Consider the following 49,379-nt stretch of genomic DNA (forward strand, 5'->3'; position numbering starts at 1 on the left):
TTTTAAGCAAGGTTCCTTGTGTTTTTTTAAGATTTAATTCTGCTTGCTTGATGTTAATGAGCGCGTTAACGAAATTATTTTGCGCTGTGTGCAAATCACTGCTGGCATTTATAAAGTCGCTTACCTTTACCAGTCCACTCTTATATTGTGTGTCAATATCCCTCATGACCTTTTGCGCCAGCGCCAAGTTGCGTTGCTGGTTTTGATAGGTAATAAAGTTGCTTTTCAGGTCTTCGTAGGCATCGGCAAGTTCCTTATTGTTTTGTTGAATGGTCTGCTGCGCCTGGACTTCGTATTTTTTGATTTCAAAGTCCTTTTGTTTGGCCTGATATCTGATACTGAAACCATCAAAAATGGGAATGGTCAGTTTTAGACCGACGTAGGACGACGGATAATATTTACCATTGATGCTTTTAAAAGGGTCGGCATTGGTATAGTTGCCATAAAGTCCATAGCCCCCGTTTAAGGAAAGATTCGGCAAATATCCAGCTTTGATATTCTGACGCTCCAGTTTGGAAATATTTATATTTTCCATGATCTGCCGATAATTGGTTTTTGAATCTGGATTGAACGTAGGCGTTTGCAGCAGCGCATTGCTGGCCTCATTATCGGTAAATGGCACTACTGTGATGCTGGTGACCAAGGGCAGGTTCATCAGCGTCTTCAATAAATTATAATACTTCTCCCGATTATTTGCAAGAGATTGCAGGCTAGCTTTGTCGTTATCGCGGGTTACGGTAAGCCTGTCAACGTCAGTTTGGGTAGCCAACCCGGCCTTCAGCTGCTGTTGCATACTGGCTAGCAATGATTCCGTATTGTTTAGTGTTTCATTACTTAGTTCAATTTGTTTTAATACTGACTGGATATTGTAGTAGGTAGCTGAAAGATTGTAAACCAAATCTTCCTTACTGCTTTGTATTTGTAATTGATTAAGGTTTACAGCCAGTTTTGCAGCTTTTAAACCGATGGTAACCGACGGGTTAAAAATGGTTTGATTTAATGTTATTTGTGCATTTTTTGTTTGCGGCACCCCAAACTTTACTGCGCTATAAGTGCCAACTGGTCCGCCAAAAGCTTCTGCCGGAATAACGGATGTTTGCACCTGGAAAGAATACTGATATGAAGCACTGCCGTTAATGTTAGGCAACAATGCACTATATTGCTGCTGCACGCCGGCTTTGGTTTTCTCCAGATCATAATTGTCGGCCCTAAGTTGTAGGCTTTGACGTAAGGCGGTATCTATACATTGCTCTAATGACATTACCTGCTGTGCTCTTGCTGAACGGGTCAGCATAATAAATACTGGTAATAAGCAGAGTAGCTGGAAAGCTTTATTTTTCATTTTTATATAATTTTATTGTTTAACTTTTTTGTTTAATTGATTCAAAAAAAAACATTAATTGAAGTTCATTTTCAAAAAATTGATCACGTAAGCCTTTCTATTGCTCATCAATTGAAAATATTGTTCATTGTTAAGCTTTAAGATATTTTGCAGCAAGCCACTTGCCGCAAACGGAAACATACAAATGGCCATCAGCGTCATAAAGATTTGTTTAGGATTCCCGGTGATTTCTTTTCTTTCTACCGCTTTTTCAATTTCATGAAGCATCGCATCGGTAAGACTGATAATCGTATTATCCATTGGCACCTCCTTCATTAAATTGGGATGGGTATTAAACTCGTTGAGTATAAACAGATCCAGCCCCGGTTCCTGGCAAACTTTGTCAAAATACTGAGTGACGAAGAATTCCATTTTCTCAACGATAGTTGATCCCTGGTTTGTTAACGCTTTTGCCCCTAGATTGATATCATAAAAAACATCCCGTAAGACGGTGAGAAATAGTTTCTCTTTACTACGAAAGTAGTAGTGAAGTGCTGTCCGGGCGATGCCCGCTTCATCCGCAATCTCTTGCAGACGGGCCCCCTTTAACCCCTTCTTCAAAAAAACTTTTTTTGCTGCTACCTTAATCAATTTTTCCGGGTCGGCATAGCTGTCTTTTTTATAAAACATATTTATTGAACAATTTTGTTAAATACAAAAGTAGAAATTTGTTTTTAAATTCCTACTCGTTGTTCGAAGATTTAATTCAAATTTAAATTGAAGCAGATCGTGAATTTTAAATCCTCCAAGTGTTACTAAGTTTGTTTTTAGCGTGGGAAGGGGAAATTGCATGCAAAAAACTCAATAGTCTGATTTTCGGCATCTAAAAAAAATAGCTTTATGATGACATTCTTTCTTTCCATAATAAGTTTAATATAGAGTTTTTTATCCAATCGGCAGGGGGAATCATGGAAAGTTTTCTACCGGTGACTTAATGAATATCAATAAAATTCTTATCATGGCTGATGATTTTCCCATCCGCCAATTCAATCGTTCGGTCACTGGCTTGGGCAAAATCATTATCATGGGTTACTGCAATTATGGTTTGACCAAACTCATGTGCTATCTGTGTAAAAACATCAAATACAATTTTAGTGTTCTTACTATCTAAATTGCCTGTTGGTTCGTCGCACATAATAATTGCAGGATCGTTGATAAGCGCCCTGGCAATAGCTACCCGTTGCTGCTGCCCCCCGCTTAGCTTTGCTGCTGGTTTTAATGCCTGCTCTTTGATGCCTAAAACATCCAGTTTATGGTATGCTCTTTCTTCTACTTCTTGGTAAGTGTATTTTCCCAGCTTCAACGCCGGGATCATCACATTTTTCAGGCAAGAGAATTCAGGTAACAAGTAGTGGAACTGAAATACGAATCCGATATTCCTGTTTCGTAACGCCGCTAATTCATTTGTTTTCTTTCCTGTTATTCTTTCATTATTAACAAATAACTCTCCTTCGTAAGACGTGTCCATTGTGCTGAGGCAGTAGAGTAAAGTGGATTTGCCCGAACCACTTTTGCCAACTAATGTTAAAAACTCCCCTTTATATGCCTCAAAACTAATATCGTCTAAAACCTTAAATTTAACGGGGTCATAAAAATATTTCCCTAATGATTTTGTACTTAAAATAACTTCTTTTTTTTCCATGTTCGGATTATTTTCTAAAGATTTCTACAGGGTCAACTCTTGCAGCTTTCCTTGCTGGAAAATAACCAGCACAAAGTGTAATAAACAAACCTAACCCAAAGCTTTTTGCAAAAAGTCCGGGTTCAAAACGGATAGGGAAATAACCCACTGGGCCGCCCATGTATATTCTTGACATTATTGCAATAAGCACGCCACCAACAACCAGCCCCATTAGGGTGCCAATGAATCCCATTATGAGCGCTTCGGATAGAAAAATCCTGACTACATCTTTGCCCGCAAATCCTGTTGCTTTTAATATGGCAATGTCATTTATTTTTTGTGCTATCGTTGAACTGAGAATATTGTAGATACCAAAAGCTGCTACTACTAAAATAGAGAGAGAGATAGCACTCATTAATATATCTCTCGTCTTGCCGCTTGCCAATACATCTGCATTCGTAGTTTTCCAGTCTTCTACCTTATATGGTGTTAATTGTTGCAACATAACCGCGTACTTTTCACTTTCATTAGGATCGGGTACGTTTATAAAAATATTACTTACGTAGGAAGGCCCTTCTTTTATAAATTGCTGTGCTGTGGTAATATTCATATAGGATTTTGCATTGTCAGTTATGCTATTGCCGGTTGTAAAAATGCCTGCTATTTTCATTACTTTTACAACGTTATAGGAAGAAGTTACTGTAATATTATCATTGATTCCAAGGTTTAACTTTTCCGCAATGCCACTTCCTATGATGATACCATTTAAGTTGCCTTGTACCCCGTTCAAGCTGCCTGCCACTATGTATTTGCCTGTCTTGAACATGGCGTCATATTCAAGTATATTTACACCATTGCCGTCTCCCCTTAACTGTGCCTTGCCGCGGTTATAAAATGCGTCAAAACCTACCTGTGCAATTGCATTCACAACATAGGGCTGTTTTTTAATTCTCGACAGCAACTGTTCAGGATTAATTATCTTCTTCGACAGAGTGGTAATCTGAGGATTCACAATAACAGCAACATGTCGAGAATCTGGAAAAGGCATCAGAGGCTGACTCAATTCATCATCCTTATAAATCTTGATGTGGGCGCTGTTTTTAAACATTTCATCTGTCGAAAAGGAAGAAAAGCCAGATGTCAGTGAATTCATAAATAAAAATATCCCGACACCAAGAGTAACACCTAATGCTGCAACGAGTGTTTGTCTTTTCCTGGTAATTATGTGTGTAAAAGCAATGTCTGTATTTATACTGCGTTTCATTATTATCAGTTTAATTGTGCTCCTGCCTCTGAAGTATTTGTTTTATTGGCCGCCAGATTTTCTGTAACCAAGACAGTATTTTCATCTATTCCACTTAATACCTGGACCCATTCATTGCTTACAAACTTCGTAACAACTTTTACTTTTTCTTTTTGTCCTTTTACCTGCACATATCCTCCAAAATCAAGATATTTTCTAGGAATAAGCAATGCATTTTTTGTTGTTGTTACTATGATGTTGCTTTGCAATTGTGTGTTTACAATAGTAAAATCTAAACTGTCAGTAAAAGCAAGTTTGCAAATGAATGACTGGGTGCTCTCATCAAACGAAGGATAAATCTCCTTAACTGTACCTTTATAGATTTTTTCCTTATTTATGTTCAATTGTATATATGCGATTTGACCGACCTTGATTTTCCCTATATTGCCCTCATCAACATTCACTTTCGAGTATATATCATGTATATTTCCAATTAATGCAATACTTTCACCACGTTTTACGTAGTCACCCGGTTGTTTATACTTCTTTAGAATTTTCCCCGCTACAACGGCACTTATTTTGTTTTTGCCAGTAATTAATTCGTATATATTTTTGGTTGCTTGTGTACTGATAGCCTGCTGATTGGCTTGCTGTTGCGATTGCTTGTAATTCTCCAAAGCATTTTCATAGTTTGACTTTGAAGATTCATATTGAATCTTGGCATTGTCAAGGTCTATTTTAGCAATACTGTTATTCTCCCATAATTTTTGATAGCGTTGCAGGTTAGTTAAATCCAGTTCCATCTTTTGTTTGTTGATGTTAATAGTATTTTGTGCCTGCTGTAAAGCAGGTGCATTGTTTTGTGTGTTTCGATGTGCTATTTTATACAAATCTGTTGCACTTTGTTCATTAAAAGCGGCTTCTCTATTATTAACAATAGCCAATACATTTCCTGGTGCAACAACATCTCCTTCCTCAAAATTTACCTGTGAAAGATAACCGTCTGCTTGTGCTGTAAGATCATATGTATTGTCAGCCTCAAGTATGCCCGAAGCAAATACCGTTTCAGTCACATCTTTCCGGATCGGCTTTGTCTCTTCTGTTTTTTTGCCACAGGAATAAAAAAGCAAAACGGGAAACGTAAGTACTATCGTGCGAATTAATTTCTGATTCATTTTATTCTGTTATTAATATCAATTTTTGTTTTGGCATTGAGTACTGTTACCTGCGAAGAAACAAGGTTATAGTGGCTGCTTACCATTTCATTAAACTTATTAAGTGTTTGTTCAAGGCTTGCCTGTCCTTCAGTGTACAGGTTCAGGTATTTTTGATAATTCTCTTTTCTTAATAAATATATTTCCTTATTGGCAGTAGCCTGACTTAACGCTTTGTCATAGTCCGTATAAATTTGTCTTACCTGTAAATCTGATTTTATTTTTTGTTGCTCTGTGTTTTTTTGAGCAAGTAAATAATCATACTTCGCCTTTGAGGTTTGACTCATTGTGTTAGATGATGGGAACGGGATACTAAGCTTTAAACCAATATAGCTGCTCGGATACCATTTTACACTACTGTCAAATAATTTACCACTTGTGTTATTTTGCTGACTAGTGCTACTCTGAAAAAAGGAAAGCGCTGGATACTTAGAATACTTTTGCTGTTTCCAATTTGATAAAGCTATCTTTTCCTTTAAAACGCTGTTGGCGAAAGCAACGTTATTATATTCAACAAACGGCTTTGTGTCAAATTCTGTTAGCGAAAGCTTATTCGCGATCTGTATGTCTTCCTTTTCAGGAATATCACAAAGTATTTTTAATGCTAAATATTGCTGCTTTATCAGATATTCAATCTGGTTTTTATTTTCCCGCGTAGTAAGATTGTTTACGTTTGCGTCATTTACATCCTGTTGCTTTATAAGCCCTGCATTATACTTGTTCTTGGTAATTGCTAATAGACTATCTGAGATAGCTACATTTTGCACGGTGCTAGTCAATTGTTCCTGTAGCGAGACGATATTATAATAACTAGTGGCAATGTTTTCCCAAAGTTCTTTTAAGGTAAGCTTATTCTCTGACGCATTACTTTCAATATTAAGCTTAGACATTTTTAGATTTTCCCATCCCGTCAGGTTAAAAAGTTTTATGTTTATATCATTGCTGAAATTAGTAACATAAGGAACACCCGTCTGCACCTCTTTATATGTCCCTGCCTGACCACCGAACGCCTCTGAAGGGAAAAGGCTTACGGGTAATTTGGTATTGTGAGTATAGCTAAAAGTGGTATTGCCTGTTGGGTCTGGGACGCTAAGTATGGCTGCCAGCTTTGCTTTTTTGGCCTGGTCTAACCGGATATAACCGGATTGAACAGAAATACTTTTTGACACTGAATAATTCAATAAGGAGTCAACGGATGTGAATATTTTCTGGGCGTGAACGGAACCGGAAAGAAAAATGAAACTACCTGTTACAAAGGCCTTAATCTTAATCTTCATCTGCAGGATCTTATTTTATTCTTGTTAGGTATACAGTTCTGCTGATCAGCATCTTCTTGGCCACCATTTTTAAATGATCTGGGTCAATCACAGTAACATTTACGTCAAGTTGAATATCCGCGTCCTCAGGGTGCATGAGACCTTTGAAAGTTTTTGAAGGCTCATTGTATTTCAATTTCTTCAGGATAATTACCCCGTTTTTTGATGGCGTATGGCTGTCATTTATTATTTTTCCATAATAGTTACTGTCTTTAGCTAGATATATTTCGATATCCATGGCTTTATCCTTTAGCCCGATTTTCCAGTTGCCGATAACGCCTTCATTTGTTTGGCAAAAGGCGCCCAATCCTCCAAAAAGGAGAATAATTAAAACGCTTGCGCGAATGCTTAATGTTGTCATATTCTTTTATTTTGGGACAAAGATTTACATATATCCCATTGACAGCAATTGTACGTTAGCCGAAATGGACAAATTGAGGATTGAACGGGATGAAGAAGCCCAAAACCGTTGGTTTCAGCAGCAATGAAAATAGTGCGACCTTATTAATAAAATACAAACCTTGATGGTTTTATCGTTATGCCAAGTCTTAACATCTGCCTTTTTTCCTTGTAATCAAGTAAGTTTTCGGCATATCCTGTGAACCACTGAAGTGTTATATATTGATTTTCATTTTTATTCAGCCGGTAACTGACTTGCGTTTGAAGCGAGCCCCGCCAGTCAAATTTGTGTCCTTTTCGCACGGTTGCGTCAATCATTAGCCTTTGGTTTAATGTCTTCCATTGGTATGCTACTTCAAGCTTCCCTACATAATCCAGTAAATCGGGGTTGTCGGCTTCATATTGAAAAGGTATCCAAAAGTTCAAATACAGCCTTGACCTTTTTGAGGCTTCAATCGCCCAATTGAGTGCAAGCCTGTTCCAACTTCTAGAATAAATACTGTCTTTACCGTTAGATTCATGCTCGAAAGCTACCGACAGACTTATCAGTTTTTGTTTGTAATAAAAGAATTTACTAATTGCGATTGAGGGATTATAATTTGTTTCTGCGAAAGGGCTGCTTTTACGGTAAATATCCCAAAAAGACTTTTGAGTATAACTCAGGTAGAGAACGGTGTTAAAGGGCAAAACTGCATTGGTAAGCCGCTGTTTAAAGCTGATTTGAAATTTGACATCGGAATTATATTTAGTTGGCTGAGTATTGACCGGAACGCCGGTTATAAAATAATTGTCCTTATAAATGGTAAATGACGGGGAGTTTTTTATAAGGGCACTAATTGAATCCTTCGCCTGGAACGTTTGAGCTTCCGCAATATTACAACAAACAAACAATAGGGCAGTTGTAGAAATTCTGCCGGCGGCAAGAACAGCAAGGCCCCGAGTCATATTAAAAATATTGCGCGCGTGCACTGCTAGTTGATTGCAAATAACGTGTATTTTGGACGTCTTTATGATTTGTGGCATAAGTGTTTTACTAAGCAGTAAAACTTTGGAATAATAGGGTAATACGAAAAGAGAATTTGCCTGAACTGGACAAAATGGAACCCGAACGTATTTTCATTGTGAAAGCCATTCCACAAAAAATGTGGTTTTTAATTTGCCTACCAATATCTGTTCGTTAAACGGCACGCTAAGGTTGATTATAATTTTTCTGTCAAAGAAATGGGCGGCGTCTTTTATTGCTTTACGATTTACGAGATGTTGCCGGTTGGCTCTGAAAAATGAAGGGGCAAAAAAACTCTCAAGGTCTTCAAGGCTTTCATTAACGAGAAATCTCTTCTGTCCAAGTGTATAGGCGAAGGTATATCCATCTTCAACAAAAAAAACTGCTATACTGCTGGCTTCCAGTGGAATTATTTTATCTGCCTGCCGGATGATTATAGCGCTTTTTTTAGGCGCAATTTTTGTTTCTAAAAGGCTCAGCTGCTCTTTATAATTCTCGTTATTTCTCGTAAACCTTTTCTCTAGCGTAGTATATTTTGCCAGCGCTTTTTCTATAGTTGCTTTGTTAAATGGTTTCAATATGTAATCAATGCCAGTTGCTTCAAAGGCCTCTGAGAAATAGTTGTTGTAAGCCGTGCAGAATATAACTGGAACCTGGTTCTTCATTTTTTTTAATATTTCAAAACTAAGGCCATCGCCCAATTGAATATCCGAAAAAATAAGATCTGTATCTGTATGGCTTTTAAAGTATTCAACAGCATCTTCAACAGAATGTAGCAATCCATCAATCTCTACATCTGGATTTACTGCAAGTATGGTCCTTTTCAAATCTTTTGCCGTAAGCTTCTCGTCTTCTATAATTACAACTTTCATATTTGAATACCATTTAACAGATGCAATTTAGCAGTGAACTCGTCCTTGGTGTCTGTAATTTCTACATCCTTATTTGCAATAATTCTGTAGCGTTGGTTTAGGTTTTTTAATCCGGTGCCAGTGGTTTCCACAGCGTTTGCTAGCATTTTATTGTTGCTAACCAAGATAGCCCCCCCGCCGATGCAGTTGATCTTTATGCGCAATGGTCTTTTTTCTGTAAATGAGTTATGTTTAAGTGCATTCTCAACTAATGTTTGCAGGGCATACGCAGGTATTTGCATTTTGTACACATCGTATGGGATGCACACATCAAAAATAACGGAGCTTTCAAAACGTATTTTCTGCAAATCAATATAATCGTTGGTAAATTTCAATTCCTGCTCCACTGACACCATGTCGCTTTTATGCATCTGAACAGAATAGCGCAAAAAATCAGAAAGTTTTATTGAGTAATTTTCAGCTTCATCAGGATTCTCCTTTATTAAAGATTTCAATACGCTAAGTGTATTAAACAAAAAGTGGGGTTGCAATTGCTGCAACAGCACCTGTTTCTGTGCCTCAAGATTACTCACTTTAAGTTCCTGTATTTCAATTTCAACATTTTTGTTTTTTTGTGTTGCCAATATAGAATTACAAATTATTAAAATGATGGCGTTAACGGCAAGCATTGAAACAGAAGGGTAAACAATTAAAATATATTTTCTAAAAAGCAGTTCACCTTCAGAGATAAAAGATGGTGCCGGAAATAATGCTCTAATAAAAATTAGTAATACTTGCAAAGTGGCCACAAAAGCAAAACTGGAAATATACCATTTCCAATTTTTAGATGCTCTAAAATAGCGGATGATGGCAACATTAATGACCCAGAATATAAGTACATTAAGCATAATAGCCAAGCCTGCAAACAAAATATATGAGGACTGTGCCTTGTTAAATATGTAAAAGGGTGCAACGCCGTATAAAGCAATTATCGGCGACGAAATAAGAGCAGTTCTGATCAATCTTCTGTATAAATCTCTATCCATATCACTACATTTTTATAAGCGTTCACGTCTTATACAGATGCTCTTTTATAAAACATATTTATTAAACAAAATTGTTAAATACAAAAGTAAAAATATACTTTTTAATTCCAAATCGTTTTTCGAAAGATTAACTCAAATTAAAATGCAGGAAATCATTGACTTTATATCCCCCAGGTGCTATTAAGTTCGTTTTTAGCGCGAAAACGGGAAATTTCTGATAGAGATTAAGATAAAGGATACAATATCTTTAATTTAAGCATCTAAAAAAATTAACTTCATAATGACATTCTTTCTTTCCATAATAAACTTGACATAGGTTTCCTTATCCATCGACAGGATGTGGCGAAGGAGTGTCTGACCTAAAAATGGAAAAGAACATAATGAAATTAATGTTATCATGAATTGTGCTGGGTGGATCGGTTTCATAGCTCCAGCTTTTACTTCACCTTCAATCCCTTCTGTCACATCTTTTACCCTTGCTTCCCGTTCCTCTTTATTTAATGCCAGGGCGGCCAGTTCAGGATTGGCATTCAATTCCGTAATAATGAACATTTCCAGGTAAGGGTGTTGTAATGATCTTTCTAAAAAAAATTCTATAAACTTTTCGGTTTGCTCTCTAAACGTGATCGCTTGCTCAGAAATAGATTGAATTTTTGTTTGCATCTCGATCATCGCTTCCTGAAGAACAGTATCTAATAGTTTTTTCCTGCTGCGGTAATAATAATGTATGGAGGCACGGTTAATTCCGGCTGCATCAGCAATATCTTGTGTAGTAGCATGTATGTTGCCATCTACAAAGAATACCTTCTTTGCGGTGTCCTTAATAAGTTGTTCCGTTTCTGTGGCTAAAATTTCCATTGATTAACATGTTTAACAAAAATGTTATGCAAAGGTATTGTTTTTTAATCAGCATACTATTCAGTTGTAATTCTATGAATATTGATTAAGTAAGGGAAGTCAATCTATTTAATTTGCTTTGGGCGATACCACGATTGAAACCGAAGAAGTCATCTATTTAATGTTAAGCAAGGTACGATGGTCGACTCGCAACGCAGGATGTCACTAAATTAAACTACATTTCCAGGAATATCAGGAAATTGATTAGAAGGGATAATTTATAGTAATTATCTACTTCGTTTGTTTCGTCCACCTGCCTTATTAGAAACATTAGCCTCATACAAGGAAATTACCTTTTTTTGCGTTTCAATAATGTCTGTTAAATCCTTTAGCTTTTCGCCTTTTGAACTCAATTCGGTTTCAAGTTCGAGAATACGATTTTGAAGTGTCACCATGTCTTTACTGAACATGCTTTTCAAAGGTTCCTCATTCAAATAATATAGAAACAGATTCTTATTTAGTAGCCTCGAAAATAAAATCAGCTTATCAATATCTACTGATTCTCTTTTATAAATACCAAAGAGTGTTGATTCATAAGGGTCATAAGACAAAATATCCTTATAAATGGCTGCCGCCTCATCGTATTTATCCGGGAATTTCCTCAATGCGAATCCCAGGTTTAACTTTGCTATTGTAAATCGAGGGCTAATTTCAACGGCCTTTTGAAAGCAATTGATAGCTTCAGGAGTGTCCTGAAATATATCATGATAAATCAACCCCAGGTTATTTAAAGCCTCAACATTTTTAGGATTTAAGCGAAGTGCTTTTATGGTTTATCCAGGTTTAGCATATTCCCCAGGTGAATAACGATGACAAGAGGACATTCTCGAAAACTTGACCACACCATTCCTGCTCTGCTTTCATTCAATTGTATATGAATGGGTCGAGGGGATACACAGCTAATTTGTTAATGATTTTGTTCTCCCGGGATTAACTGACGTTGTCTTGTTCTGAAAAGATAATCCATGAATAACAAAATGTTAAAAGGAACTAAATACAGTAAAACAGAAGTGGCAATTTTTATAATTCCCAAAGTTGTGCTTGATAAGTTTAAGCCAAATCCTGAGAAATAGGAGCCGCACGGTAGGGTTTTAAATTTGAATGGGATGTAGTCAGAATCAATAGAAGTATCGTGATAGTGACACCTGCAATAATCAGCCCGATTTTTTTAGTGGTTATTGGTTCTAAAGTTTTAGTTGCTTCAGGTTGAATATTAGCCGCTATATTGTTGATTGTGCATCCCCCATGCCATGTGCAGGCAGCCATCGCCATCAATCATAATACTGATGCGTTTATAGTTATTAGAAAAAAGAGCATCGATAGATAAATATAACAAGTTAAGCGGCAAATAAATGCCGCTTAACTGTTTCGCATTTTAGTAGCCCGGGTTTTGTTCTAAAACCGCATCCTTATTTAGTTGAATTTCTGAAAGCGGAATTGGCAGTAAAAGATTTTTAGCGACAATCCCAACGGTTGGATGTACTGCATCAGTGGCGTTAAGACGGATAGCACGGTCAACAAGTGTACCGGTACGCATCAGGGTTAACCTTCTGTTTTCTTCACCTATCAACTCACGCGCCCGTTCATCAAGTATAAAATCCATAGTCATTTGCGAGCCGGTTACCAGCGGGGCCCGGGCCCGGGTACGCAAAATATTGATACTTGCAGCGGCTTCGGCGTTTTTACCTTGTTTTACCTGGGCTTCCGCCATTAAAAGGTAAGTTTCACCCAAACGCATCATAATAAAGTCCTTTATCATGGCATAGCCAAAGGTATCATTGGGGTCAAACGCGCCCCATTTAGTAGTGCTTGGGCAGATTCTGAACAATGTATCGGTACCGGTAAACGGAACCGGTTTACCATAAAGTGCGCTATAGGTGGCGGATGGGTCGTTATAATAATATTGCCTTCTGATATTGTTGTTCGAGTTACGCATATCGCCTGCAGGGTATAAACCATATAGTACCCAGTTACTTAAACGTAATCTTGCAATACTGCGGCCACCCAATGAATCACATGGCAACATACCGGGCACCTGGTAATAGGCAGCTCCCCAAACACGGCGCTGCTGCGCATTATCAACGTTGCCGCCTACTACCGTGTTTGGATTTTCTTGCTCGAGTACCCAAATAGCTTCGGAGCTACCCTGCGAACGGCGCTGATTGCCATACACAAACATATCGGAATAATAATCGCCCCTGCCGCTTGCCCTAACACCATAACGGGAGTTAACGAGGCTGAATTTACCGCTGCTGATAACTGCCTGGGCCTGTTGCTCGGCAAGGTCGTTTTTACCCATGCGCAAATACGCTTCGGCCAGCAGCTGCATCGCCATGTATTTATTTGCCCGGCCAACAGCTTTGCCCTGCATATTCACTTTGCTGCCGGTACTGTTAAGGTCGGCAAGGTTGGTACTCGCATAAGTAAGATCGCTAACGATCTGCGCATTCACGGCATCAAGTGCTGTGCGTGTAAAATTAGCCTTGTAGCCGCTTACCGGGGCGGTAACGAGCGGCACTTTACCAAAAAGGGTGGCCAGGTTATTGTAAGCATAGGCCCTAAAGAATTTTGCCTCGGCTTCAACCTGTTTTTTGCCTACCAAAGTAATCTTGGTAGTCGTCGGATTTTCGGCAGAAGCAATAATAATGTTGGCATTGTTAATCAACGCGTAATACTTACTCCAGATGTAAGATGCAGCGGCATCTGTATTGGTTAACAGGCTGTAATTATAATAGGGCACTTCAATGCCCTCTTGCTGTGCGGTGGCATTGGCCACATCGGTTCCAACCTGCCAAACGCTTGGCCAACCCTGACGGCCTGAGTAAGTTAAAATACCGGTTTCATAATTATAGAGGCCAATGGCAGATGCCTCGAATCCTAATGAGTCAGTTAATGTTAACGGCGTATATGAAGAGTAGGGTTTTTCGTCGAGATAGTTTTTTTTACATGACGTAATTGTCACGGCAAGTATGCATACAACACCCAATATTGAATATTTTTTCATGTCTTTTACGTTTAACTTATTTTAAAGAAATATTGGCTCCAAAAACGATGGTGCGGGTTTGCGGGTAGTTATTGGTCCAGTCTCCTGATCCTCGTGTTGAATAATTATCTTCCGGGTCCCAGCCTATCCATTTGGTGAAGGTGTACAGGTTCCGGCCACTTGCATAGATTGTTAAACCTGCAATATGTAACTGATCGAGTATTCTTTGTGAAAATACATAGCTTAGGGTGATATCTTTAATGCGGGTGTAGCTGGCATTATGCGGATAACCATAACCGCGGGTGTTGGTATACGATAATGCCTGGAATTGATTATTGCCATTTGTTGGTGTCCAATAGCCAATTGCGGCAGGTGTATTTCTACGCCCGGCTTCGTCAGCATAGTTAAAATCAGCGTTATTTTTTAACATTCCCTGGGCCGTCTGGATAAATACGCTAAGATTAATTTGCTTGTAGTGGAAGGTGTTGGTAATACCGGCTGTCCATTTAGGCGCTGTCTGGCCTAAAATGGTTTTGTCGTTAGCAGTTATTTTTCCATCACCGTCCAAATCAGCAAATTTAAGGTCGCCCGGCTTAGCGCCGGGGTCTTGTTTTGAAGCATCTTCACCGGTTTGCCAAATGCCCGTCATCTTATAGTCGTAGATTACGCTTATGGGTTTTCCAAGAAACCAGCGGTTACCCAAATCGTCTTTACCATCTCCGTAAAGGCTTATAATTTTGTTTTTGTTGGTTGAGTAAACAATATTGGTTTCCCAGTGAAAATTTTTCAAATCGATGTTATGGGTGTTCAGCGATATCTCCAATCCTTTGTTTGAGGTTTTGCCAATATTATCAAGCACTGAACCGTAACCGGTAATGCCAGGCAGTCCGCGGCTTAGCAGCAAACCCGACGTATTTGAGCTATATACATCAATAGTGCCGGCAATACGGTTTTTGAGCAATGAAAAGTCCATGCCAAGGTTGGTGCTTACAGTGCTTTCCCAATGCAGGTTTGTATTACCCAGATTGCTGGCTTGTACACCTATCTGGCTTACGCCGTTGAATGGAGAACGTATGGTACCATCGGTAGTAATAGTGCGGTAAACAGGCAGCGCCTCGTTACCGGATTTACCATATGACAGCCGTAACTTAAGGTTATCCACAACCTTCGAATCTTTAAGAAAGGCTTCCTTAGTTATATTCCAGCCGGCAGCAGCCGAAGGAAACCAGCCATACTTATTAGTATTAGCGCCAAATACAGAGGAACCATCGCGACGGGCTGTTAAGGTTAACAGGTACTTGCTATCGTAAGAATAGTTAATACGTCCCATTTGCGAGTTAGCCGCGTAACGATCAGAGTATGACGATGAACTTAAAGTGCTGCCCGCGCCGATATTATTAAATGATAGTTCGTCATTAATATAACCGGTACCTGATGCGGTAGAGGTAAAATACCTGCGGCGCTGTGCACTGTACAAACCGGTGAAATTCAAATGGTTTTTTCCAAAATCACGGTCATAGTACAATAGGTTCTCAATGGTATAACTTTGTGTTTCGGAACTGGCTGCACTCGCTGCACCTAATGGCGTATTCGCCAAACGCCCGCTGTAACTGTCAACACGGGCAGGCAAATAGTTATAGCCCGCGTTTAGCCGGTATCTTAATCCTTTAATTGCACCGCCAAATTTTACTTCGGCGTAGCCGTTTCCGCTTAGGTTCACGCTGCGGTTTATCTGTTTAGTGGTCAGTCCCAACATTGGGTTGGTATACAATTGTTCGGGCGACTGCGGATATATCATATAGGTGCCGTCCGGATTGTATTCGGTCCCGTAAGGGCTCATAGCAGTGGCGAGCAGTAAATTGGCACGGCCACCATCATAGTTGTTATTTGAAAAGAATGTTGAAGTACCGACTGTTAAGAAATTCGTTACATTAATGTCCAGGTTTGACCGTATACTTACCCGATGATACTGGTAGCCCTTAACCACACCTTTTAGGTTCAGGTAATCGCCCGAAATGAAGTATTTAGTATCAGGAGTGCCACCTGAAATGCTGAGGTTATGGTCCTGCATTATTCCTTGCTGCGTTGCTTGTTTCACCCAATCGGTGGTGATGCCTTTGGCGTAGTTGGCTCTTTCACCGTTATTGTAAACCGGTTCGGTAAACTGCTGTTTGCCGCCGGTCTCCATCAGGTAATCCAGGTATTTTTGTGTAAATGATGCAGGGTCACGCGGTGCAAGCAAATGCGCGATATTTTCGTATCCCGCATAACCGTTGTAGCGGATAACCGGTTTGCCGGATGTTCCGCGTTTTGTAGTCACCAGTATAACTCCATTTGAACCGTTCATACCGTAGATTGCAGTTGCAGAGGCATCTTTTAATATTTCAACTGAAGAAATATCATTGGGGTTAATATCATTGAGCGAACCACCACTTTTGCTCAGCGGGATACCATCAACTACTACATACGGGCCTGAAGTTGCGGTAATAGAGTTTTGCCCCCTGATGAGCGCAGCCGGTTGACTGCCCGGAATGGCAGATGTGGTAGTAACCGTCAGGCCCGCCACCGCACCTTCTATTGATTGTAAAACATTAGTAACGGGCAATTCCTCGAGTCTCTTTTTAGGTACCGAAGTTATTGCCCCCGTAACGTCCGAACGTTTTTGGGTACCGTAACCTACAACCACTACTTCGTTGAGTAGCTTGCCATTGCCCATCAGTATTACTGTTAGTGTTCTGTTAATACTGCTTACCCGAACCAGCTGAGGCTCCATGCCTATAAAGCTAATTGTTAACGTGGCCGGAGCATTAAGCGTTAAATTGAAGCTGCCTTCGGTGTCAGTGATTACTGCCTGTGTTGATCCGTCCACTTTCACAGAAGCACCGAGCAGAGGCTGGTTCTTATTGTCTACCACCTTTCCTTTCACCACGTACGATGTGCCCTGTGCAAATGCAGGTTGGCTAAAGCTGTTAATTATTACGCTTAAAATAAACGTAATATAAACTGCGTAAGTAAATTTTTTTCTCATATAATTTAATTTTTGAACTTGTTTTTGATTTGATGTTTTTTCTTTTTTTCTGGCAGGTATAACCCTATCCTGGGAGCTATACTGCGGGCATAGTTGTTTTTACAAAGCATACTGATACATAGCTGTTTGATGTAAGCGTTTTTTACTGATAACTAAAAATGAACGACTTGGCGCCAATCGATAGAAACTAAATAAGGAGATTTTTTCATCGCCCGTGGGGGACAAACCTGTAAATTGACGGGGGGGTAAATCTACATAGCCCCCCTTTTTGCGTCATTCGCAAGATATTGTTCCGTTGTGTAGAATTTCCTGTGGTATGATTGAGAGATTTAAACTATACTAACTTATGATTCAACCGAAAGTATCCCGATAGGGCCCGCCGTTTTGCAGCAGCTATTAGTATTTGGTCATTGTCTCGTTCTTGGTCTACTCTGTTGGAGAATACAAACAATTTTGAATACCTATTAAAGACTATATTTCAAAACCGTATATGGCAGAGCAAAGTAAAGATTGTATCAAAATAAAAAAGTAAAATTCAATACAAAAATGATATTTTGTCGTTCTTGAATTCCATTGGTCTTTGTGAGCCCTTGCACACCTTGTCGAGAAAATCAACCATGAGAGACACGATGGTTCGCAGAGGATGTCACAGCAAAATTTAATTTGGCCTTCCTGGAGTTCTATCCTATCTGGCGAAAAGATATTATGACTAACGCCTTGGCTCTTCCATCAAAAAGGTCTTGCGGAATGCTGCGCGATGCTTCTTAATAAAATCCGATGGTTTAACTCCAAATTGTTTTATGAAATGCTCGCGGAAATATTTAATGTCGTTAAACCCGGCATTCAGAGCAGCCTCGTTTACATTGCAATTGGTATGGATCATAAGCTCGGCGGCTTTGCGTAACCTTACAAAGCGAATGAAACCTTTAACGGATTTACCACTTACAATTTTTATCTTTTTAAACAGACTGGAATAGCTCATCCCCATTTCGTTGGCTATTGTTTTTACATCAAAATCGGGATCGGCCAGGTAGTTTTCAATGATCGCAATACACTTATATAAAAAGTCTTTATGATGTTCGGAAATATTACGGGCGTTTGACTTTAAGGTTACCTCGTTATAAAAATAGTTTTGCAATTCCTGCCTGTCTTTCAAAATACCCTGTACCCGGGCTATCAGTAGATCTTTTTCAAAGGGCTTGCTTACAAAGTCAACGGCTCCTACTTCTATACCCGCTAGCTTCGCCTCGGGGTTAGGGTCACCTGTGAGCAACACAACCGGGATATGGCTAAGCGATGCATCCTGCTTGATAATCCGGCATAAATCAATTCCCGATAGCGAATCCATTACAATATCGCTTATCACTATATCAGGCACGTGTTTTTTAATCATTTCCAGACCCGATTCGCCGTTTGTCGCTTCGTATGTCTTGTATTTCTCTTTAAAGATTTTTTTGATGTAAGTCCGCAATTGCAAGTTATCATCAATTATTAGCAAGGATTGCCTGTCGGATATCAGTAATTCCAGGTTGCTTACATCTTCCTCGGCCGAGATCCCTTCCTGTGACTCGTTATTGATCAATTCCTCTAGCAGGTGCTGGTCAGATGTTTTTCGCTCTGCTTCATCGTTTGCCGGTAACAGGCTGGTTTTGGGCAACGTTGCTGTAAATGTGGTGCCTCCCAGTTCGTTTTTAAAGTATTTTATTTCTCCGTTATGGCTCTTTATGAAGCTTTTTACAAGATAAAGGCCGATGCCAAAACCAGTTTTGAGTAAGGAATTATCTTTAATTTGATAAAATTTATCAAACGGCTTTTCTCCGGCGTCCCCGGCAATACCGCAACCATTATCGCAAACCTCAACTACTACGCTAGTTTCCGTTTCGGAAAGGCGTATATTAATTTTACCACCTTCTGGAGTAAACTTTATTGCGTTTGATATCAAGTTAAATAAAGCGATTTCCAACTTTTCGCGATCCCCGGCTATCATCAATTGTTCATCATCACAATCAAACTGATAATAAATATTTTTCATTTTAGCCTGATGTTTAAAACACAAGTAAACATCTTTAGTAAGCGCATAGAAATTCAGGTTAACAATTTTTAACTGGCCATTTTCGCTTTCAGTTTTTCTGAATAGCAATAAATGGTCAACCAGGCCAAGCAGGCGGCGCGCGTTCCTGTAAATGGTGTTTAGTTCCGAATTGTTTTTATCGTTGTTCAATAAATCTTTTATCGGGTTAATTATAAGTGTAAGCGGCGTACGGAATTCGTGCGAAACATTGGTAAAAAACGACAGCTTCTTTTCATTCAGTTCTTTTTCCCGTTCAACTTTCAAATTGGCAATCTGCACTTCATATTTTAGTTTTGTTTGTCTCATAGCGTACAGCCAAAACCGATAAATAATTGTTCCGATTATAGTAGCATAAATCAAATAAGCCCACCACGTTCTTTGCCAGGGTGGCAAAATGGTTATATTAATGGTGCGCTGGTTATTAATCCATACGCCATCAGTGTTGGTTGACTTTATTCTTAACGTATAATATCCTTCATTCAAGTGTGTATAATTAACGGTTCTTATTTTCCCTGCATTATTCCAAACATGATCCCACCCTTCCAGATAATAAGCGTATGAAATTTTATCCTGAAAAGAATACTCAAGCGCAATGAAATCTGCCGAAATAACTGCTTTGTCATACGGCACCGTGATTTCGTTAATATTCATCACACTTCCTTTACCCTTATATGCAGGGTCTCGCTCAATCGATAGATTGTTTATTCTTAATCCGGTTAAGAATATTTCCGGATTACTTATGGAACGTTTTAGGCTATCGGGGTTAAACTGATTGAATCCTTTTATCCCTCCGAATAAAAACTGACCCGACTTTAGTTTTAAAGCGGCATTATAACTAAATTGATTACATAAAAGTCCATCTGATGCATAATAGTTTTTGATAGTTTTCGAAGCCGGATTGAATTTACAGAGCCCATTATAGGTGCTGAACCAGATTGATCCTTCATTATCTTCTAGTATGTTAAGTACTGTGTTACCTGGCAAGCCATCGGCGCTGGTGTATCTGGTAAAGGTTTGTTTGGTTCGGTTAAACAAAAGCAGGCCACCAACATCTGTTCCCAGCCAAAACCTTCCCATCTTGTCCTCGTGAATAGTAAATATTACTGAGTTCATAGGGTAAATGCGATGCCGTTTGCCGTTTAAATCAATCTTAATCAGCTGGCTGTTGTTTCCTGCCCATAGGCTGCCCTCCTTATCTTCACAAAAACAATTGATGCTGGTCAGGCGGCTATCAAACAGCTCAAACTTATCTGTTGTAGAGTTATACAAATACAAAGCGCCCCCTCGCGTGGTAGCAGCCCATAGGTTGTGATGCCTGTCTTCAAATAATTTCCAGACACTGCGGTCTTCCATCCGTGTAACAGTGTTAAAGCATCTATAATGTTTAAACGTTTGCGTACTTTTATTAAACAGGTTGATGCCGCCGTTAAAACTGGCAATCCATATATTGTTTTTATAGTCATTGATTATACTCATTACAAGATCGCTGCTTAATGAAGCCGGCGAGTTTTCGCTATGTCGATAATTTGTAAAGATATTTAACTTGGTATTCCAGTAACTTAGGCCTCCTCCTGCTGTTCCAATCCATATATTTGCATCGGTATCCTCACAAAAGGAGCGGGTGAAGTTGTTAATCAGGCTATTTTTATTTGCAGGGTCGTGGGTGATTGCTGTAAAAGGGTGATTTTTGTTGTCTATTATGTTTATTCCGCCTTTGAGGGTGGCTATCCACTTTCGTGAATCCCTGTCTTCATAAATGTAATATACCGAGCTGCTGCTTAACGAGCCTTTTGCTTCCCCGGCTAGGAGATAACTCACTTTCCCGGTAAAAGGGTCAATTATATTTATACTTCCGCCATCTGTAGCAACCCATACTTTTTCAGCTTTGTCAATGTATATCTGCATGATGTTTTTGCTGGTTAATTTGTTATCCTTCTGACTCACATCAATTAACTTATCATGTGCTACATCGTATTTATAAAGCCCCTGTTCTGTTCCCATCCAAACAAAGGCATTATGAAAATCAGGAGTAATGCAACTAACACCTTCCAACTTATCGCTAATTAAAATAATTTTATCCGACGATCTGTTATACTGGCAAAGGCCGATACCACTGATAAACAACCATATCCGGCCCTGTTTATCAATAGATATGTTATGAACATTATAATTGCGGACTTTATCTGAGTAAACTACCTGGCGACAAATTATCTGCCCTTTTTTACATACTAACAAGCCAATGTCGTTGGTCCCGATGTATACATTTCCGTTTACATCGGCGCCCAGGTTGTATATTTTTGAAGTGATTTTTATTAATTTGTTCCCGGTTGCCGGGTGATAATACACCGAGTGAATTTTTGCGTCTGCATAATTATAATAAGCAACGCCGCTTTCGGTTCCTACCCAAATTTTTTTTCCCCAACCTTCTGTAATACAATTTACGTGATTATTGCTAAGCGATTCTTCGTCGTTCCATTTGTTTTTGAATACCTGGAAATTGCTGCCATCATACCTGTTCAGGCCATCGTAAGTGCCAAACCAAAAAAAACCATAACTATCCTGAAACAACGTGTTAACTGAATTATTAGAAAGCCCATTGTCAATACTTAAACACCTCATAGACTGACCAAAGCTGTTGTTATTTAACAGGATAAAAAAAGCCGAAAGAATAAGGGCAAAAAAGTGTAGTAATGGTTTATTCATCAACGGTAATAAATGGGTTTAATGCTATGGAAATCAAAGCTAAATATTTCAAGCCTTTAGTAGATGGAAATATAAATAGTTTGTGATATAATTTTAACATTATAAAATGTCGGATTTACAGCTATAATTAAGCTTATTTATATCTGCTTTGCACGGAGTGAATGATGTTGGTCAAAACGGGGGCACTCTTCACTACTTAAAGCACTCTCAAATGCCAACAACGTATTCAAGGGGTTGTATTGACAGGACAGAGTACACAAAAACATATTCAGAACAAGCTGATTGAAAAAGTTAAGGAGAAACTATCTACAACGGATTTATCCCTGAGCGAAATTGCATATGATTTGGGTTTTGAACATCCGCTATCGCTTAAAAAGCTGTTCAAAATAAAAACCAACTTTTCGCCCTTGAAGTTTAGGCATTCATTCAATTAGTCAGTGTTAATAAAATATGTTGTCGTATTGTTATTAAAAGATTATTGAGGGTCTTGAAACTGCATCCGAGATTACCCTACAAGAGCCTGTTATCTTGAAGAACAAGCGAAATTTGTTGGTCGGTAATTCACAAAAAGTCAAATAAAAAAATGATGGAAGAATAAATAATAATAAATCAAATAATTTACGACGGCATGATCAGCAGTCGTCTGAACTTAGGCACTAAAGAGGTCATTCAAAAATTGTCTAAAGATTTTTTGATTATCGGTGGGCAAATTCATTTCTCAAAAGTCGGCACCAACCTTTCGATATGTGCCTTATCCTTTTTTTTTTATAATAGCACTACCATTAAAAGAAAATGCGCTCCTGATCTCACCCAGAAACGCATTTCAATATTCAGATCAACTGCGTCAGCTCAATCTCATGCTGACTGTGTAACAAAAGAAGTAGATATTTTTAGGTTTTTATATTCTTCAAGTATCAATTTCAAATCAATGTGTATCAATGAACGGTAAGCCTGATAATGCGTAAATAATCTATCATCGCCTGGTTAATCTCTCCATTCATATTTTCATTAGCATTTTTCAATTGAAGCGAGACCTGGTGCTTCCCTTTTGTAAGTTTCACCTTAACCATATTGCTGTACCCCCAATTGCTCCACTCCCCTTTTCCACGCTGCGGAAACACAACAGTACCTGCAAATTCCTGATCTACACCCAACGTACGTATGGCGCATTTATTTTCGGTATTGATCGGGCCATTACCATTGGCATACCTGAAATCTATCGCATAGATCCCGTCCATATCAATCTTTACGGGAATGTTTAAAGTTGTATTTGTCGTCCCGGAAATCTCCACGAAGCCTTTTCCTGTAAAGCCCTGGTAAACAAGCCCTGATTTATCCGCCAAAGTTTCAGCTTCGATTAGCTGCGCCGCGCTTGCCGGTATAACCTGTACAGGTTCGCTCGCAAATGAGCCGACACCTTTTGCATCAACGGCAATAACCTGATATTCTGAATACTCATTAATATTTACCTGATAATTAAGGATCTTGGTAATGGTAATAAGCCGCCCGTTTTTTATGATCCGGTACCGGGCCGCACCTTCGGTCTTTAGCCAGCTAAGCTTACCCCTGGTACAGGTAACAACCGGCGTTCCCGGCGTGGTATAAGCAGGCTGAAGATTAGTTTTACCGGTTAACTCGTTGTTGGCTAATATAATGTTGACCATATGTTCTCCTTTCAGGCTGGCTGGAACAATTCCACCGAATATTGTCTTACCATCAAGCGATATACTTTTGATTTGATTGCCATATCCTGACATGCTGATATTTAACAAGGCTTCCCTGTATTTAAAACGATCTAAAAAACGTTTACCTGCCAATGCTTTCGGCACAAACGGCTTAAATTGAAGGCTATTTTCATTATAATGAATCCCGAACAATACTTTATAAACTAAAGCAATATTACCTGACAGGCTCCACAGCATATTGCTGCTATTGATCTGCGTACCTGCAAAATCCCCGTCACTGGCTACAAAGTTTTCTTTATTGGTTAACCATAAAGCCGCCGGGCGATATATGGCGCTGATGGCCCTCATTACCGATTCCTCATTACCTGCTTTGGCCGATGCCATAGCCCAGTAAGTTTCTACAAACGGCCAAACGGCGTTGTTATGATACGGGAGGATATCAGGGATCTGCGGATAGATGCAGGGAATGCCAAACTCGTTTACAGGTGTATTGCTGATCACACTTTGCTGTTTGCCGGCATCTGCCGCATCAAATAGTACTGCAAGTGCCTCACCCAAAGCCTCTGACCGGGGGGACAGCATTTTATACTCACGTCCATACAGGTATTGCCCATAGTAACCTTTGGCAGGTACCCATAAGCTGTTCAATCCTCTTTTTATGGTATTGCTTTGCTGATCATAAATGGCAGCTGCTGTTTTATCGTTAAGCAACCCGGCCATAGCAGCCAGTACTTTGTTCACCTGGTAGTGCACCACGCTCGTGCCCAGGCATTCCGACTCATAAATATCGGCTGGCTGCATCCATTTGGGATAAGTCTCTTCGCGCCAGTCAAGAAATGATGACTCGCCGCGTACGAGGCCGGTTTGCTTGTCATATACGTTCAGGACATCATCGGCAGTCGATTTTTTGATGATGGCATAGGCTTTTTCCAGCCACTCCTTGTCGCCTGTAACCTTATATACTTCCCAGGCAGCTACTGCCCAGATCATCCTGTCAGACGATACCGGGTAAGCACCGCCGGTGCCTGTATCCTGTATTATGCGACCATTTTTAACCTTCCGCATCAAACTGTACATGGCTACTTTGGGCTGCAGCACTGCCATAGACAGGATAATGCTATAGCTTATATCCCTTGTCCATACCCCGCTCCATTCCTTACCGGTACGGAAGGTACTATCCGGTTCTACCGCTTTCTGCATTTCTTCCAGGGAGAGGTTATAGATAGCATCAGAAAGCGGATAATCAGAGTGATATTGCGGAAAAGCGCTTATAGCGCTGCTCAGTTTCCAACTGGAGGCTGTGCTGTTGGCATCCTCCGGTTTATTGAGTATCAGGGTAGTTTCGTAAATCCCATCGCCATCAGGATCTTTCAGCTCCAATTCAGGACGGTTGTGGATGTTGTTGAAATCCCAGATCATTGGAGCTGTATTACCGGCGACAAATACACCCTTGAAATCATCCTTATAGATCTTTTCACCATTAAAACAGGTATAGAATCCATTAATTTTAAAAGCGTTGAGGACAACACGCATGTCCACCCTTATTTTAAAGCTGGTTGATGGTTGCAGATAACTGGCCGGGGGTGTGGCCTTCTTATCCACATAGCTTTCACCGAATTTAATAACCGGTGTTTCGCTGGACCGGGCCAAGCAGTTGAAATGATGGTCATTCCCGGAGGGCATTTCATTGTCTTTGCCATTGATACTGAACTTAAAATCAACTACCGGGCTTTTGTTCAGGTTAGCAGGGCTTTGGTAATTTGATTGCAGTTGAGTAGCCGAAATAGCTTTAGCTATGTACGTGCCCTGTACCACCCTGTCGGGGTATACAGTATAAACTTTGGAAGTGTAAATGGGCTTACTGTTTTGCGCGTTCACATAACCAGCTACGAGCAGTAAGTTCAAAATTACAGGAATCGAATATTTCATTATATATCTTTATAATTTTTATTGGTACTCCACCACAACCATATCCCAGTATTTTAACATTGGCAATGTGAAGGTAACCGAATTTCCAGACTGGGTATAAGTTACGATTTTGGATGCACCTCCATCAATATCCGGCGATGCTACCCAGATCTTTTTGATGGTTTTGGCCGATATAAAATTAAAGCGGCCATTAGTTACAGGAACAGGCGCCGTTTGCGTTCCATTACGGTCACGCCAGTCTAAACTGGTGGCGTTGGCAAAGTTAATCAAATGAATCACCTGTTTGCTGCCCAGGTCTTTGCCTATTACAGATACCTGGCCTTTAACCGGCGGGAAATTATTTAACGTGGTTTTGCTATCGCCGGCAGTAATTGACGGGTTGTTGAACGTACCCCCATCGCGCAGCAAATTCTGGTAAGCGGTTAAAAAGTCATAATAGCTTACCATGGCCGCCTTCAGGTCGGCGCGCATTTGCAGGTTGCTGTTGGGAAAATACTCCTTGCCCAGCATGTGCTCGCCCAGTTCCAGGTGAGAACCACCGTGGGCGAAGATCACCGCATCGGTAAACAATACGCCCGGTGTATTAAAATAGCCGGGGCTGCCCGCCAGGTCATAATCCATGTAGGCTGCCAGTACACTCTTTTTGGCTCCGCCTGTCAATGCATCATTACTTTTAATAATATCGCCCAGGTCTTTATAACCTTCATTAGGTGACCACACTTCCGAGTACAGGAAATCAACCGGCGCGCTGGCAATCTGTGGCTGGCCATATTGCGTTACCGCGTTCATCACCAGGGCCTTGGTTGGCATGGCCATTTTCATAGCCTTAATAAAGGAGTTGAAAGCTGTTGGCAGGTCAACCGTTCCGCCATTATAATTATACAAGGTTTTATCGCGGTTACCCAGCTGATCTATCTGGTAACCATCAAAGGGATAAACCTGGTATGCTTCGTTGGTCTTGGCAGCTAAATATTGCTGCCAGCCGGTATTTGATGGATCCATCAAATTCAAATCGCTTTTAAACATTGGCTGCGGCAAAGCGGCCACTTCTTTTTTGGTATGGCTGCCATCATCAAACAGATACCAGCTTTCGGCTACACCATCAGCGGCAGCATCGTTCAAAGCGCCATAGGCTAAATTATAATGCAGCGTTTTCATGTTATAACCATGCGCGGCATTAATATAACCCTTAATGGTAGTTTGGTAATTATCGCGGTTGGCAATATCCTTCCAGCTGGCATCTGGTTTGGTAACCGTGCCCGCCAAGGGTTCATGGTGCTTATCCTCCCAGTCCTGAAATTGCACGTAATTCATATGGTAACGGTTCAGTGAGCTAATTACTGTTTTGATATCAGCATCACTTATCTTGCCATAGGCCGATAAAAAGCCGTTCCGGGGGAAGCGTGCAGGGTCTGAGGATACATCAACTGCTATTGTGCCGTAAATTTTCTCCTTGCCATCGGTGCCGTCAAACAATTCAACCATATAACCGGTAAAATCAGCCGCCGGGGCTATCCATTTCCAGCTGGTGCCGGACAAATTAACGGACTGAACAATATTGCCAGATTGCTTATACCTGACCTTCACTGTTGCAGGCAAAGCCTTATCAAGCGTAAAATTCACCTCGTCGCCTGGTTTATAAAAAGCCTTATCTGTACTCATATTAACCAGACTACCTGTTGTTACCGTTTTTATCAACCCGGTGTTATCAACCAGGCCATCCTTTTTGCAGCCGCAGCTAATAGCTACCATCATTAGGCCACCTATCCAGTATTTTTTCATTTGCTCTTTTATTTTTGAGTTCCCCCGGCAACACCGGGAGACGATTTTAATTATTGTTTGATGATAGCAATGCTCAAATCTTTCATATTGAGCGTTATTTTGTAATTACCGGCTGTTGAAGCTGTAACTACCCACTTATTATCCGGATCGCCCGAGCTAAGCTGCATGGTTGTTGCCGACAGTGCCGGATGATCAGTAACCGGGCGATAAAACTTAGCGCCGAAATCCTTTGCTGTGCCAATTTTAAACTCACCGGCAACCAGCGGACCGGCCCAGGTAAACACAAAAGGATCGGTGGCGTTTTTTACCATTGGCGTAGCAGCATCCAAACTCCAGCCGCCCGGCGAGGCGTCGCCGATAATCCACAAGGCGGTGTAAGGTGGTGTGCTTACAATGGTATTTACAATACTTATGGTATTGGTACGCAGGTTAAGCGTAATTTTATAGGTACTGGCTATAGCGATATGCCATTTGTTATCCGGGTCGCCGGCATTTAATTGAACGGCAGTGACCGATAGATCCGGCGCGTTGGTTGTTGGCCTGTAAAACGGCTCGTTAAAATCCTTCGCCGTAGCTATTTTAAAATCGCCGGCAACTAACGGCCCTGTCCAGGTAAAAATGAATGAATCGCTTGCATCAACCACTAATGGCGTAGCGGCATCAAGGCTCCAGCCACCCGGCGAGGCATCTCCCAATAACCATAACTGGCTAAATGGCGCTTTTGGCGGATCTGTGTTTACAATACTGATGCTGTTGTTATGCAGGTTTAGGGTGATCTTATAATTGCCTGCTTTGGCCGCGGCTATCTGCCATTTATTGTCAGGATCGCCGGAGCTTACCTGAACTGTTGTAGCCGCCAGATCAGGATGATTGGTTAAGGGGCGATAAAACGCGCCGCCAAAATCTTTTACGGTAGCAATCTTAAACTCCCCTGCAACCAGCAAACCTGTATAGGTAAACAAATACGGGTCGGTACCATCCTGCACCATTGGTGTAGCGTTACCTATATCCCAACCTTTTGGCGTAGCATCGCCCACCATCCAAAGCGCGCTGTATGGTGGCGGTATCACTTTGTTATAGGTAGTAACTGTTAAGCCTATGGTATTGGAATTAAACGGCGATACCGAACCATCAGAAGTGGCAATTACTATGCGCACTTCTACCTGTGTAGCTGCTGCTATGGGCAGCGTATAAAACAGATTGTTCAATGCTTCCTGTGTATAGGTTTTGGTAAGGGTATCCCGGCCAAGTTTAACATTCGTGGCATTGGCAAAGTTGCTGCCTTTTAAATCCCACTGCAAAAAATAGGTAACAGAACCCTGCAACCCTTTCACCGCAGCTGCCGACCATTTTAGGGTAACAGCCTGCTGATCTTTATTATCCCTCGTGAGGACAATAGTGCTTGATGTTGCTGATAATACCGGGGTTGAAGTAACCTGCGGCATGATATTATCCTTTTTACAGGAAAACGTGAGCAGGGCAAAAACAGATAATAGCAGCAGGCCCCAAAACATGGGTTTACTGTTTTTATATCGTGATGAATAAACATCATTGAAGTTTAAAGCTTTCATGATTGAAGTTTATGTTGATTGATTAATAGCCTGTATTTTGTACAAGATTAGGGTTTGAATCTATCTCCTGCTGAGGTATTGGCAGCAACAGAAATTTGGCTGTAGCATTTGTTTTGCCAATAGAATGCAGGAAATCCAGGCCATACTGCCCATTGTTTATCCTGATGAGATCAAACCAGCGCTGGCCTTCAAAAGCCAGTTCGATGCGCCGCTCATGCAATACCACGGTGCGGAAGGCATCTTTTGATAATCCGGTGGCGACATTTCCTAACCCTGCACGATGGCGCACCAAATTAAGCGGCGCTTCGGCACCGGCCTGGCCCAGCTCGTTCATAGCTTCGGCCTGCATCAGCAACACATCCGCGTAGCGCAAAACCGGGAAATCCTCGGGGTTGGTATTATAATCCGGCGATATGGATTTGGGTACCAAAAACTTGCGCAGGTTAAAGCCGGTGGTTGAATAGGATGCCTGGTATGCCTTGCCATCAAAAGCAGGGCAGCCCGGATATAAAATGGTGACATCTTTACGCAGATCGCCATTTTCATAGCTGTTTACAAACTCCTGTGTTGGCTGGTCCCAGCCGTATGCGCCGCCCACAAAATCGGAGTTACGCGGCCCGGTGAAAGTGCTTGGCCATGCAGCCTGGTTAAAATCGTCAAAAAAGCCATACGTGGTGGCACCGCTGTATTGTACTTCAAATAATGATTCACCAGTATTTTTCTTGGTAGCTGAAAAATTATCGGCATAATTAGCATTAAGCGAGTACCCCAATGCCGTTACCTGTTTACACAAGTCAACCGTTTGCTGGTAATTGCCCAGCGTTAAATAAACTTTGGCCAGTAAACCCGCGGCTGAGCCTTTTGATGCCCTGCCGATATCGGCCCCCGAGTAAGTTGTTGCAGCCGGAAGCTGGCCCAAGGCATCTGTAAGATCCTGGATGATCAACTCGTAAACATCGGCTTTGGGCGAGCGTTTTACCTTCAGATCATCCCCAACCACCTGTGGCTTGGTGATCAAAGGCACATCGCCAAATAACCTAACCAGGTTAAAGTAGTATAAAGCCCTTAAAAATTTAGCTTCGCCTAAAACACGGCTCTTTAAAGCGGCATCCATATCAATAGCCGGCACTTTTTGCAATACAATATTACATTGTAAAATGCCCGGCGCTGGGCCACGGTAAATATCAAGCACGCCGGCATTGGCCGAAGTGGTCACAAAATTCTGCTCGTCCTGGGTTTCAATACCATCGGTACCACCACCTGCGCCGGTAACACTGTTACCGGCCATAATATCGGTAGTCCAGATCCTGAAATTGTATAGCTTTGGGCGCTGCAAAGGCTGATAGGCAGCATTTACTGCGTTTACGGCATCTTCGGCAGTTTTATAGTAGTTGCCCGTGTTAACAGAATCGAGCGGGGCCTTGTCCAGGAAATCTTTTTTACAGCTTATCAATACTGCCGATAGTATGAGCGCTATGATATATTTATTGGTTTTCATTATTAATGCTTTAAAAATTAAAGTGTTAAATTGATACCTAAGCTAATGGTGCGGGTTACCGGGTACACGCTAAAGTCGATACCGTTGCTGCCCACCTCGGGATCAAACCCGGTGTATTTGGTAAAAGTGAACAGGTTTTGGCCGGTAACATACAGACGGGCGCTGTTAAAACCAATCCGTTTCATATAAAGCGATGGCACGGTGTAACCCAGCGTAGCGGTCTTGATACGCAGGTAAGAACCGTCCTCCACAAAGCGGTCGGATATGCGGGAGTTTTTGTTAGGGTCGTTATAAATCGCCCTCGGGATGGTATTGCTGGTGCCTTCTCCTTCCCATCGGCCTAATACTCTTGTCGTTTGATTTTGGGCAACCGCCATACTTTCCTGGTAAACGTTGTTAGCATTAAATATCTTGTTGCCATACACCCCCTGTAAAAACACGCTCAGGTCGAAGCCTTTATAGCTAAAGGTATTATTCATGGCGTAAATGAATTTAGGATTGGGGTTGCCAATATAGGTACGGTCAGCATCATTGATCACATTATCGTTATTCAGATCTTTGAACCTGATATCGCCGGGTGATGTACGGTTGTAAGGATCGGCGCCGGTTTGCTGGGCGGCATGTGCATCTACATCAAACTGGGTTTGAAAAATGCCCTGTGTTACAAAGCCATAAAAGCTATTAATGGGATGGCCAACCGAATTGATATTGATGTTCCCATTTAAACCGATACTGCCGCCAAACAGGGAAGTATTATCGCTTAAAGCGGTTATTTTATTTTTATTGAAGGAGATATTGGCATTAGTTGTCCAGGTGAACGCGCCGGTTAAGTTCCTGGAGGATACGGCTATCTCGATACCTTTATTCTCTACATTACCTGCATTGCCATAAGGAGCCGCGCCAGAGTAACCGGTAGAGATAGGCAGGTTAATTGGTACCAGCATACCCGTTGTTTTTTTAATATAACCATCCACATTTAACGTAATACGTTGGTGAAGGAAGGTTGCATCAATACCTAAATTGCTCTGCTTAACGGTTTCCCAATGCAGGTTGGGGTTGGCAGCGTTAAGGGCTATTTCGGCAGGTACTACGGTACCGTTAAAGTTGTATACCGCCGATGTTAAAACCGATGCGAAGGAATAGTTACCGATGTTTTGGTTACCGGTTTCGCCGTAGCCGGCACGGATCTTCAGGTCATCAAAGAAAGTAATATTCTTAAAAAATGGCTCCTGGGTTAAGCGCCATGCTAATGATGCCGATGGAAAGGTTCCGTATTTATTGTTTTCGCCAAAACGGGATGAGCCATCCCGCCTTATAGTAGCGGTAAACAAATAGCGGTCTTTATAGGAATAATTGGCACGGCCAACGTATGATAATAATGACCATTCTGATCCATCGCCCTGTAATACCGGGTTAAGCGTACCATTGTTAAGCTGCTGGGTAACATCACTGGCAAAACCGCTTACATTGCCGCCTGCAAAATGGTAAGCATTACTCTGCGCATCGGTACCGGCCAGTACGGTAAGGTGGTGGTCTTTACCAAAAAACTTATCGTAGGTTAAAAAATTATCCCAGGTATAGGTAATGCTTTTATTGTACTGCTCGGCCAAATAGGAATTTGGCTGCGGGATAGGCTGGTAATTATATTTTGGCGACCAGGTACGGCTGTTGAAAAACGAAGCCTGCATCCCTCCGGTAGTTTTAAAGGTTAAACCCGGTAAAATAGTGGCTTCGGCATATACCGACCCTAATATGTTATAACCTTCGGTATTGTTTTTAACCAGGTTTGCCGTGGCAATCGGATTTTTTACATCACCGTAAAACTGCGGTTGCCCAACGGGGCCGGCATAGGTGCCATCGGCATTATAAATTGGCTGCGCCGGATTAGCCGACATGGCACCACGGATATCATAGGAGCCGCTTGGTTTTTCGTCATGGTTGAGTGTAAGGTTATGACCAAACTTGAGCCATTTCAGTACTTTGTCATTACCATTGAACTGCAGCGTATAACGGCGGTATGCAGTGCTGGTCACAATGCCTTTTTGATCTAACACACTACCCGAAACATAATAGTCAGACTTATCGGTACCGTCCGAGTATGACAGGGTATAGCTTTGAATAGGCGCGGTGCGGAACAGCGCATCCAACCAGTTGGTACCTGTGCCTAATGACGCGGGGGCGGCGTAGGCCGGGTTGGTTGATTGGTTGTTATTGGCCAGCAATTCGTTATTGAGCTGTGCAAACTGGCTGGCGTTGAGCAGCTTTACCATATTGGTCGCTTTTTGCACACCTGCAAAGGCATTCACATTTAAATGGCTTGCACCCATGCTACCTTTTTTTGTAGTGATGAGCACAACGCCGTTTGCACCACGCGACCCGTAAATAGCTGCCGCTGATGCATCCTTCAACACATCAAATGAGGCGACATCATCGGGGTTTAGGGTATTGAGTGGTACATCGGTAGGCACACCATCAATTACCAGCAAGGGATCGGCATTATTAATAGTACCTACGCCACGTACCCTGATGGTAACATTACTACCCGGCGAACCGGAGGTAAGCGCCTGCACACCGGCAGCACGTCCCTCGATGGCCTGCCCAATATCGGGTACGGGCTGAGAGGAGATCTCTTTTATATTAACCGATGTTACCGCGCCGGTAACATCCTTCTTTTTTTGTGTACCGTAGCCTACCACCACTACCTCATTAAGGGCTTTTACATTTTCGGTAAGCACAATATTCACGATGGTTTTACCGGCAACAGGTACTTCCTGGTTGGAATAGCCCAAAAAGCTAAACACGAGAATGGCATTCTGATCTTTAACATTGAGTTTAAAATTACCATTACCGTCGGTAAGGGTACCATTGGTAGTACCTTTTTCGGTAACGGATACACCGGGCAGCGCGCCGGCAGCATCGGTAACTTTACCGCTGATGCTTAACGTCCGGACCCGGCTGGCAGACAACAGAGTTGATGCATCCCAGCCTTTTGCCGATGCAAAAGAGCATACCGGCATTGCCATGAGCAGCACCAGCGGACTTATGGCCATTGTTTTTTTACACGCGCCAAAATGTAATTTTCGTAAACGAAATTTCATATTTCTTTAGGATTTTCAGGTTATAGTTTCAAGGCATTGGTCGCCTCATTTGAATTGATTAGTTGACGCTATTTTGAAAAGCGTGAAAATGTGCAGCGTAGATTTTCTTCATAATTATTTATTTAGTTTATATTTTGGTTAAGGACTAATCAGATACCGATTGGCGGCGGTATTTTGATGAGCCCTAAATAAGAGCTTTGAAAAGAAAGGGCGTAATCACAGCATTTCAATTTAAATTCAAAATGTATCAATTTGCGGATGAGAAAATATAGGTTGAAATATGTGGTTATATTTAAGCCCCGGTTTATCTCCCTGGCTAACTGACGGGGAGATTCAGGCGGGCAATGCACATGATTTATATAACCAATTTTGAAAAAACTATACCTGATATTACTTCTATTCAATTTTGTAGCTGCCCGCGCCCAGCAGGCATCGTACTATTTTAAAAACTATCAGGTGCAAAACGGGCTGTCCAGTAATACCATTACCTCCATTTTACAGGATAAAAAAGGCTTTATGTGGTTTGGCAGCCGTAACGGGCTTAACCGCTTTGATGGTAACGTATTTAAATTGTTCGGCAACAAACTGGGCGATAGTACCAGTATCGGGAACAATTCAATTTTTAGTTTATACGAAGACAGCAAAGAGACGCTTTGGGTGGGCACTTACAAAGGGATTTATCTGTTTAACCCGCTTGAGGAAAGCTTTACTGTCTTTAAAGAGATACCTCCGGGGGAGGTAAGATATATCGCAGGCGACCACCAGCACCATATCTGGATCATATCAAACCTTACACTTTACCGCTATGATGAGTTGAGTAAAGTCATCATTTCCTATCCGCTCAGAAACGACCAGACCATCACCTTAAACATGGCGGCAGATGGCTCTGTCTGGGCCGCTACCTCACAGGGTTTTATCAATCATTATAATGTTGCAGGCAGAAAGATTGCAGATTATGAAATCTCCACAGCCAACGACGGGCGTAAGTTTTCGGCCATACAGGAAATCTACCCTATTGGGGATACCTCGGTAATTGTAGGCACTATGAACCAGATAGTGTTGTATAACTACAAAACTAATCGCCTGTTCAACATCTTTAAAGATCAAAAAAAACAAACTGATATTCATGTACACGTTGTTTTTCACCAGAGTGACGGTACTTATTGGCTTGGTACGGAAAGCGGGCTGTACATATTTAACCTGGTAAACGGTAAAACCACCATCGTACAAAAGCAATACAGCGACCCATATTCCATTACCGACAACATCGTTTCAGCCATATACAAAGACCGTGAGGGCGGAACGTGGATCGGTACCTATTTTGGCGGACTGAACTATTATTCGGGCCAGTACAACAATTTTAAAAAATACTTCCCGGAGCCTGGCATTAACAGCCTGAGTGGGAACATTGTTCACGAGATCACCAAAGACCTGTATGGTAATTTATGGGTAGGTACTGAGGATGCCGGTCTGAACAAGATAGATCTGAAGACCGGTTTGATCAAACATTTTTCACCCGGAAAAATACCGGGCAGCATATCATACCGGAACATTCATGGCCTTGTGGCCGACGGAAACCTGCTATGGATAGGTACCTATGAGCATGGCCTTGATGTAATGGATATAAAAGCCGAAAAGGTCGTTAAGCATTATTCATCGGGCAATGATGACCAATCGTTTCATGGAAGCTTCATCGTTGCTTTGTATAAAACTAATAACGGCGATATTTTGGTTGGCACCTGGAATGGCCTGTTTAAATATAACCGTGCAGCTGATAATTTTTCCGCAATGCCGTTCTTTACCGGGCATATTCAATCTATCCATGAAGACAGCGATGGTACTTTATGGGTTAGCACTTATGGTAACGGAGTTTATTATTTCAACAACCTGAATGGCCGCCGGGGGCATCTCACTTACCAAGCCGGCAAAGCTAACAGTATGCTTAATGATTATGTGAACGGCCTGTTCATTGACAGTCATCATTTCATCTGGTTTTGTACGGAGGGAGGGCTGAGCCGGTATGATCCTAAAACAAAAAAAATAAATAATTTCACCACTGAAAGTGGTTTGCCGGACAACCAGGTATTCCGGATGCAAGAGGATGAAACAGGTAAATTATGGATATCAACAGCTAAAGGACTGGCCAGATTTGACCCGACAAGCGGCTCATTCAGTAATTATCATACCGTGAACGGTTTGCCGACTGAACAGTTCAACTATAATTCATCCTATCACGACACAAACGGTACCATGTATTTTGGCACCGTAAAGGGGATGGTGAGCTTTATACCAGCCAGATTTGTAAAGAACCCCTATGTACCGCCCGTCTATATAACAGGACTACAGGTTAACAATACCGAACTGGCAATAAACAAACAAGGTTCCCCACTGTCAAAATCTATTACTTACACGCAGGCAGTCACGCTTCCCTACAACAGTTCCAATATTAGCCTGGATGTGGCTGCTTTAAGTTTTGTCATCCCGGAAATGAATGGTTACGCCTATAAAATGGATGGCATCGACAAAAACTGGATACAGTTCAAAAAAAACCGGAAGATCTATTATACTAAATTACCGGCCGGCAATTACATTTTTAACTTAAAAGGATCAAATAGCGAAGGTGTATGGAATGATAAAATAGTGAAGTTAAATATCAGGATATTACCTCCCTTTTATGCAACATTCTGGGCTTATACATTTTACCTGATCATTGTGGCCGGCGTGATAATTACCATTGTAAGATATTACCACTTAGCCGTCAGCGAGAAAAATAAAAGGCGTATTGAAACGATTGAAATTAATACAGAACGGGAGATCTATAATGCCAAGATAGAATTTTTCACCAATGTGGCCCACGAGATACGAACGCCGCTTACTTTGATAAAGATGCCTTTAGATAAACTGATAAACAGCTACTTCGATAATCCCGAAACAAATGAAAACCTTGCTATGATCAATAAGAACACCAACCGCCTGATAGGGCTCACCAATCAGCTGCTTGATTTCAGGAAAGCAGAGGCCAATAAGTTCAGCCTGAATTTTTCAAAAACAGATATTAATGAGTTACTGAACGAGGTTTATGCCACCTTTAAACCAGCAGCTGAATTAAAAAACCTTACCTATAAGCTGGACTTGCCCCGTATAACACTGCACGCTTATGTTGACCATGAGGCTTTAAAAAAGATATTGAGCAATTTGTTCAATAATGCTATTAAATACGCGGCTCAAACCGTCGCTATTAAGCTATTGCCCTTCAGCAGTGAGGATGAACTATTCAGGATAGAGGTCCGCAACGATGGTTTCCTGATCCCTGCTGATCTGCGGGAAAAAGTATTTGAACCGTTTTACCGGATAAAAGAAACTGAGAAAGAAGCAGGAACGGGCATAGGTTTGCCATTGGCGCGGTCACTAACGCTGCTTCACAATGGTACTTTGGAATTAAAGCCTTCCATTAACGAGCAAAACATTTTCCTGCTTTCCTTGCCCATGCACCAGGAAATGGAGATTGATCTTGGTGAAAAAGAAGAACAGGTGCTCAAAGAGGCAATTGCGCCTGTGGCCGGCGAAACCGACAGCGACAAACCTTGGGTGTTGCTGGTTGAAGACAACAAGGAGATCCTGAACTATTTGGTAAGAGAATTAATGTCCACTTATCTTGTATTAAAAGCCGCCAATGGCCAGGAAGCCCTTGATGTATTGCAAAAGGAAAATGTACAGATCGTTATCAGCGATATTATGATGCCGGTAATGGATGGTATTGACCTCTGCAAAAAAATGAAAACAGACCTGCAATACAGCCACATCCCCATTATTCTGCTTACCGCCAAAAATTCTCTTAACTCGAAGATAGAAGGTTTGGAGGTCGGCGCCGACGCTTATATTGAAAAGCCATTTGCCTTTGAGCATTTGCTGGCACAAATGAACAATCTGCTGGTAAACCGCAATATGATGAAGGAATACTTTGCACGGTCGCCCCTGACCCATATCAAAGGAATTGCAGTTTCAAAAGCTGATAAAGACTTTCTTGAGCGACTGAACAAGATCATCTACGATCATATTACGGATATGGACCTGGATGTTGATCAGCTTTCGGGCATGATGAACATGAGCAGGCCTACATTGTACCGCAAGATCAAGGGCTTATCCGACATGACGCCTAATGAACTGATCAATCTTTCGCGTCTTAAAAAAGGCGCAGAGCTGCTGGCTGAAGGCGACCACAAAATCAACGAGGTTGCAAATCTGATTGGTTATACTTTACCTACTAATTTTTCGCGTGACTTTCAAAAGCAATTTGGGGTAAGTCCCTCTGTTTATGTTTTTAATCTTAAAGGAGATCAAAAACAATTGTAAAAACAGGGCTGCTGTGAAATAGCAGCCCTGCTCTGCGCAGAATAGTTATTTTGTATCCTTTATAACTTTGTGATAACCCACTGCTGGTTTGTGCCGCCTGTGTATGTAAATTGTTTAACCACTCCACCATTAACTGTCGACGCGCCATAGACATCCAGGACTTTGCCGCTGTTAAGGTTCACTATTTTATAATAGCCGCCGCCTACGGGTACAAGGGCCCATTTCTGGCTGTTGACACCCGATGCTGTCCATTGATGTATCTGCACATTATCAGCAACAGATTGCTGGTATACATCCATGTTCTTATTGCTGTTGGTATTAGTAATCGTAAAATAACCGTTTCCTGTACTGGTGAGTTTCCATTTCTGGCTGGATACTCCTGAATAATCCCACTGATGTACAATTGCTCCGTCTACTGTTGACTGCTGATAAATATCAAGCGCTTTACCACTGTTACTGTTCGTAATCTTATATATACCACCCGAAACGATTTCGGGTACTACCTTTAAAATAACACAACCATGTGCCGGGACGCTTATGGTATAGGAGTCCATGCTTCCCAGATCAGTATGCTGCCACATATCCCTTACTTTTGCATATCCGGTAATCCCGAGGTCAGTCGAAAAATTTATGGTACGGCTTTGCGCCACGTCTTCGCGGTTAAACAGCCCTACCACCCAATCACCGTTTGTCATTTGGCCTGTCCATACCTGGCTTAATGCGTTCGTTGGGTCATTTGTTAAAGGTTTACCCACAAACCCATCCTGGTTTAAAGCCAGTAATTCTGTATTTTGGTATATCCATAAACTTCCGCCAATGCTATTGTATTGATCAGCCACAGATACCGGGCCGCCGGCAATGAGGTTTAACGAGACCGCCGTTTTTCGTTCATTGTCATTAGCAAACTTATTTAGCCTGATGAAATCCCCGTCGAGCACCAGTTTCCCCCTGCCCGATAGTTTTGACCAGTAGATGTACCCATCAAAAGCATTATCATATTGCGACCAAACGTCAACCGTCCTGGTTCCCCGATTGAGGCTGTTAAAACGGCCCCAACCGGCATCAAATCCTGTGTCGTCATTGATCCGGATCATCCTTCCGTATTTATTTTCCAGTTCAGCCTCGTTTTTCAAATTAGGCATGACCAGGCTTAAAAATATGCCGTTGGAGTCGCATGCCTGGCGCATCCAGCTCAATGCTTTATCATAATCCGCTTTCGGCCTTGTCGGGCCAACCGTCCCCAGGTTTTGATCCTGGCCTGTTTCATACCATGACAAAAAATCAACCCTCAAAAACTTCACCCCCATATCCGCATAATACTGAATATAGCCCTTTACATATTGCTCAGCCCCCGGATTATTAACCTGCACCCAGTTAAACCAGGTCGCGTTCTCGGCCGGGTTGATAATACTGGATAAGGGAATTTGGGTCCCTTTAATTTTTACGCCGGCATCGGCCGCAGCTTTGTTTACCCAAAGCGGATTATTGTAAATCCCCAGTGTCATACCATGTTGCTGAATATAGGTTGACCAATAAGCGTAATCATGCGCCCATTGACTCGCATGTTTGGTACGGTATCCATCAGCATTGTAAGAGCCGTCGTCCCCCCAGCCATCAATACAGATCATGTTATACCCATATGATTTCAGGTTTTGATCTACCCAGTTAATATTGGCCAGCCACTCGGTTTCGGGAATATATCCATCGTGTACAATGTTATATTCATATGGGTTCCAGTACAGGGGTGCCCTGGTTGATACCGCAGTAGCGGCAGCCGTACGAAGACTTCCGGCCTTTACACCGGTTGAAAGTACGTCAATTTTTGACGCCACATTTTTTTTGCAGGAAAAAATAATGGCACACAGCGCCATTAATAAGAAAAATAACTTTTTCATCATAATTAATTGGTTAACGTAAATAATTGGTTGACTATTGGCACTTTGGGGAGTGCCAAACAAAGTACGGTGCTAATATTTTAATAGAATAATCACTGAATATCAATATGTTATCAAATCGTATCAATTAAGTAATTATTACTCATCAAACACAACCATTTGCTACTCTTCAAAACTTCCTTTTATGTTCTTAAAGGACCAGTGATTAAGATGTCTTCCGGCAATTGTATTAAAAAGAGCTAAGCAGATGATGGAGCGTCTTGGATTATCATCAATAAAGATCTCGGATCCAAATCGACGTTGTGTACACAAGAGCTGTGGTAAAATTTCGGTTTTCAGGATTGATGTACCTAATTATATTATTTTCTGGAAAAATAATTTGGATTTTCAAATACTTAGTGTTGCTTTTACACTAAGTATATAAAATAGTCTTCTCATAATTTAGGTTTATAATTGGTTAGTAAAAGCTCCTGCCCATCAGGAGCTTTACTTATATATATCATATAATGAATGTATTGGACATTTCGACATGGTTGACCATGCTATTCCGTGCGAATTAGATCAATTAGTTGCGTTGTTGAATAATGGTTACAACAATTTTAAATCAGCCATTTAGCATGGTCAAAGTGTAACGGAACACCCTGAACTGCTTTTCCAGAACGCGGTGATCAATGGCTCCGGAAAATCCAATCTGACCAATAAATATCTACAAAAACATCATCCTGAAAGCCCTTTGTTTTTGGGTATTAGTGGCGGGAATGGATTGGAGCATATTGATATAAACAAGACGAAAATAGTTTACGGAATAGATGTGAACCAATCGTATCTCGATGAAACTAAAAAAAGGTTTGGAGAAAAAATCAAGCAACTGGTACTTGTAAACGCAGATATTTCGAGTTCAAATGAATCCTTTCTAAAAGCAGACTTCGTTTGGGCTGCTTTAATCTTCGAATATATTGATATCGAAAAAGGTTTGGAATTTATATCCAATAACACTGGTGAAGTTGCAAAATTGGTAATCACAATTCAATCTAATAATGGTGCCCAATCTGTTAGTCCAACTGGCGTTGAATCAATAAAACTTGTAAAAGATATCTTCAACCTGGTAGACAAGGATGACTTACAAACCAAGGCATTAGCGTTTGAATTACGAATTGTCAGCTCGGAAGAAAACGTACTTCCAAATGGTAAGTCCTTTATTACTCTTGAATTCGAAAAGACGAAATAATATGCTGTTAATAAGTTTCATACAGTAACGAGCTTTTTTAGGCGATATTTAGTTCTATTAGCAACTTTAGTTGTTGCGCCAAATGGTTCGAATTATGTCCAGTCTGGGGATCATCATTTGTATAGCAGTTTCATAATGCACAAGACTAATCAAAATCGAACAGCCTGCCGTACGTTTTTATTACAATCCCCATTAGATTCTAATATTAATTAGCTACATATCAGTAATTTGCATAATTGGAATAATGATTGAGCTTACAACCCACTTGAAACCCTTTATTTTTCATATTGGATTATACGAACTCGTGTCGCTGGGTATTTTGTTTACCGGGTTGACGCTTGCCGTACTGTTAATATTGATCAAAAACATTGGTCAAAAAGGGAACCTATTGTTAAGTTCAGCCTTAATTGTGGCCGTCCTTAAAGTCAGTGGGGTTAGCTCATTATTTCTATCGGCTTTAGGTCCCTTATTATATTTTTATGTGCGCCAGTTAACAAGGTCCGAACGGCAATTTGATCGCACAAATATACTGCTTTTTTGCCCGGTGGTAGCAGCGTATTGGATGCCGGCTTGGTTAGTTTTAACATCAATAGTTATCTATCTGTATTTTTCACGCCGCCTGATACAGGACTTTTATAGCCGGCTTACGCCGATATTAATGGATAGGCCTCGTTTTGCTTTTCGTCAGTTAGAAAAGGCGCTGGTCTTGATTGGGTTGTTCTGCATTTTTTCTATACTGAATGACGCTTTCCTCTTTGGAGTTGCCTTTGTACTCATTGGAATGGCGGCCAAAATGGTACTGTACCAGCATAAAGACATTAAGCTGCAGCTAACTGTACCAGACAAATCAGACGCGAGAGAAAAAAGTCGCCGACTTAAAGAAGCAGTGGTGGTTAATCGTCTTTACCAGGATGCCGAACTCACTTTGTCTTCGCTGGCAGTAAAACTGGGCATCCATCCGCATGAGCTGTCAAGAATAATCAATACCGGACTGGATAAGAACTTTAGTGATTTTATTAATGAATTCCGGGTACGTGAAGTTTCCCGAAAAATGCGTGACCCGGCCTATGATAACCTTACCTTATTAGGCATCGCATACGAATCAGGCTTTAATTCTAAAACAACATTTAATCGTGTTTTCAGGGAGATCACCGGCAAAACACCGTTGGAATATAAAAAAGAAGTACCAATTGATAAGTTGGCACCCTTGCCGCGAATGCGACCTGTAATATTGCGTCAGAACATACCAAAACGCAAATTTATGATCAGGAATTATTTTAAGATCGCTTATCGCCAGTTGCTCAGACAAAAAATGTACGCAACCGTAAAGATCGGCGGCTTTGCCCTGGGGATCGCCGCCTGTCTACTCATCGGGTTGTATATTCATAATGAAACGACTTTTGATCGGTTTTATCCGGGTGCCGACCGTATTTTCCGGGTTGTAGGCGACGGTGAAATGAGCCGTGGCCTGGCCTGGCCGGCACCCATGTCAAAAGCTATACAACAAGACTTTCCCGAAGTTGAATTTGCCGGGCGAATGAGGCTAATTAACTCATACCTTGGCCATGCCGAACTGCGCCCTGCTGAACAGTCGCAAAATACTTACGAGCAAGGTATAATTTACATTGATCAGTCATTCTTTAGCGCTTTTAAGCTGCCAATGGTGTACGGGGATGGTGCTACAGCTTTAAAACAGCCGCAAACCATGGTGATCTCTAAAGCCATGGCCGACAAGTATTATCGCGGCCAAAACCCGCTTGGCCAGGTAATGTATATTGACAATGACCAGTCGCATCCATACCGGATAGGTGGCGTCATGGCCGATATTCCTGCAAATTCGCATTTACACCCGTTCAACTTTTTTATCACCCTCTCCGGGATGGAATTCGGGGCCGGCGAGCAAAATAGCTGGCGCTGGTACAACTATATCCAGTACATTAAACTGAAGGCCGGCACCAATGTAGCAGCATTTGAAGAAAAACTCAATACCGGCCTTCGAAAAAATTACTGGATGCCTGAAGCTCGCAAAGGAGGTGCGCAAGACCCCAAAAAAGAAGCTGGGAAGTTCCATGTTTACCTGCAGCCGGTGCCCGATATTAATCTGTATTCGTACGATTTTTCGGATGGGTTAACCAACGGTGATATACGTTTTGTTTGGCTTTTCGGCGCTGTCGCATTATTTATCCTGATCATTGCCTGCATTAATTTTATCAATCTTTCTACCGCCAAGTCGGCTGGTCGCGCTAAAGAGGTTGGCCTGCGCAAAGTTGTAGGTTCGTACCGCAGCAGCCTGATCGCACAGTTCCTTACCGAATCGCTCATCTACAGCTTTATCTCGTTCATCCTGGGCATTATGGTAGCGTGGCTGTTATTGCCTTATTTCAATAGCATCGCGGCAAAGTCACTTACCATGCCGTGGTTTGAATGGTGGTTTGTTCCGGTTATCCTGCTTTCTACCCTGGTCGTTGGTACGCTTGCAGGCTTATATCCTGCCTTTTATCTTTCAGGCTTCAGGCCGGGACAGGTATTAAAAGGGACTATCAGTACCGGAAGCAAAAGTCCTATGCTACGCAATGGGTTAGTCGTGTTCCAGTTCGCGGCTTCCATTATTCTGATCATAAGTACTATTGTTATCTATAATCAAATGCACTTTATACTGAGTCGTAAGGTCGGTTTTGACAAAGACCAGGTGATGGTATTACAAGGCACTAATACCTTGGGCGATCAGCCTATCCGGAATTTCAAAACAGAACTTGGTAAAATAGCTGCTGTCAAAAGCGCGTCCATAAGCGATTATTTGCCGATAAACGGCACCGCGCGTAACGGAAATGCTTTTTTTAACGAAGGGCGTGAAAAAATGATCCTCCTGTTTTGGGCCAGATTTGGCAAGTAGACGATACTTACCTCGGGACATTAGGCATTAAGTTAATTGAAGGAAGAAATTTCTCTTATGAAATGGCCGATGATACTGCCGGAAAGACCATTATCATCAATCAAAGCATGGCCCAAAAACTTGGTTTGAAACATCCGGTTGGAGCCCGCATCAGCGACAACGGCATATTTACGGTTATTGGTGTAATGCAAGATTTCAATTATGAGTCGATGCGCGACGAGATTGGCCCTGTGGCTCTTCACTATACCTTGAGCACAGCAATGATGACCATTAAACTTCGCGGTGGCGATGTACAGCATGCTATTAGCAATGTATCGGCTTTGTGGAAAAAATATTCGCCCGATCAGCCTATACGTTACACCTTCCTGGATGAGGACTTTGCCAATATGTATGCAGACGTAACCCGCACGGGTAAAATATTTACCAGCTTTGCCGTACTGGCTATAATAATTGCCTGCCTGGGTTTATTCGCCCTCTCTGCTTTCTTAGCCGAGCAGCGAAGTAAAGAAATAGGCATCCGTAAGGTTTTAGGCGCCAGCGTTCAGGGTATTACTACGTTATTGTCGCTAGATTTTGTAAAACTGGTTATGGTGGCTATTTTGATAGCGTCGCCTATTGCCTGGTGGGCTATGCACAAATGGCTGCAGGATTTTGCCTATAGGGTAACCATCAGTTGGTGGATGTTTGTCCTGGCGGGTCTCGGCGCTATTTTGATCGCCTTGATAACAGTTAGCTTCCAGTCGATCAAAGCAGCACTGGCAAACCCGGTGAAAAGTTTGCGGTCGGAATAAAGATATACCAGGTCTTCCATAATTGATAGTTGCAGGTGGGTTACCTTTAGTACCCAATTTTAATGTAAAAATTAAGACCTTGGTTAACTCTGATTAACATTGGTAGTCAAAACACTTTTCATAAGCTGGTGAATACACCAGTCTGACACCAAACCCTTATCAGTAGCATTGGCTTTGAGTAGGTTGCTTTTCTGTCGTCTTTTAATTAAATGACTGATCCATGATCTATTCTTGTTTAAGCAATGCGAAATACATTTAAGTTCAATTTCAATATTGATAATTTTGATTGGGTTGATTTTAAAAATCATCATCAAATTCTCCCAAATTACCAATTCGTCTTAATTTTTCAATGAATTGGTTCGAAAAACACCCAGTCTGGGGACTTAAACTTCGGTACTACCGAAAAGTACTGAAGAAAATTAAAAGATGTTTTAAAGAGGCTGTACACTTTCGAGACAGCCTCTTTTTGTTGATTTTATGCGCGGATAGACTAACACTTTGATCACCTCAACTTCTTCAGTGTTAATTGCTATTTCCCTTCCTATCAAATTCAAATCGGTGCTCAAATGCGCGGTATTGCCTGTCGAAACCGGACGGCCAGCTGTTCGCTTTTGTTACAATATCTTGAAAAATAAAAGCGCAATTTACTGTATGCCAATACATTTATAACTTTGGAACAGGATTTGACTTATCCCTTAAATTGAATTCATATATTTTCCATATCAATTTGTATGATTTGTTCCTTGTAGGGACCATATTTATTGCGCTGACCTTTGCCCTGCTGTTATGGTTTAACCAAACCACTGGCCGCACCGGCAACCGTGTTCTTGCCATGGCGCTAACCGTTATGCTATTAGGGATGGTCCGGGTACTCGGTATGGACATCCGACTTGGAACCTACCTGCCCGGTTGGGACCGGTTACCGTTGCAATATTCGCTGGCCATAGGCCCGCTGATTTATTTTTATGTACTGAAAATAACCCGGCCCGGCCATAAATTTGCCTGGAAGGACCTGCTGCATTTCAGCCCGCTTTTGCTCGAAGTGGGTGTCAGTCAAACTATTCCGACGCTGAACCCGGTCATCCAGGTATTGGCATTGACCTCGGTCATCATCTACCTGTATCGTTCACAGCAATTGATACAGGATGCTTACCGGCGTTTGCAACCAGTCCTAATGGATCGGCCGCTTATGCAACTTCGCTGGTTACGGCGCTTACTGAAAGCGGCGTCCGTATTGTGTTTTTTGTGGCTCCTGTATGCCGCTGTCGATTATTGGGGATATGATGGCCGGTTAGCCGAGGCTGCCTACTATCCTTTTTATATCGCTTTTGCGTTAATTATGCTGCGGATCGCAGCAATGGCCGTCTTAAAACCGCCAACGGAAGTGCTGCTGCAAGTGGGGGCACCAAAACCATTGCCGCTAACGGAATCAAGGCAAAAAGGTGCCTGGTTGAAGAAAGCGATGGAGGCCGGCTTTTTTTACAGGGATACCGAACTAAGCCTGAGTGCGCTGGCCGACAGGCTGGGGATACATACACATGAATTATCCCGGATCATCAATAATGGGCTCAAAAAAAGCTTTAACGATTTTGTCAATGAATACCGTGTCCGGGATGTCGCGCAGAAAATGCAGGACCCGGCTTATGATCATATCACCCTGCTGGGGATTGCTTATGAAGCAGGTTTCAACTCTCAAAGCAGCTTTACCCGTATTTTCAAACAAGTAACCGGAAAAAGTCCGCTGGAATATAAAAATAACTTGAAAAAAGATTACCCATCTTATAAGTTGGGTAGTCACCGGCAATTTGCGCCGTTAATTTTGAATCCTGAAACCCCTCCAATGTGGTCTCATGAAAAATTAAACGGCAATTATATGTTTCGCAATCATTTAAAAATAGCTTACCGGAATTTGGTAAAGAACAAAGCCTTTTCCGCGCTCAACATCCTGGGACTGGCGACCGGGCTGGCGGCCTGCCTTCTCATCGGTTTTTATGTACTGGATGAATGGAGCTACGACCGCTTCAATGCAGGTGCGGATCGAATTTATCGGATCAATGAGGATATTCGCTTTGCCGGTAATGCCACAGCCTATGCCCAGGCACCGGCACCGCTGGGCGCTGTATTAAAGTCAAACTTCCCTATTGTTGAAGAAAGTGTGCGGCTGAAAAGTGCCGGGACGGTGATCGTCAAAAAGGGCACTCAGGAATTGCGTGAAGATGGGGTTGCATTTGCGGACCCTTCCGTCTTTGCCGTATTTACGCTGCCGCTGCTCGGCGGCAACCCGGCCGACGCCTTGCTGGAACCCAATTCGGCGGTCATCAGCAAAACGGCTGCGCTCAAATATTTTGGCACCACGGATGCAGTGGGCCATGTCCTGACACTTAATCAGAAAGACCGTTATAAGGTAACCGGTGTGATGCAGGACATGCCGCAGCGCTCGCATTTCCATGTTGACTTCCTGCTATCGATGGCTTCGCTCGCCGACAGCCGCTCCGATGTGTGGCTGAGCAATGATTATAATACCTATCTATTGTTGCGTAAAGGCGCGGACCCCAAACAACTGGATGCGGCCCTGCCGGGCGTGATGGGCCGCTATATTGGCCCTCAATTGCAAAATATGGCGCATGTCAGTATGGGCGATTTTCAAAAGGGCGGTAATTATTTCCGGTTGAGCCTGATGCCGCTCACAGCCATCCACCTGGAGTCCAGCCGCACAGGCGAGCTGGGCCATAACGGGGACAAACAATACCTCTACCTCTTTTTCTTTATTTCACTATTCATCCTGGCCATCGCCTGTATTAACTTTATCAATCTTTCGACGGCCAAATCGGCCGGGCGCGCCAAAGAGGTCGGGATACGCAAAGTGTTGGGTTCGGCGCGCGGTTCGCTCATCGTACAGTTTCTTTCAGAATCGATGCTGCTGGTCTTTACGGCAATGGTCATTGCCATTATCCTGGTGATCGTCTGCCTGCCATTTTTTAATGACCTGGCCGGAAAAGAAATGGAGTTGACCGGACTGAACTGGCTCTGGTTAGGTGCCGCATCGCTCGTTATCACGGTTGTGGTCGGGCTGGCAGCAGGCACGTACCCGGCGCTTTTTCTCTCCGGGTTCCGGCCGATAGCGGTGCTGAAGGGAAAGCTTTCCGCAGGCTTCAAAAGCAGCTGGCTTCGCAACTCACTGGTGGTGTTCCAGTTTTCGGTTGCAGTATTGCTGATTGTGGCCACCCTGGTAGTGTACGACCAGCTGCAATATATCCGTCACCGCGACCTGGGTTTTGACCGGAGCAGGGTACTTGTTATACGGAACACGAATGACCTTGGCCATAATGCCGCGATTTTCAAGCATGAGATCGCCGCGATACCGGGTGTTAGCAGCGCGGCGCTGACCGGCTATCTGCCGACTTCCGAAGCGCGGAACAGCAGCGCCTTATTCCAGACCCAGGACATGGACCAGAAAAAAGCCGTCCAGTCGCAGACATGGACGGTGGATGAGGACTACCTGCCGACACTGGGTATGCGACTTGCGGCAGGACGCAATTTTTCGGCCGACTACCGGACGGACTCTTCGGCGATGATCATCAATGAATCCGCAGCCAGGACGATGGGTACCGGGAGTGTACTGAACAAAACCTTGCATTACCCCATGGCAGACGGGAAGCAGCTCAGGGCCTATCATATCATCGGCGTGGTCAAAGACTTTAACTTCAGTTCGCTCAAGGCGGGAATCACGCCGGTGGTCCTGACCCTGGGGAATGATCATGGCGCGCTGAGCGTGCGGCTGAAAGGCAACCTCACAGGTATCCTTGACGCGATAAAGCAAAAATGGAACGGCCTGGTGCCCGGAAGGGAATTCGATTACGCCTTTATGGACCAGGACTTTGACCGCTTGTACCGAACTGAGGAACGCACAGGGGGTGTATTCGTGGTACTGACTGCGCTGGCAATCGTGATCGCCTGTCTCGGGCTATTCGGCCTGGCGGCTTATGCGGCCGAACAACGTTATAAGGAAATCGGTATCCGCAAGGTCCTCGGCGCAAATATTTTTTCGATCAGCCGGATGCTATCGGTCGATTTTATCCGGCTGGTGCTGATCGCTATCCTGATCGCCGCACCACTTGCCTGGTACCTGATGCAAAAATGGCTGAGCGGGTTTGCCTACCGGGTAACGCTGCATTGGTGGTTGATCGCGCTGGCCGGAACAGGCGCCATCCTGATTGCCTTGTTAACCGTTAGCTTTCAGTCGGTCAAGGTCGCATTAACCAATCCTGTCAAAAGCTTAAGAAGCGAATAATTAAAACAAATCCATATGAAAAAAATCACTTTAACGGCCACGCTGGTTTGCGTGGTCATGGCCTGCCTTGCGGCAGTAAGCGGCCTTGCCGGTAAATGGCAGGGTAGCGTAAAGCTGGCGGACGGAAACACGTACCCTGCAAACTATGAATTTCAAATTAGTGACGGAAAGTTGACTGGAACAGCCACTGCCGAAGGGCCGCCAAAAGTTATTACTGATACCAGGATCAACGGCAATGATTTCAGTTTCAGCATCGCTGATGACGATGGCTCGGCGATCAAACATAGCGGAAAATATTACCCACAGGGCGATTCGGTTTCGCTGAATGTCAACTATGGGGGAACGATATTACATACGACATTAACACGCAAAAAAAACTAAAAAGATGAAAAAACTAAGCCAAATTTTATTTGCCTTGCTATTTGTTGCCATTGACAGTTATACTTATGCCCAACCGGCAGATTCAATAAAGGTACAGCGTTCAGTTATTGATTTTACACGCCTCCATGTGGAACATAGCCGTCAATTTAAGCCCAAAAAAATGTTTTAAGCGCAAGAATCGAAACATCAAAATTGAGTCAATTATTGCAAAGGCTTAATTCAGAGGTA

General features: G+C 42.1%; 28 protein-coding genes and 1 pseudogene (1 of these 29 cut by a window edge). 8 read left to right on the forward strand and 21 right to left on the reverse strand.

Annotated elements, in window-relative coordinates:
- The 15 genes from BMX56_RS25790 to BMX56_RS25860 all read right to left on the reverse strand — a co-directional run.
- A protein-coding gene (locus BMX56_RS25790) for a TolC family protein (RefSeq protein WP_090652593.1) crosses the window boundary here: on the reverse strand, positions 1–1,342 show its 5' portion. The gene continues 5 nt to the left of window position 1, outside the view; 1,342 of the gene's 1,347 nt are visible here — the first part of the coding sequence; the start codon lies at positions 1,340–1,342; its stop codon lies off the left edge, out of view.
- Between the two features lie 54 nt (positions 1,343–1,396).
- A complete protein-coding gene (locus tag BMX56_RS25795) occupies positions 1,397–2,011 on the reverse strand; it encodes a TetR/AcrR family transcriptional regulator (RefSeq protein ID WP_090652594.1) in 615 nt (204 codons plus the stop codon).
- A 301-nt stretch (positions 2,012–2,312) separates the two neighbouring features.
- Complete coding sequence (locus tag BMX56_RS25800; RefSeq protein ID WP_090652595.1) at positions 2,313–3,023, reverse strand: ABC transporter ATP-binding protein; 711 nt, start codon at positions 3,021–3,023, stop codon at positions 2,313–2,315.
- A gap of 7 nt (positions 3,024–3,030) precedes the next feature.
- Positions 3,031–4,266: an ABC transporter permease gene (locus tag BMX56_RS25805; RefSeq protein WP_090652596.1), complete on the reverse strand. Its 1,236-nt coding sequence runs from the start codon at positions 4,264–4,266 to the stop codon at positions 3,031–3,033.
- Positions 4,267–4,271: 5 nt separating this feature from the next.
- Positions 4,272–5,420, reverse strand: coding sequence for an efflux RND transporter periplasmic adaptor subunit (locus BMX56_RS25810; protein WP_090652597.1), 1,149 nt, complete (start codon positions 5,418–5,420; stop codon positions 4,272–4,274).
- Entirely contained in the window at positions 5,417–6,736 is a 1,320-nt protein-coding gene (locus BMX56_RS25815; RefSeq protein WP_090652598.1) for a TolC family protein, read from the reverse strand. Before BMX56_RS25815 ends, BMX56_RS25810 begins: the two co-directional genes overlap by 4 nt.
- Positions 6,737–6,746: 10 nt before the next feature.
- Positions 6,747–7,136, reverse strand: a complete 390-nt coding sequence (locus tag BMX56_RS25820) for a hypothetical protein (protein ID WP_090652599.1) — start codon at positions 7,134–7,136, stop codon at positions 6,747–6,749.
- A 143-nt stretch (positions 7,137–7,279) separates the two neighbouring features.
- Positions 7,280–8,197, reverse strand: a complete 918-nt coding sequence (locus BMX56_RS25825) for a phospholipase A (protein WP_090652600.1) — start codon at positions 8,195–8,197, stop codon at positions 7,280–7,282.
- Between the two features lie 93 nt (positions 8,198–8,290).
- Complete coding sequence (locus tag BMX56_RS25830; protein WP_090652601.1) at positions 8,291–9,049, reverse strand: LytR/AlgR family response regulator transcription factor; 759 nt, start codon at positions 9,047–9,049, stop codon at positions 8,291–8,293.
- Positions 9,046–10,074 carry a sensor histidine kinase gene (locus BMX56_RS25835; RefSeq protein ID WP_090652602.1) on the reverse strand — a complete coding sequence of 343 codons (1,029 nt, stop codon included), beginning with the start codon at positions 10,072–10,074 and terminating at the stop codon, positions 9,046–9,048. Before BMX56_RS25835 ends, BMX56_RS25830 begins: the two co-directional genes overlap by 4 nt.
- A gap of 252 nt (positions 10,075–10,326) precedes the next feature.
- Entirely contained in the window at positions 10,327–10,932 is a 606-nt protein-coding gene (locus tag BMX56_RS25840) for a TetR/AcrR family transcriptional regulator (RefSeq protein ID WP_090652603.1), read from the reverse strand.
- Between the two features lie 266 nt (positions 10,933–11,198).
- Positions 11,199–11,741 (reverse strand): tetratricopeptide repeat protein, encoded by a 543-nt coding sequence (locus BMX56_RS25845; RefSeq protein ID WP_090652604.1) that lies wholly within the window; start codon positions 11,739–11,741, stop codon positions 11,199–11,201.
- 605 nt (positions 11,742–12,346) lie between these two features.
- Positions 12,347–13,975, reverse strand: a complete 1,629-nt coding sequence (locus BMX56_RS25850; protein WP_090652605.1) for a RagB/SusD family nutrient uptake outer membrane protein — start codon at positions 13,973–13,975, stop codon at positions 12,347–12,349.
- A 16-nt stretch (positions 13,976–13,991) separates the two neighbouring features.
- Positions 13,992–16,982, reverse strand: coding sequence for a SusC/RagA family TonB-linked outer membrane protein (locus tag BMX56_RS25855; RefSeq protein ID WP_090652606.1), 2,991 nt, complete (start codon positions 16,980–16,982; stop codon positions 13,992–13,994).
- Positions 16,983–17,691: 709 nt separating this feature from the next.
- A complete protein-coding gene (locus BMX56_RS25860; RefSeq protein WP_090652607.1) occupies positions 17,692–21,756 on the reverse strand; it encodes a hybrid sensor histidine kinase/response regulator transcription factor in 4,065 nt (1,354 codons plus the stop codon).
- A gap of 239 nt (positions 21,757–21,995) precedes the next feature.
- On the opposite strand from BMX56_RS25860, the pseudogene BMX56_RS25865 reads away from it, so the two are divergent.
- Positions 21,996–22,190, forward strand: a pseudogene (locus BMX56_RS25865) (helix-turn-helix domain-containing protein); the annotation flags it as partial.
- Between the two features lie 501 nt (positions 22,191–22,691).
- On the opposite strand, the gene BMX56_RS25870 reads toward BMX56_RS25865, so the two are convergent.
- Genes BMX56_RS25870 through BMX56_RS25890 form a run of 5 tightly spaced genes read right to left on the reverse strand, consistent with a single transcriptional unit; the run spans position 22,692 to position 33,319 of the window.
- Positions 22,692–25,370, reverse strand: a complete 2,679-nt coding sequence (locus BMX56_RS25870; RefSeq protein WP_090652608.1) for an alpha-L-rhamnosidase-related protein — start codon at positions 25,368–25,370, stop codon at positions 22,692–22,694.
- Between the two features lie 18 nt (positions 25,371–25,388).
- Complete coding sequence (locus tag BMX56_RS25875) at positions 25,389–27,152, reverse strand: endo-dextranase (protein WP_090652609.1); 1,764 nt, start codon at positions 27,150–27,152, stop codon at positions 25,389–25,391.
- A gap of 50 nt (positions 27,153–27,202) precedes the next feature.
- Positions 27,203–28,723 (reverse strand): SusE domain-containing protein, encoded by a 1,521-nt coding sequence (locus tag BMX56_RS25880; protein ID WP_090652610.1) that lies wholly within the window; start codon positions 28,721–28,723, stop codon positions 27,203–27,205.
- A 22-nt stretch (positions 28,724–28,745) separates the two neighbouring features.
- Positions 28,746–30,221, reverse strand: coding sequence for a RagB/SusD family nutrient uptake outer membrane protein (locus BMX56_RS25885; protein ID WP_090652611.1), 1,476 nt, complete (start codon positions 30,219–30,221; stop codon positions 28,746–28,748).
- Positions 30,222–30,238: 17 nt separating this feature from the next.
- On the reverse strand, positions 30,239–33,319 hold the full coding sequence (locus BMX56_RS25890; protein ID WP_090652612.1) for a SusC/RagA family TonB-linked outer membrane protein: 3,081 nt from the start codon (positions 33,317–33,319) through the stop codon (positions 30,239–30,241).
- A 369-nt stretch (positions 33,320–33,688) separates the two neighbouring features.
- Here BMX56_RS25890 and BMX56_RS25895 point away from each other — a divergent pair, with 369 nt between their 5' ends.
- A complete protein-coding gene (locus BMX56_RS25895) occupies positions 33,689–37,672 on the forward strand; it encodes a hybrid sensor histidine kinase/response regulator transcription factor (protein ID WP_255369924.1) in 3,984 nt (1,327 codons plus the stop codon).
- Between the two features lie 59 nt (positions 37,673–37,731).
- Here the strand turns inward: BMX56_RS25895 and BMX56_RS25900 are convergent, their stop codons facing one another.
- Positions 37,732–39,570 carry an RICIN domain-containing protein gene (locus BMX56_RS25900; protein WP_143065533.1) on the reverse strand — a complete coding sequence of 613 codons (1,839 nt, stop codon included), beginning with the start codon at positions 39,568–39,570 and terminating at the stop codon, positions 37,732–37,734.
- A gap of 661 nt (positions 39,571–40,231) precedes the next feature.
- On the opposite strand from BMX56_RS25900, the gene BMX56_RS25905 reads away from it, so the two are divergent.
- The 6 genes from BMX56_RS25905 (at position 40,232) to BMX56_RS30285 (ending at position 49,320) form a co-directional block, all read left to right on the forward strand.
- Entirely contained in the window at positions 40,232–40,795 is a 564-nt protein-coding gene (locus BMX56_RS25905) for a class I SAM-dependent methyltransferase (RefSeq protein WP_143065534.1), read from the forward strand.
- Between the two features lie 658 nt (positions 40,796–41,453).
- On the forward strand, positions 41,454–43,688 hold the full coding sequence (locus tag BMX56_RS25910) for an ABC transporter permease (RefSeq protein ID WP_177183922.1): 2,235 nt from the start codon (positions 41,454–41,456) through the stop codon (positions 43,686–43,688).
- Positions 43,667–44,479, forward strand: coding sequence for an ABC transporter permease (locus BMX56_RS25915; RefSeq protein WP_090652617.1), 813 nt, complete (start codon positions 43,667–43,669; stop codon positions 44,477–44,479). Before BMX56_RS25910 ends, BMX56_RS25915 begins: the two co-directional genes overlap by 22 nt.
- A 700-nt stretch (positions 44,480–45,179) precedes the next feature.
- On the forward strand, positions 45,180–48,770 hold the full coding sequence (locus BMX56_RS25925) for an ABC transporter permease (RefSeq protein WP_090652619.1): 3,591 nt from the start codon (positions 45,180–45,182) through the stop codon (positions 48,768–48,770).
- Between the two features lie 15 nt (positions 48,771–48,785).
- The gene (locus BMX56_RS25930) at positions 48,786–49,151 is read left to right on the forward strand and encodes a hypothetical protein (RefSeq protein ID WP_090652620.1); all 366 of its coding nucleotides are present in this window, start codon (positions 48,786–48,788) and stop codon (positions 49,149–49,151) included.
- Between the two features lie 4 nt (positions 49,152–49,155).
- Complete coding sequence (locus tag BMX56_RS30285; protein ID WP_177183923.1) at positions 49,156–49,320, forward strand: hypothetical protein; 165 nt, start codon at positions 49,156–49,158, stop codon at positions 49,318–49,320.
- The last annotated feature ends 59 nt before the right edge of the window (positions 49,321–49,379 follow it).

It is taken from the genome of Mucilaginibacter sp. OK283 (assembly GCF_900110415.1).
Taxonomy (GTDB): Bacteria; Bacteroidota; Bacteroidia; order Sphingobacteriales; family Sphingobacteriaceae; genus Mucilaginibacter.

What these genes read in the sequence shown, in the direction of transcription:
- BMX56_RS25795 (WP_090652594.1), bottom strand. Translation starts at nt 2,011, where the DNA reads ATGTTTTATAAAAAAGACAGCTATGCCGACCCGGAAAAATTGATTAAG.
- BMX56_RS25800 (WP_090652595.1), bottom strand. Translation starts at nt 3,023, where the DNA reads ATGGAAAAAAAAGAAGTTATTTTAAGTACAAAATCATTAGGGAAATAT.
- BMX56_RS25805 (WP_090652596.1), bottom strand. Translation starts at nt 4,266, where the DNA reads ATGAAACGCAGTATAAATACAGACATTGCTTTTACACACATAATTACC.
- BMX56_RS25810 (WP_090652597.1), bottom strand. Translation starts at nt 5,420, where the DNA reads ATGAATCAGAAATTAATTCGCACGATAGTACTTACGTTTCCCGTTTTG.
- BMX56_RS25815 (WP_090652598.1), bottom strand. Translation starts at nt 6,736, where the DNA reads ATGAAGATTAAGATTAAGGCCTTTGTAACAGGTAGTTTCATTTTTCTT.
- BMX56_RS25820 (WP_090652599.1), bottom strand. Translation starts at nt 7,136, where the DNA reads ATGACAACATTAAGCATTCGCGCAAGCGTTTTAATTATTCTCCTTTTT.
- BMX56_RS25825 (WP_090652600.1), bottom strand. Translation starts at nt 8,197, where the DNA reads ATGCCACAAATCATAAAGACGTCCAAAATACACGTTATTTGCAATCAA.
- BMX56_RS25830 (WP_090652601.1), bottom strand. Translation starts at nt 9,049, where the DNA reads ATGAAAGTTGTAATTATAGAAGACGAGAAGCTTACGGCAAAAGATTTG.
- BMX56_RS25835 (WP_090652602.1), bottom strand. Translation starts at nt 10,074, where the DNA reads ATGGATAGAGATTTATACAGAAGATTGATCAGAACTGCTCTTATTTCG.
- BMX56_RS25840 (WP_090652603.1), bottom strand. Translation starts at nt 10,932, where the DNA reads ATGGAAATTTTAGCCACAGAAACGGAACAACTTATTAAGGACACCGCA.
- BMX56_RS25850 (WP_090652605.1), bottom strand. Translation starts at nt 13,975, where the DNA reads ATGAAAAAATATTCAATATTGGGTGTTGTATGCATACTTGCCGTGACA.
- BMX56_RS25855 (WP_090652606.1), bottom strand. Translation starts at nt 16,982, where the DNA reads ATGAGAAAAAAATTTACTTACGCAGTTTATATTACGTTTATTTTAAGC.
- BMX56_RS25860 (WP_090652607.1), bottom strand. Translation starts at nt 21,756, where the DNA reads ATGAATAAACCATTACTACACTTTTTTGCCCTTATTCTTTCGGCTTTT.
- BMX56_RS25870 (WP_090652608.1), bottom strand. Translation starts at nt 25,370, where the DNA reads ATGAAATATTCGATTCCTGTAATTTTGAACTTACTGCTCGTAGCTGGT.
- BMX56_RS25875 (WP_090652609.1), bottom strand. Translation starts at nt 27,152, where the DNA reads ATGAAAAAATACTGGATAGGTGGCCTAATGATGGTAGCTATTAGCTGC.
- BMX56_RS25880 (WP_090652610.1), bottom strand. Translation starts at nt 28,723, where the DNA reads ATGAAAGCTTTAAACTTCAATGATGTTTATTCATCACGATATAAAAAC.
- BMX56_RS25885 (WP_090652611.1), bottom strand. Translation starts at nt 30,221, where the DNA reads ATGAAAACCAATAAATATATCATAGCGCTCATACTATCGGCAGTATTG.
- BMX56_RS25890 (WP_090652612.1), bottom strand. Translation starts at nt 33,319, where the DNA reads ATGAAATTTCGTTTACGAAAATTACATTTTGGCGCGTGTAAAAAAACA.
- BMX56_RS25900 (WP_143065533.1), bottom strand. Translation starts at nt 39,570, where the DNA reads ATGATGAAAAAGTTATTTTTCTTATTAATGGCGCTGTGTGCCATTATT.
- BMX56_RS25910 (WP_177183922.1), top strand. Translation starts at nt 41,454, where the DNA reads ATGGATAGGCCTCGTTTTGCTTTTCGTCAGTTAGAAAAGGCGCTGGTC.
- BMX56_RS25930 (WP_090652620.1), top strand. Translation starts at nt 48,786, where the DNA reads ATGAAAAAAATCACTTTAACGGCCACGCTGGTTTGCGTGGTCATGGCC.
- BMX56_RS30285 (WP_177183923.1), top strand. Translation starts at nt 49,156, where the DNA reads ATGAAAAAACTAAGCCAAATTTTATTTGCCTTGCTATTTGTTGCCATT.